This is a genomic window from Anaerofustis sp., from assembly GCF_019420015.1.
Classification (GTDB): domain Bacteria; phylum Bacillota; class Clostridia; order Eubacteriales; family Anaerofustaceae; genus Anaerofustis.
Genome location: NZ_JAHZIA010000039.1, coordinates 1 through 57,671 on the forward strand (window position 1 = coordinate 1; position 57,671 = coordinate 57,671).

The following is a 57,671-nucleotide window of genomic DNA, read 5'->3' on the forward strand; positions in this document are numbered from 1 at the left end:
GTTATATTATCAAATACTCCTTACTTTGTCAATCCCTTTTCTTTACTTTTTTTACTTTTTTTATTTATATTTTTTACACCATCTAATTATTGATTATTTCTGTTATTACATCAGCAATACTGTTTACAGTATCCCCGGCTATCATACTTATTGGATTTAACCTTTCCTGGGCGAGCTCACCGGCTCTTCCATTTATATATGCAGATACCGCTGCAGAAAGAATCATATCATCACTATACGCACATACTGCAGATATTATACCGGACAAAACATCTCCGCTCCCCGCCGTTGCCATCCCCGAGCAGCCTGTATCTGTTATATATGTTTGCTTACCATCGGTTACGATGGTTCCCGGTCCCTTAAGCAAAACTATTAAGTCTTTTTCTTTTGCATATTCCATTGCTCTTTTTGTCGGCGCTTCAAGAATATCCCCTACTTCACAGTGTAGCAAACGAGAAAATTCTTTTATATGAGGAGTCAATATAATTTTACATTTTGTTTCTTTGAATATATTATCATTCATTTTAGAAAGCATAGTCAATCCGTCTGCATCTATAATCAACTTGCCTTCATAATTTTCTAAAATATATTCAAGCAACTTATAAGTTTCATCACTGATACCTATACCCATTCCAAAAGCAATTACCTTAACACTTTTTATCAAAGCTTCTATCTCTTCTTTATCAAAAACAATTTCTCCGTCTTTATCCTTTAATGGATATAATGTACTTTCAAGAATATGAGAAGTTATGCAATTACAAAGACTATTCGGAAGTGCTACTTTTACAACACCGGCACCAGATCGCATCGCAGCATTTGCCATATAAGCTAATCTTATTGCTCCGCTGTACTTTTTACATCCTCCGATTAAAGCAATATAGCCATAAGTACCTTTATTTGAATAATTTTTTCTTTCTGCAAAAATATTTTTAATATCTTCTTTTTCAACAAGATAATAAGGCTCATCCAATATATTTATCCCAATATCACAATTTATCTTCTTTTTGATTACATCTTTTGCCATATTTAGAAAATGCCCACTTTTATAATCCCCTATTGAAACTGTTATATCAGATTCGACACACAAAGAGCCTATACCACTATCCCCGTTTAAACCACTGTTTATATCCACAGAAACAACATATAAACCGCTTTCGTTTATTTTTTGTATAATCGTACCGGCAAAACCTCTCACATCTCCTTTAAATCCTGTCCCCAATATACAATCAACAATCATATCAAACCCATCAAAGGAACTGTCATCATCACATAAAACTACAGGAATCCCGGCTTTAACACATTCATCAAAATAATATTTCCCATCACCAGAAAATTTTTCTTTTATTAAAAATATAGTACAAGAAATATTATTTTCATTTAAAAGTTTTGCTATAACATATCCGTCCCCGGCATTGTTACCGCTTCCGCATACAACAGCAATATGCCCTTTCCATTCTACACTTTCAAATACCCCTTTCCCGGCTTTATACATCAACGCTTTACTTGAAATATAATTTTCTATTGCATGAGCATCGCTTTTTCTCATATTTTCAACAGATACAACTTTTTTCATTTTTTAAGCTCCTTTTACAAAGTATATGTATTTTGTATTAATATAAACATACTTTTTTATATTATAACAGCGTTTCTAAATATATTTTATTTATTAATAAAATATTTACTTTTAAACTCTCAAACAATCTTTATTATTTTTATATAAGGATAATTTAACTTTTATAAAAAATACACTTCATATATTTCAGTACAAAATCTCAAAACATTTGATTTAAATATATATTATTATTTCATGAACAACTGATAATTTATGTACACAACAAAAAAAGCAACTTCAAAATGAAATTGCTTTCTATATAAATTTACATCTTATTTTTTTAGTACAACTTAGCCCCTGCCGGTATTCTGTCATCTACCATCAAAAGGTTAAGACCTTCTTTTCCGTCTTCTTCATGTATGGCAGATATAAGCATACCCTCAGAGTCTATACCCATCATTTTTCTTGGTGGAAGATTTACAATTGCAATAGCTGTTTTACCAATCAGTTCTTCAGGAGAATAATATTCTTTAATACCGCTTAAAATTGTACGTTTTTTGTCTGTTCCGTCATTAAGAGTGAATTTTAAAAGTTTTTTACTCTTTGGAACTTCTTCACAGCTTTCTATTTTTACAGCACGGAAATCAGATTTTGAGAATGTTTCAAAATCTATCATTTCTTCAAAAAGAGGTTCGATTTTTACATTTGAAAAATCAATCTTTTTGCCTTCTTCTTTTAATTCTACATTAGATTCACCAACTTTAGTATTTACACTGTCAATCGGCTTCATCGTCGGGAATAAGATTACATCCCTTATTGAACTTTGATTTGTAAGCAACATTACAAGCCTGTCCACCCCTACGCCAACACCGCCTGTAGGAGGAAGTCCCACTTCAAGAGCATTAATAAAGTCTGTATCATAAGGATGAGCTTCTTCATCGCCTGTTGCTTTCTTCTCCATTTGAGCAGCAAACCTTTCTCTTTGATCAAAGGGATCGTTAAGTTCACTGAACCCGTTAGCATATTCATGACCTGCAACAAACAATTCAAATCTTTGAGTATATCTTTCATCATCAAGACATTTTTTAGCAAGTGGAGAAATTTCAACCGGATGATGTGTTACAAATGTAGGTTGAATCAAGTTTGCTTCACAATGTTCTTCAAATAATTCCTCAATAATTTTACCTATACCCCAATCAAGCTCAGGTTCTACATTTAGTTTTCTAGCTTCTTCTCTTGCAATTTCAAGATCCGTTATTTTATCAAAATCAACACCTGTTGCTTCTGTTACAAGATCAACCATTTTCGCTTTTCTAAATGGTGCTTTAAGAGAAATTTCATGTTCTCCATATGTCACTTTGTCACTACCTACAGTATTTGTAGCAATATAATCAAACATCTTTTCAATCATTTCCATTACATCGTTAAAATCTGCATATGACTGATAAGATTCCATCGTTGTAAACTCAGGATTATGAGTAGCGTCCATACCTTCGTTTCTGAATATTCTTCCTATTTCATATACTCTGTTAAACCCACCGACAATCAGTCTTTTTAAAGGAAGCTCTGTTGCTATTCTCATATACATAGGAATATCCAAGGTATTATGATGAGTGATAAAAGGTCTTGCATTTGCACCCCCTGCAAGCGTACCTAAAACAGGAGTTTCAACCTCTACAAACCCTTCTCCATCCATAAAATCTCTCATACATTTTACGATTTTTGAACGCATTAAAAAGACGTCTTTTACTTCAGGGTTCATAATTAAGTCAACATATCTTTGCCTATATCTAAGCTCAGGATCTTTAAGCCCATGAAATTTTTCAGGTAATACTTGAATGGATTTACTTAACATTGTGATTTTTTCAACTCTAACAGAAATCTGACCTCTTTGTGTCTTGAAAACTTCACCTTCTACACCCAGTATATCACCTATATCATAAGATTTTATAAGGGCATATTCTTCCTCTCCCACTACATCCTTTTTTATGAAAAGCTGAATTCTACCGCTAGAGTCCATAAGATCGTAAAAACCTACTTTCCCTTGACCTCTCTTTGACATAAGACGTCCGGAAATACGTACTTTTTCACCTTCAAACTCCTCAAACTTTTCATTTATATCTTTACAAAAAGCACTGTATTCAAATCTGCTTTCTTTATAAGGATATTTGCCGCTTTCTGTAAGCTCTTTAAATTTGTCTATTCTTACTTTAACTACTTCCGGTACATTATCATAATAATCACTCATTGCTAAATCTCTCCATTCTTAATTTACTTCTAAAATTTTTAAATCAACTACCCCGTCCGGAACTTGTACTTTTGCGATTTCTCCAACTTTTTTACCAAGCAATGCACTTCCTATAGGTGACTCGTTTGAAATTTTATTATTATCCAAGTCGACTTCTTCACTACCTACAATAACATACTCTACCTCTTCGTCAAAATCGGTATCGTAAACTTTAACTTTACTTCCCAGTGAAACTACTCCTTTAGATTTCGTATTATCGTCGAATATTAACGCATTTTTTAATTTATACTCAATTTCTCTTATTTCACCTTCTATAAAACCTTGTTCTTGCTTTGCTTCATCATACTCGGCATTTTCACTTAAATCCCCGAATTCCCTTGCTGCCTTGATTTTCAAAGCAACTTCATGTCTTTTTTCGTCTTTTAAGTAATTTAATCTTTCTTCTAATTCTTTATACCCTTCTTTTGATAAGATTACTTCTTTACCGACCATTTAACTACCTCTTAATTATTTATTTTTCTTTTATTAATCAGTTTATTATAATAACTACATTTAATCATGTCAAGTCTTAACTCTCATTAAAAAAATGCAATTTAAAAGATTTCCTGTCTAAATATTCATCTAAATTTACATTTAGTATGTCTTTCCTGCTTTTTATTACATTATCCGAATACAAAAGACCTTCCAAAACAGACATATCAAAATAAGAATCATCCATATTTTCAAAAACATAATTATTCGGTTTTAATTTAACATTATTGATTATTTTATCGGCTTTAACATATTCGTTTTTTTTATATACAGACATATAATTCTCACAACATATATAGTTAAGCTTATCGCCGAGTCTATCCAAACTCAAATCGAAAACAAGCTCACATTTTGAAGCCGAGTTTATATTTCTGCTTACATATATACTGCTACCCATATCCTTTAAAATGTTGTCCGAAACCCTTTGCCCAAATGAATAATCAAAAGGGAAAAATATAACCAAAGGAAATATTTCACAAATCATTTTAATATGTTCATAAACCGTATTTTTATCTATTATAATTCCTATCTGAGATTTCTGTGGATTTTTAACCGTATTTTTTAATTTATTAAAATACGCAAGAAATCTAATATCTTCTCCTTTAAAAATAGGAAGATTAAACTCTTTGGCATTTTTAAAATCCGTATCATCATTAAAACAAAATGCTTCAATATTTTCTTTATCTATAATTCTATATATTATATCCATATTCTTATCACACAATTCATTTTGCGTATCAATAAAAATACTCTTGCCTACAATATTAAATGCAGCGTCCTTAATATTATAAGGTCCCTTAACCTTTCTTTGCTTATAAAAAAATTTATAAATTTTATCAAAGAATCTTTCCTTGCCGCTTAAATAAATATTATCATCATATTTATCAATATCGCGCACATAACAAAACTTCATAACTGTCTCCTTCAATTATCTTGTTTTAATGTTATGTGATTTATGATAAAATAATCACAATAAGAACTAAAAATTAACATAAAGAGGTCAAATTTTATGAATAAAAATTTACCGATAGGTATCTTGGACAGCGGTGTAGGCGGACTTACCGTATTAAAGCAAACGGAAAAACTTTTGCCGAAAGAGAACATCATATACATAGGCGATACAAAAAGAATGCCTTACGGCAACAAAAGTACCGATGAAATAATCTATTTTGCAAATAAAATGATTGCATTTTTGGAAAGTCAAAATGTAAAAGCAATTTTATTGGCATGCAATACCATATCTTCACATATCGAAAAACTAACTTCCAACGTTCCGCTTTTCAGTATTGTAGAAGCAGGAAGCGAATATGCTTTACAAAAATGCAAAGAAGACAACGACAAATTAATAGGGCTTATTGCAACAAAAGCAACCGTTGAAAGTGGTTCTTATAACAAAGAAATAAATAAGTCAAACACTGACATAAAAATAATTTCAAATGACTCAACAAGACTTCCAAAGGTCATAGACAGTCAAATCGAAAATAAACCGCTTTTAAACACACTAATAAAAGAATGTATAGAGCCTATATTAAATAAAAACAAAAATGTATCAAAACTGATTTTAGGATGTTCCCACTTTCCTATTATAGAAAACGAAATAAAAAATATATATAAAAATCTAACTCTTCTTGATCCGGCGGAACAAATGGTAAAAAACGTAAAAAATTACCTCAAGGAAAAAAACTTGTTAAAATATACAAAACAAAGTCATAAATCCCTATATACCACTGCCGATATATTGGAATTTGTTTCATATATAAAAAGACTTAAAATAAACATAGATAAATTAGAAAAAATAAAATTATTCGAAGATGATTAAACCAACTAGGATATTAAAATGATAAATATTATACTCAGTTACATAGAAGAAAAAGCTTTTTTCGAAGCAAGCCGAAGAATAAAAAAAACACTTCAAAATCAAGAAGCAAACAAAATATTTTTCTTAGTCCCTGAACAATTTACCGTAGAAGCAGAGAGAATGCTTACGGACAAATTGACCGCAAAGGGGTTTATTGATATTGAAGTTTTAAGCATAAAAAGACTAACGGGAAGAATACTTTCAAAATCAAGAAGCAAACTACCACCAATACTTGATGACAGCGGGAAAAGCATGGTAATTAAAGTTATATTAAATAAGTTAAAAAACGAACTTACATGTTTCAAATCCCTTACAAATAAAATATCTTTTAATGATAATATATGTGAACTGTTCGGAGAATTGAAAAAAAGCAATGTAACAAGTGAGGAATTAAACCCTGATAATTTTAAAAGAGAGATACAAGATGATTATTTCTTCAAAAAAACATCGGATATTCATAAAATTTATAAAACATATAACGAGTTTCTAGCCAATGAATTTCTCGACTTTGATGATTTAACCTTATTCGCCAGCCAAAATGTACATAATGCTGCTTTTTTAAAAAATTGTGAAATATATTATTTCGGGTTTGAAGGATTCGACAAAAACATTTACAGCTTAATAGAATCCTTTATTCAAATGAACATAAAACAAACCTTTCTTTTTACAACAAACACAAAAGAAAATAATATTAGCGAAGCTTATAAAATTATTGACGATACAATATATAAATTAAAAAAAACAGCAGAAAAAAACAACACAATATGCAACATCCAAAAAGAAACTGAAGACGAAAAAGAAAAAGACATTAAATTTCTGTCAGATAATCTTTTTTCGTATAGCACCGATGAATTTAAAGATGAAATAAAAAATATCGAGATTTTCAAAGCAAATACTATATACGAAGAAGTAGAAAGAACCGCCTTAAAAATTCTCGAACTTATAAAAAAGGAAGAAGTAAACTTTAAAGATATTCAAGTGCTCCCTTCAGATTACGACCTTTATAAAGATATAATATCAGAAGCATTTAATAAGTACAATATAAGTTATTTTCTTGATAACACGACAAACATTATAAATACCAATATCCTCAGAGGGATAATCAAAATACTGAATATAATAAGCGGTAATTTTAAAACACACGATATAATTTCTTTTTTAAAAACGGGACTGACGGATTTATCAAAAGAGGATATAGAAACCTTCGAAAACTATACAATAGAATTTGGCATAAGAGGTTCTATGTGGCTGAAAGATTTTAACAGAAACAACATAAACAATGAATACTCGTTGGATTATCTTAACAACAAAAAAGATGAATTTATGGGTCCAATAATACTACTCAAAAAAGAACTTAAAAACAAAACTCAAGCTAAAGAAATAACAAATATATTTTATAATTTTCTCGTAAATTACGGATTAAACGAAAAAATAATTAAAATGGTAGACCATTTTAAAAGAAATGATGATTATACAAACGCAAATAAATATGCACAAATATACAACAGTTTATTAACGACTTTTGAACAAATGCATGATTTTATAGGAGAAGAAGAGCTTTCAATAGAAGAATACACAAAAGTCCTTGAAAGCGGATTTAATGCAATAAAAATAGGCGTAATCCCATCAACAATAGACAGTGTAAATGTAGCAAGCTTGTCAAGAAGCAGAAGTACTGACATAAAATATTTATTTATACTCGGAGTAAACGACGGAATTTTGCCAAGCAATTTTTCATCTTCAAGCGGAATCTTCTCTAATAAGGAAAAATTGATGATAATAGATGAAGGAGTAAGCTTAAGAACAACAGACAGTTATAAAGTAAATGAAGAACGTTATTTCTTAACTTCCATAATACTTAAAACAGAAAAAAAGATATTCTTTTCGTACCCTATAACATCTCCACAAGGAGATGAACTGCGTCCAAGCTCAATAATAATGAGAATACAGGATATAATGCCAAATTTAAAAATAAAATATTTTAACGAGAATTCCTTCAATGACAACCTATCACTTATCTCAAACTACAACGCAACATTTAAACATCTGTTAAATTATAAATTAAACGGAGCTTTAAATAACAAAACGAAAGCACTTTGGGAAAAAGTTTATGATTTATATCAAAAAAATGATACGGGTAAATATCTTACGGATATTATGAATAGTGCATTATCCTTTAACAACAGAGCAATAATATCAAATAAAAATTTAATAGATGAAATATATAAAGAAAATTTGATAACCAGCATAAGCAGACTGGAAACATATGCAAAATGTCCTTTTAGTTATTTCGTTTCTTATGCCCTATCCCCTAAAGAAAAGAAGAAAAATGAAATAAACAAACCGGATATAGGAAACATACTACACGAAATTATCTCGGATTTTTCAAAAAAAATCATAGATAAAGAAATAGATCCAAACAAAGTAAGTGAAGAAGAAATTAATATAATATCAAAAGACATAACTGATAAAATAGCAGAAAAATATTCTTCGGGCAAATTAAGAAATCTTATAAACAGCGAATATTTTAAGAATAAACTTTTAAGAAACGCTTCTTACGCAACCTCAACAATTATAGCCGAATTAAAAAGAAGTAATTTTCATATAAGTGCAACAGAAAGCAAATTCAATGAAGAAGAAAATGAATCCATTAAAATTTTAACAAATAAAAACAATGTAATCACAATAAACGGAATCATTGACAGAATAGACACGTATGAAGATGAAAACGGAAAGTTTATAAAAGTCATCGACTATAAAACAGGAAATATAACTTTTGATTTCTTAAAAAATTACTACGGAATAAGTTTGCAGCTTCCTATATACTTAACTGCGGCAAGTATAGGAGAAAATAAAAGACCGGCAGGAGCTTTTTACTTTAAAATAACTCCGCCTATAGAAAATATAAAAGATTCCAATACATACAAAAAAATAAAAGAAACGGTAAATGAAAACAAACTTGACGGAGTTGTACTTGACGACACAAATATAATCGAAAAAATAGACAATAATAAACAGAAAAATTCAATAAAAATAACAAGAGACAAATCAAATTTAATGACCGGCGAAGATTTTTCCAATTTAATATTGCACACAAAAAAGACAGTAACCAACATTGCAAATGAAATAATGAACGGAAATATCGATATACATCCTTATAAAGACGACAGTAACTATACCCCTTGCGACTATTGCAAATATAAAAACATATGTAAATTTGATACCTGCTTCAAAGAAAATACTTACAACAAACCATTAAATATGTCAAATAAAGAAATAAAAGAAAAATTAAAGGAGGAAGCAAATAATGGAATGGACTGAAAGTCAACAAAATGCGATAACGACAAACGATAAAAACCTCCTTATAAGCGCGGGAGCAGGATGCGGAAAAACAGCAATTCTCACAAACCGTATAATAAGACTTATGCTTGAAGAAAAAAAAGACATAGACAAATTTCTTGTTGTAACTTTTACCAATGCGGCAGCAAGCGGAATGAAAGAAAAAATAAGAAAGCTTTTATATAATGAAATAAAAAAAAGCAACAGTGATAAAAAATTTCTTTTCGAGCAAATATCAAATTTAGAGAAGGCAAATATTTCCACTCTTCACTCATTTTGTATAAATATCATAAGAGAGTATTATCATCTTGTGGATACCGACCCTGCATTTAAAATAATAGACTCAACAAACGCAAATATATTAATGAACGAGGCCTTCGATAAGCTTTTTGAAGAAAGATATAAAAATAAAGATGAAAGCTTTATCAATACTTCCTTGTCATATTCATTCAATGCAGACGAAGAAGAATTTAAAAACATTTTAAAAGAAATATATTTCTTCATCTACAACAGACCAAATCCGTTTTTATGGCTGAAAAAAAACGTGGATATTTTCAAGGACAACTTTGATGATTTAAACAACAGTATTTATATGTCTATTATCAAAGAAAAAATATCCGGCTATCTCTCACTCTCTTTGGATTATTCAAATACAGCGAAAAAAAAAGCACTTGAATTCAAAGCAGATAAAACACTAATAGAATTATTAAACAACGATATTAATGAAATAAAAAATGCAAAAAATACCCTTTATAACAATCCGGAAAAATTTATAGAAATAAAAATTTCGGATATTTTTAAAAGATTTAAATCCAAAGACTTGGATAAAGAACAAAAAGATGAAATTCAAAAATACAGGAATGAAAGCAAAACAATATTAAAAAAGGCACTTAGTATCTTGAATTTTAATTTTCATGATATAAAAGAAACTTTGCATAACCTGTATCCACATATGAAAAACATAGAAAAATCAATAATAGAATTTGACCAATATTACTCAGAACTAAAAAAAGAAAAAGGTGTTTTGGAATTTAAAGATACGGAACACTTATGCTTAAAAATACTGGAAGACGAAGACGCAAGAAAAGAAATAATATCTAAATTTGATTATGTATTCGTAGACGAATACCAAGATACCAACCTCGTGCAGGAAGCAATAATTGAAAAAGTAATACAAGAAAATAACTTATTTACCGTAGGAGATGTAAAACAAAGTATTTACCGTTTCAGACAAGCAGAACCGGAAATATTTCTAGACAGAATAGAAAAATACAAAAAAAATAATGATATAAACAAAACCATTTATATGAACAGCAACTTCAGAACAAATAAAAATATTATACAGGGAATAAATAATCTGTTTGAAAAAATAATGTCAAAAAAAATAGGCAAGATAGATTATGACGATAATGAAAAATTAATTCCAGGAAGAAATGAAGATATACAAAGCAAGACGGAAATACATCTCATTGACAGTATCAAGGCAGAAGACGAAGCCTCTGTACTTAGTGACGAAGAAAAAGAAATAACTTATATTGCCCTTATGATTAATAGTTTAATCGGTAAAAAAATTTATGATCCGGAAATAAAAGACTACAGAAAAATAAAATTCAGCGACATCTGCATATTACACAGAAGCGCCAACACAAGAATAAAAAGCATAAAAGAAATATTTAACAAATATTCAATACCCGTTATGAGTGAAAAAGAAATTGAATATTTCAACACCCTTGAAATAGAAACCGTCAAAGATTTCCTAAGCATCATAAACAATTTTAAAGACGATATAACACTTTTATCGGTAATGAGAAGTTCAATATTCAACTTTTCAGCAGATGAACTTTTACAGATAAAAATAGCAACTAATAACCGTTATTACTATAAATGCGTAATCGAGTATATAAAAAAAGACAACGTAGATGAGTCACTTCAAAAAAAGCTGAACAATATGATAAATACAATAGAAAATTACAGCAAAAAGAGTCTTTATATGTCTGTAACGGAACTTATATCCAATATATATGAAGAAACAGCACTTATGGAATACATGAAAGTACTTCCTTTCGGAAACATAAGAGAAAATAATTTAAGAACACTCTTAATAAAAGCCCAAGAATACGAGAGTTTTTCAAATGAGGGTCTATATGGTTTTATTAATTTTATGGAATATGCCAAAATACAAAATGAAAGCGGATATGCATTCAACGAAAACAACGAGAACAGCGTAAATTTCATGTCCATACATAAAAGCAAAGGACTTGAATTTCCGATAATAATACTCATGGGATGCCACAAAATATTTAATAAATCCGACACGAAAAAACCAATCATGCTCAATAAAGATCTCGGCATATGCCCTACCCTTATAGATTTAGACAATAAATTCAAAGTAGATAGCATATTTAAAACAAGTGCAAAAATAGTTGAGAACAATGAAATGCTTAGTGAAGAAATGCGCCTTTTATATGTTGCACTCACAAGAGCAAAGGAAAAACTCATAATAACTGCAAACATCAAAGAAAACAGCAAATACTTAGATAATATCCCTAGCCAAATAAGCCCATATATGATTGAATTTTCCAACTCATATATAGAATGGATACTAAAAGGAGTACTTGCAAAAAAAGAGTTTACAAAAGATAAAAATATCGTATTTGAAGATGAGAATTATATTGTATACAAAAAAAGTATAAACTCATTTTTAAAACCCGACGAAAATACAAATAAAGAAAACGAAGAGCAAGAATACCTTATTGACGATGAAACAATATCCTATATAAAAGATGCATTAAACTTTACATATAAAAATATCATAAATACTAAAATCCCTAGAAAAGCAGGAGTCAGCAGTCTAAAAAATACAGACCTTTTAGAAGCTGGCAGCAATGTAATAAATTTAAGAGAAGAACCTAAGTTCAGACAACAGGAAAGTGAAATTTCTGCAGCCGAAAAAGGTAACATAGTTCATTTTATATTTGAAGTAATAGATATAGAAAAGTTAAAAAACGCAAACAATATAAAAGAAGAAATAAATGCACAATTGGCAGAAATGATCCAAAAAGAAATTCTGGCACAAAAAGAACTTGAAAGCATAAATATAAATTACATATATAATTTTTTTAAAAGCGATATAGGAATAAAATTACTAAAATCAAAAAAAATATACAGAGAGCTGCCTTTCAACTTGGCATTAAAAGCAAAAGACATTTCACCCGAGAAGTGGCAAGACAGTGAAGAAGAAATACTTGTACAGGGTATAATAGATTTAACATTCGAAACAAATGAAAATGAAATGATATTGGTCGATTATAAAACAAGCCATTATAATACAGAAGAAAAAAAGGCATTGCTTATAAAAGATTATAAAACCCAACTTGAATACTATAAAAAAGCAATATCAGAATTAATGAAAAAGAAAGTAACACACAGTTATATATACTTTTTAAGTAAAGATGAAATCATAGAGGTGTAAAATGAATATCGCAGGAATTATAAGCGAGTACAACCCCTTTCATAACGGACACAGATATCAAATCGAAAAAATTAAAAAAGAACTAAATGCAGACGGTGTTGTTTGTATAATGAGCGGTAACTTTACCCAAAGAGGCGAATTATCCATCATAGATAAATACAAAAAAGCACAAATAGCCGTTAGCAATGGAGCAAATCTGGTTATAGAATTACCTTTTGTTTATGCATCTTCCACTGCAGAAATATTCGCTTCAGCAGCGGTAAGAATTTTAAACAAGCTGGGAGTAATAAATTATTTATCTTTCGGTATGGAAGACAATACAAAACTTAATGAAATAAAAGAAATATGCAATATTCTTATAAATGAAAGCAACGATTATAAAAATAATTTAAAAAAATTTTTAGATATGGGTATATCTTATATTGAAGCAAGAGAGCTTTCTTTAAAAGAGTTATTAAATTCGGATATTTCTTTTATTAAATCACCCAACAATATTCTCGCAACGGAATATATCAAAGAACTTATAAAGATAAAATCCGATATAATACCATATCCCATAAAAAGAACCTCTTCATATAAAAGCACAAACAGTTTGGATAAATTTTTAAGTGCATACGGAATAAGAGAAAAAATGTTCAAAGAAGAAGATATATCGGATTTTGTACCAATAAACGCAATAAAAATATACAGCAAGCTTTCTTACAAAAACAAAAGAAAACTCGATGATTACTTTTTTGCTATAAAAACCATAATCATGGCAATGGAAAGTGACGATTTATACAAATTTATGGACATAGAAACAGGACTTAATAACAGAATCTATAATCATATTTTTCAAGATGATTCAATAAATGATTTTTTAAACAACGTATCAACAAAAAGATATACCAAAAACAGAATTAGAAGAATTCTTGTGCATATACTTAACGATTATCAAAAAAAAGAAGTAGATAAATTCAAAATATATACACCGAATTATATAAAAATATTGGGATTTGATAACATCGGCAGAAAAATCATCAAAGAAATAAAAAACAATTGCGATATAAAAATATTCAATAACTTTAACAAAGATATTTATAAACTAGAAGAAACTGATATAGAAATTATAAAGAAAAATATAAAAGCAGATAATATATATAATATAGACCATGATAAATTTAATTTGGACTTCTATAAAAATGCATTTTACAAGGACAAGTAGCATATAAATAAAATATGAAAAAAAAGAATTTTTTATATTTTATTATTTTATGTACACTATTAATATACTTGTTTTTTAAAACCGATAATGCAATGGGAGCAATAAAAGAAGGCGCCGAGTTATTTTTTGTAAGTGTTCTCCCTTCTCTTTTCCCTTTTCTTGTAATATCAAATATATTTTTTATGCTTGATTATACTAAGTACCTGTCAAAAATATTCAATCCTTTCATGAGTAAATACTTCAAAGTAAGTGGAAGCGGAGCATACCCATTAATAACAAGTATAATCTCAGGATACCCGATAGGAAGCAAAACAGTAAGTGAAATGTATCTAAACGGAGATTTATCTTATAAGGATGCAAATAAACTAATCGCAATATGCTCAACCCCAGGCCCCATATTTGTCATAGGAACGGTTGCAACATCATTTTTTAATATTCCCATTATGGGTGCTATTATCTTACTGAGTATATATTCATCCCTTTTTATATATGCATCTGTATTCTTTAAACAAGAAGCCAATACATATAATCATCATCAGCATTACTCCTATAAAAAACATCACAATATCGGAAAAGTATTATCAAAAAGCATAAAAAACAGCATGGAAACACTCATAAACGTACTCGGATATATTATGTTTTTTTCTCTTATAATAAACATATTTGATTCTATGATATTAACAAATTTATCAATGCTTCCTTTCAAATCAAGTCTGTTTTTATCCAACTTCATAAAAGGACTTCTGGAAATGACCATCGGAATCAAAGGAATAAGTGAATTAAGCTATATTCCAATACCGATTATAATTGCGTCAATAACCTTCATTCTGTCCTTTGGAGGCTTATGTGCCAATATGCAATGCATATCATTCATATCAAATACAGATTTAAATATAAAAGGATATTTATTTGCAAAAATTAAGCTCGGAATTATATCAGGAGGCCTGGCATATATTTTAAGTTCATTTTTCCTTCGAGGAGTTACATCAACAATAAACATCGGTATAAATATGCCTTTTACTTTCAACCTTACTTCATCGCTGTTGTTTACCGTAATATATACATTTATAATATTTACAACCGCAGCATTAATAAAAAAAGAGATATGAATTCATATCTCTTTATTCACCTTCTTTTATTTCAGGAGTTCTGCTGTTTATTGCAGATTTCCTAAGCTCTTTTAATTCTATTTTGTTGTCTTCGACTGTATTCATCATATCCCTTAATTTATCCTGCAAATCCTTAAGCATTGCCGCAGAATATTCAATAGAGCCGATTCTCATATTTAAAGATTCTGAATTTGCCTTTTTTAACATATCTTGAGCTTTATTATAAGCACTTCTTGTTATCTCGTCCGAATCTATAAGTTCTTTAACTTTTCTTTCGGCAGCATTCATTATCTTATTTGCCTCTCTCTCAGCATTACCTATAATCATTTTTTCCTGTTCATTGATTCTTATGGCATCTTTTAAATCTCCGGGCATTTCAGCTCTAACCTCATCCAATAAATCAAGAACCTCATCAGGATCAACAATTATTTTTGTAGAAAAAGGAACTGTTGCACCATTTTCAACCAAATCCTGTAACTTATCCAATAATTCTAAAACTTTCATATCTACTCTCCCTTATATTTTTCTATAAGTGCGCTGTTTACACATTCAGGAACCATACTCGACACATCTCCCCCGAACTCCGCTATTTGCTTTATATTGCTGGAAGAAACGTAAGTATACTTATTGCTTGCAACAAAGAATACACTTTCAACTTCTTTATTCAATTTTCTATTAATTGTGGCCATTTGAAACTCATATTCAAAATCCGTAAGAGCTCTAAGTCCTCTGATTAAAATGTATGTGTCTTTAATATTACAGTAATCCGCAATAAGCCCGGTATAAACATCAATTTCTACCTTATCACCTAAATCCCTTACACTTTCTTCTAAAAGGTGAACTCTTTCGTCCAATGAAAAAAGATGCGATTTTGCCGTATTTTCCATAAGTACAACATAAATCTTATCGAATACTTTTGCCCCCCTGTTAATTATGTCAACATGTCCGTTTGTAATCGGGTCAAAACTTCCTGCGTATATTGCTTTTTTCATCTATTCCTCCAAAACAAAAAAGTCGATACTTGTAAGTGAATAAGACTTTGTTCTAATTTTAACCGTATTTTTATATTCTCCGATTGGCATATTTTTATCATGTTCGACAATTAATATTCCATCTTTACATAGTATATCACATTTAATGATATTTTCTATCAAATTTTTTAGTTTTTCATAATTATACGGAGGATCCATAAAAATCACATCAAATTTTTCCTTTGTTGTGTTTACAAAACTTACCGCATCTTTTTTTATAACCACGCTCTCTTCTTCGCACTTCGTTTTTTTTATGTTTCTTTTTATAAGACGTATACTGTCCATATTATTATCCACAAAATAACTTTTTTTACACCCTCGACTTATTGCCTCAATTCCGATAGCACCACTCCCGGCAAACAAATCAAGAACCTTACTTCCCCCAACATAAGGCATAATAATATTGAACAAGTCTTCCTTTATTCTGTCTGTTGTAGGTCTGACTCTTCTGTCCTTTGGACTCTCCAGATTCGTACCTCTCATTTTTCCTGATATAACTCTCATATTTTTAATTCCTTTAATTCCATGTAATATCTTTTGTAAAATTATTATATCTGTTTTTTATATATTGCAAATAATTCCTGTTTTCTTCTGTATTATCTTTAAGTATTGTTTCCATAGCTCTTTTACTTTTACTGAAAAGCTCGCTGTTTTCTATAAGTTTATATATATTGTAGCCGTCTTTTCCACTTTGCCTTACCCCCAATATATCTCCGCTTCCCCTTGTTTTCAAATCAAATAGCGCAATTTCGAAGCCATCATTATTCTTTGAAAGGAAATTAAGCCTTTCCATACTTTTTTTACTTGGATTTTTACTTAATAAAATACAGTAAGATTCTTTGTCATTCCGCCCGACTCTGCCACGTAACTGATGAAGGGACGCCAAACCGAATCTATCTGCCCCTTCAATAATTATAAGAGTCGCATTTTTACTGTCTATACCAACTTCTATTACGCTGGTTGCCACCAATGCACTTATCTTTCCGTCATAAAATTTCTCCATAATGCTTTCTTTTTCTTCTTCATTCATCTTACCGTGTATTAAAGAAGCATTAATATTTTTAAAATAACTTTTCTTTAATTTATCATAAATTTTCTCGGCAGCTTCCAAGTCATCACTGTCGATTGATGGACAAACAACATAAACCTGATTATTCTTTTCTATTTCTTTTAATGCAAATTTATATACTCTATCGTAATAAGAGTAATCTTTAAAATAAGTTTTTACTTCTTTTCTTCCTTCCGGCTTTTTATCTATTATGCTAATATCCAAATCCTTATATATACTTAAGGTAAGCGTCCTCGGAATAGGAGTTGCACTCATTACCAACGTATGCACACATTCACCTTTTTTGCTCAAAAACCCACGCTGATTAACCCCGAATCTGTGCTGTTCGTCAATCACAGCAAATCCCAAGTTATCGTATTCCAGTTTATCCGAAAACACTGCATGAGTTCCGACAATAATCCTACTTACTCCGCTTTTTATTCTTGCATAAGCTTCTTTTTTCTCCAAAGACGTCATCTTGGAATGTAAAAATTCAACTTTTATATTAAATTTATCAAAAATATTTTTTATGTTTTCATAATGCTGAGATGCCAATATTTTGGTAGGAGCACAAAATACAGCTTGAAATCCATTCGCAACCGCTTGATATATACCGTAAAAAGCAACAACAGTTTTCCCGCTTCCGACATCTCCCTGAATAAGTCTATTCATCTTCGTACCAGAACACAAATCCTGTTCTATATCTAAAATAACTCTGTTTTGTGATTCAGTTAGTTTAAAAGGCAGTGTTTTCATAAATTCTTCTTTACCCATTATTTTAAACACATCGCCTCTAACCCCCAGGTTTAAATTCCTATTTATAATAATAGATAAATTAAAGCCGCAAAACTCATCAAATGTCATCCTTGTATTTGCATCTTCAATATCCTTTACACTGTTTGGCAAATGAATATTTCTATAAGCATCATAAAGAGATATAAGTTTATATTCTTCTCTTATATCATTTGGGATATAATCCTTAATCTTTATCAAATCAAGACCTTGAGATATAAATTTCTTTAAATCATTATTTGTTATTTTGCTTTTGCTGCTCAAAGAATAAACAGGATTTAACCCTTCCTTTATACTGTCATCATCAAATCTGGTATATTTGGGAGAAAGCATTTCATATACATTGCCTCTCTTTTCCACTTTACCGTACAATTTATATTCTATATCACTCTTAAAGTAATCGGATACATAAGGATTATTAAAGAAGGTAGCATAAAATATACTACCTTCACTTAAAAATTTTATTTTTGTTATTTTAAGATTATGCCTTACAACTCTCGTTTTTAAAGCTTCTAAAAAAGTACATTTTACAAAAGCCTTTTGCCCCAGTACGGCATTTGCAATACCCGCAATTTTTCCCGTAAATTCATAAGTTCTGGGATAATAGTTTAGCAAATCTTCCAAAGTATAGATACCCAAATTATTTAAAGCTTGTTCTTTTTTTTCTCCAACACCCTTTAAATCATTTAAATTATATTTCATTTTACTCTACACTAACTATATAATAATATAACGGTTGACCGCCGAAAGTTACCTCTACATCCAAATCAGGATACTTATCCTCAATGATACTTCCTATATCTTCAGCATCAGATTTATCTACATCTTCTCCATAATAAATACTTATAAGTTCACTGTCTTCATCAACCATTCCTTCAATTAACTGTACGGTTGTTTCTTTTATATCTTTCGTATTTGCGATTATATCAGAACCCAATATACCGAGAATATCACCTTCAGAAATTTCCTTTTCTCCGATATGCGTATCCCTTACGGCAAAAGTAACCTGTCCGGTTTTAACTTCACTTATCGCATCAGTCATGTTTTCTGCATTGTTTTCAAGAGATTCATTCGCATCAAAAACCATAAGTGCAGAAATAGCCTCCGGAATAGTTCTTGTTTTTACTACTTCAATATTTTTGTCACTAATATCTTTTGCTTGAGTAGCTGCCATAATTATATTCTTATTATTAGGCATTAATATATAGTTTTTCCCGTTTGTATTATCAATAATATCCATAAAGTCTTGAGTTGAAGGATTCATTGTTTGTCCGCCTTCTATTACATAGTCCATCCCCAAATCTTTTAGGATTTTACTCATACCGCTTCCTGCCGCAACACCGATAAATACAAAATCTTTTTCTTCTTTTGAATATTTATCCTCCTCTTGCACTGCGCTCTCCGCTTCATTTTTGATTATAATTTCATTATGCTGTTCTCTCATATTTTCGATTTTAATCTTTGAAAGCTCTCCGCATGTTGCAGCCATCTTCATTGCATTCCAAGGAACATTTGTATGAACATGAATTTTTATTATTCCATTATCGTGTACAGCAACCAACGAATCTCCAATAGGAGTTAATTTATCTTTTAATGCTGCCGTAATTGCACTTTCGTATTTTAAATTTTCTTTTGCAACTTTTATTAAAAATTCCGTACAGTATCCAAACTTAATGTCAGAAGAATCTATTTCAAATCCTTGTACGCCGCTTTCTTCTTTTTCAACTTCCTCAACATTTATGAATACAACTTCTTCACCTCTTAAAACCTTAAGAGCACCTTCAAACAAACAAAGTAAACCTCTTCCTCCGGCGTCTACCACGCCGGCTTCTTTTAATACAGGAAGTAAATTGGGTGTATTCTGTAAAGACTTTTCACCGGCATCAAGTACATGAGAAATAAACTCTTCAACATTAGAGTAGCTTTTACCGTGCTCTTTTGCAAACTCATTCATTTCTCTTGCAACTGTAAGAATTGTTCCTTCTGTAGGTTTCATAACAGCCCTGTAAGCCATTTGAGTAGAAAGTTCAAATGCAGCAATCAAAGAATCAATGTCAATTTCTTTAACATCCTTAAGCCCTTTTGCAAATCCTCTAAATAACTGCGATAAAATAACACCTGAGTTACCTCTGGCACCCATCAATGCACCGCTTGACATGCTCGCAGCAACATCTCCTATTTTATCTGATGTAACCTTGCTCATTTCTTCCACCGCTGTCTTTACCGTTAAAGACATATTTGTTCCGGTATCTCCGTCAGGAACAGGGAAAACATTAAGATTGTTTACCAACTGTTTATTATTTTCTAAGTTTGCATATGCACCTTTTAAAATTTTTTTAAACATATTTGAATCTATCATATTTAAACCTCGTCGTTATATTATTGATTAGCTCTTACACTTTGAACGTGAACATTTATTTTTTTGATTTTAAGTCCCGTTTGTTTTTCTACATTATATTTTACCGTATCAATTAAATTCTCTGCAACCGTAACAATTTTCACGCCAAATTCAACAATAACGTAAATATCTATAACGAGTCTACCGTTTTCTTCCACAACTTTTACACCTTTTCTAAGGTTTTCTTTTTTCAACAATTCTATAATCCCGTTGGTTACGCTTCTGCTTGCCATACCGACAATCCCAAAACATTCCATGGCACAAAGCCCAACCATTTGTTCAATTATTTCCGTAGAGATATTTACATCTCCAAAATTATCTGTCATTTTAGCGTACATTATAAACTATCTCCTTATTTAAAAGTTATTTATATTATTATATCATAATAACATCTTATTAAAATAACTTTTAACATTTTTTTATTATCTACTCATGGTAATATAACACAACATGATAAATTTAACAACAAAAAAGAAGAGCAAAGCTCTTCTTTTATTAAATTATGCTATTTTTCATACTACTTTGCCAAATTATTAAGGTTTACCAAAAAAGCAATGTATATCAAAAAGCTTATCGCTGCCGGAATATGAGGAATAAATATAGCAATAAATTCTCCTATGCTTATTCTTATGCGCTTAACTCCTCTTCTTCTTCTAGGCAAATCTTCTTCCATCAATTTATTTCCTATCATTGCATAAATTATTGCAACAGCAATTATAATAAGTCCCCAAATTGAAAATTTTAGAGGTGTTTCTCCGCCCAAGACATTCAAAATACCAGTATTCATCAATTTAATTAGTTTAGGTAGCTGATAGAAAAAAGAAACTCCCAAGTTTACCAAACCAAAAACCATGAATCCGTCAACCAACAATAACCTTTTTGAATACCTACTGTCTTCAATACTTTTTATCGCACCGTACCTTACCTTTGCATATAAATGACTTCTTACGCCAAGAGAAACTATACATAAAAAGAAAGAAATCGCAAAATATCCGTAAACACTTCCGAGCTGACCGTACTGTGCTTTAGTTAATCCTGTCAAATTAGCAGGATTTACAAACAAGAAAAGTATAAGTAAAATTACAACACCATAAAAAAGGCAAGATTGTTTTATAAAATTTTTCATATATTTAACTCCGAAATTTTAAATTATCTTAATTATTATATAATAAAATACAACTAAATCAAATATTTTTTGATTTTCAAAAAGTTTTAATCAAAATTTCAATATATTTAACACAATAAAATCATCACTCAAAAATTATTACGTTTTTCAATGTTTATATCCAATATTTCCCATAAAATAACACCCAGATGAGAAATATCATATCAAATATAAAAATGCGCTAAAATATACCTTTTATTGCCTTAAAATGCTGGAAAAAAAAGTACGTTTATGATATAATATTTTCATAAATCCTAAAGGGGTTTTTTTATGTATATAGAAAATATTGAAATAGTTAATTTTAGGAATATTAAAAAAATAAATACATCCTTTAATAAAAAGTATAATATTTTTTATGGGAAGAACGCACAGGGCAAAACTAATTTTTTAGAAGCCCTTTCTTTGACTTTAAACGGAATCTCTCACAGAGAAAAAAACACTTTGAATTTTATCGGAAACAATCTTGACTATTCTTCGATAAAAGCAAATATAAAAAAAGACGACGATATTGATACTTCCGTAATATGCACAATCAAAGAAAATAGAAAATACGAAATAAACTCTTCCCCCATAAAATCAAGAACAGAACTCTTAAGAGAATACAATTTGATTATGTTCACTCCCGAAGATTTAAAAATCATCAAAGGTTATCCAAAGGACAGAAGAAAATTTCTTGACGAAAGCATCAGTCTTGTTTTCCCCAACTATCACTTAGCACTCAGAAGGTACAATAAAGCATTAAAGCAGCGCAATACTATTCTTAAAGATTATTCCAAAAGAAATATAGCATCCAGCTTATTGGAAGTATATGATGAGACCTTATACACAATAGGAAGTGATATAATAAAAACAAGAATAAACGTTTTAAAAAAGCTCGAAAAAATAACCAATGAATTAAATAAAGAAGTTTGCAAAGACGAAGAAATAAGATTTTTTTATTCTTCTAATGTACTCTTAAATTCCGCTGATTTGAGCGATATAAAAAAAACATATAAACAAGCTTTAAAGAAATCAAGAAATGACGACATCATGAGAGGAACAACGACAATAGGAATACACCATGATGACATAAATATTTTTATCAATGATTTGGACAGCAAAAAATTTGCATCTCAAGGGCAACAAAGAAGTATTGCCCTTTGCATGAAATTATCGCTTATAAAACTTTTATATGAAAAATACGAAGATTATCCGATAGTTTTACTTGATGATGTAATGAGTGATTTAGACAAATTCAGACAAAAACAAATATTAAGCTTAATAAAGGACACACAATCTTTTATAACATGCGTAAATCATTCTTTCCTGGAAGATATATCAGATTACAGAATATATAAAATCGAAAAAGGAAATTTAATAGGAGGTAAATAGTGGCTAAACAAGATAACAATAACTATGATGCCAGTAAAATAAAAGTACTGGAAGGGCTGGAAGCGGTAAGAAAAAGACCGGGAATGTATATAGGAAGCACAGGAGAAAAAGGGCTTCATCATTTGGTATATGAAATTGTGGACAACAGTGTTGACGAAGCTCTTGCCGGGTTTTGTAAAAACATTTTTGTTACAATCGGAGAAGGTGACACAATAACCGTACTTGATGACGGTAGAGGTATCCCTACCGGCATGAATCCAAAATACAAAAAATCGGCTGTGGAAATTGCACTTACAATCCTTCACGCCGGAGGTAAATTTGACTCTGGGACATATAAAGTATCCGGAGGGCTTCACGGTGTTGGGGTATCTGTAGTTAACGCACTTTCAGAACATCTAACCGTAACGGTTTACCAAAACGAAAAAATACATCAACAAAAATACGAAAGAGGAAAACCACTAACACCTCTTGAAGTAATCGGCAAAACAAAAAAAACAGGAACAGAAGTATTTTTCAAACCAGACAGTGAAATTTTCAGCGAACTGGTATTTAATTACGATACTTTAAAACACAGAATAAGAGAACTTGCTTTCTTAAATAAAGGTCTTAACATAACGCTAAAAGACGAAAGAGAGGGTAAAGAACAAGAAGAATCTTTCCATTATGAAGGCGGAATCACGGAATTCGTGGAATATGCAAACAGAGGTAAAGAGAAACTCACTCCTGAAATGATTTATTTCGAAAAAGAAAGTGATGTTTGTATGCTTGAAGTTGCAATGCAGTATACAACAAGCTTCAGCGAAAGCATTTACTCTTTTGCAAATAATATCAACACCGTCGAAGGCGGTATGCATGTAAACGGATTTAAAACTGCGCTTACAAGAAGTATAAATGCATATGCAAGAAAATACAACATACTAAAGGATAACGAAGAAAACCTTTCGGGAGATGACATACGTGAAGGTCTTTGTGTTGTAATAAGCGTAAAAATTTCAGATCCTGAATTCGAAGGGCAGACAAAAACAAAACTCGGTAATCCGGAAGTAAGAGGATATGTAGATACAGCTGTAGGAGATAATATCTCATCTTACCTAGAAGAACATCCTCCGGTTGCAAAAACAATCGTGGAAAAGGCATTAACAGCACAAAGAGCAAGAAAAGCAGCAAGAAAAGCAAAGGATTTGGTAAGAAGAAAAAGTGTACTGGAAAGTACCGCTCTTCCAGGAAAACTTGCAGACTGCAGAGAAAAAGATCCTTCTAAATGTGAAATATACATAGTCGAAGGGGACAGTGCGGGCGGAAGTGCAAAGCTTGGAAGAAATCCTAAAACTCAGGCTATTCTGCCATTAAGAGGTAAGATACTAAACGTAGAAAAAGCAAGACTGGACAGAATATTAAACACAGATACAATCCGCTCTATGATTACCGCATTCGGAACAGGTATCTCCGAAGAGTTTGATATAGAAAAAGCAAGATATCACAAAATAGTTATCATGACAGATGCCGATGTCGACGGTGCCCACATCAGAACACTGTTACTTACATTCTTCTACCGTTACATGAGAGGCCTTTTGGACGCGGGGTATGTATACATAGCGCAACCACCTCTTTATAAATTAGAAAAACAAAAGAAAGTATGGTACCTATATTCTGATGAAGAACTTGAAACAAAGCTTCAAGAGATAGGAAGAGATAAAATAGGACTTCAAAGATACAAAGGTCTTGGTGAAATGAACGGTGAACAACTTTGGGATACAACGATGAATCCCGAAAACAGAACATTATTGCAGGTAAGCATAGACGATGCGGCATATGCAGACGAAATATTCTCAATACTTATGGGAGACCAGGTTCAACCAAGAAAAGATTTCATAACCGAAAACGCAAGAAAGGTTCAAAACTTAGATATATAGGAGGTATAAAAAGATGGCCAAAAAAGAAGAAATTCAAACGATTCACGGAAAAATCGAAGATCGTGACATAGTCGAAGAAATGAAAACCTCTTATATCGATTATGCGATGAGCGTAATCGTAGGAAGAGCCCTTCCCGATGTAAGAGACGGACTTAAACCGGTGCACAGAAGAATCCTCTATTCAATGGCGGAGTTAAATCTTGCCCATGACAAAGCATACAGAAAAAGCGCCAGAATAGTTGGGGATACAATGGGTAAATATCACCCTCACGGAGATACTGCAATATACGATGCAATGGTTAGACTTGCACAGGATTTTTCAACAAGATATCCTTTAGTTGACGGGCATGGTAACTTCGGCTCTATTGACGGAGACAGCCAGGCTGCAATGCGTTACACAGAAGCAAAGATGACCAAACTGACAGGAGAAATGCTTAGAGATATAAGCAAAGAAACTGTAGATTATTCTCCAAACTTTGACGAAACGTTAAAAGAACCAGTAGTTTTACCTAGTAGATTTCCAAACTTATTGGTTAACGGTTCAAACGGTATCGCAGTAGGTATGGCAACAAATATACCACCACATAACCTCGGTGAAGTTATAGATGCTATAATAGCCCTTATAGAAAACGAAAATATAGAAATAAGCGAATTAATCAAATACGTTAAAGGTCCTGACTTCCCTACCGGAGGAATAATAATGGGAAAATCCGGAGTATACAATGCATATACAACAGGAAGAGGAAGAATAAAATTAAGATCCAGAACACATATAGAGGAAATAAGCAGAACCAGACAGAGAATAGTTATAACCGAAATTCCTTATATGGTAAACAAAGCAAAACTAGTTGAAAAAATAGCAGACTTGGTAAGAGACAAAAAGGTAGTGGGAATATCAGATATAAGAGACGAATCCGACAGAAACGGTATAAGAGTTGCAATTGATTTAAGAAAAGATATCAACGCATCTATAATATTAAATCAACTTTACAAATATACTCAACTACAAGATACTTTCGGTGTAATAATGCTTGCACTTGTAGACAACCAACCTAAAATATTAAATCTGAAAGAAATTTTGGTTCACTATTTAAATCATCAAAAAGAAATAATTATCAGAAGAACAGAATATGATTTAAAGAAAGCCAAAGCAAGAGCTCATATAGTTGAAGGACTTTTGATAGCTCTTGACAACATAGATGAAATCATCAAAATTATCAGAGCAAGTTACAACGATGCTGAAGAAAAGTTGATGGAAAGATTTGAACTTTCAGATATTCAGGCAAAAGCGATTGTCGATATGAGACTTAGAAGACTTCAAGGACTTGAAAGAGAAAAGCTTGAAAACGAATATGCCGAACTTTTAAAAACGATAGAATATTTGGAAAGTGTACTTGCAAGCGAAGAATTGGTAATGAATATTATCAAAGAAGAACTTCTTGAAATCAAAGAAAAATATAACGATGAAAGAAGAACTTCATTCGAAAATGACGATGAAGATTTTGATATGGAAGACCTTATAGAAGAAGAAGACATAGTCGTTACAATAACTCATGTCGGATATGTAAAAAGACTTCCTGCAAATACATATAAAGCACAAAGAAGAGGAGGAAAAGGCGTTACAGCCCTTTCAACAAGAGAAAATGATTTTGTAAAACACCTTTTCTTTACAACAACTCATCATTATATAATGTTCTTTACCAACAAAGGTAAAGTATACAGACTAAAAGGCTACGAACTTCCCGATGCATCAAGAATCGCAAAAGGAACTGCTATAGTAAACCTTCTTGCCCTTGACCCGGGTGAAAAAATAACCGCTGTTATACCTATAAAAGAATTCAAAGAAGATGAATACCTAGTAATGGCAACAAGAAATGGTATATTTAAAAAGACAAGCTTGACGGAATACGATTCTTCGAGAAAGAACGGCATTGTGGCAATAAACTTGGCAGAAGATGATGAACTCATCGAAGTTGCTCTTACAGACGGAAGTCAAGATATAATTCTCGGGACTCATAAAGGACTTGCAATAAAATTCAATGAGTCAGACGTAAGACCTATAGGAAGGGTTTCAAGAGGAGTAAAGGGAATTAATTTAAAAGAAGATGACTACGTAATAGGTATGGATATTGCTTTTGATAATTCATATGTACTTTCGGTAACGGAAAACGGATACGGAAAACTTACCAAAACAAATCTTTATCCTACCCAAGGAAGAGCCGGTAAAGGTGTTCTTAATTATAAAATCACCAAAAAAACAGGAGAACTTTCCGGAATGTGCGTAATAGACAAAGAAAAACACGACATAATGATGATAAGCATAGACGGAACGGTTATAAGAATAGACACCAGTGATATATCTCAAATGGGAAGAAGCACATCAGGCGTTAAGGTAATGAAACTCGACGAAGATGTCAGAATTTCCACTATCGCAAAAGTACCTTCACAAGATGAAGAAGCTTTGGACGAAGAATAATTTTAGGAGATAAATAAAATGGATTACAAAGACAGTATAAAAAAAATTAATGAAAAGAAAATTCTAACAACAATTAAAGCTTTAAAGAAAAACAATATTGACGCAAGATTATTTGATAGTAAAGACGAACTCTTAAATACGGTTAAAGAACTTATTCCTAAAGGTTCAACAACTGCAATGGGAGGTAGTTATACTATCAAACAAGTAGAAGGCTTAAGTGAACTTATTCAAAGTTATGACTTTAAAGACAGAAAGAAAAAAGCTGATTCAAAAGAAGAAGCCAGAAAAATCGCAATGGAAGCAAATTTTGTTGACTACTATTTTATGAGTTCCAATGCAATAACCATAAACGGCGAATTATATAATGTTGACGGAACAGGAAATAGAGTTTCGGCTTTAATTTACGGACCTGAACATATAGTAATTATAGCAAGCCCAAATAAAATCGTATCAAGTATAGATACTGCAATTGACAGAGTAAAAGAACAAACCGGTCCTATGAACTGTGAAAGACTTGATATGAAAACTCCTTGCAGAGAACTGGGAAGATGTGCTAACTGTAAGAGCGATGACAAAATATGTATTTTCTACACTTTGACCGGATATCAAAAAAATAAAGATAGAATTAAAGTATTTTTCTTAAATGACGATACTTTGGGACTATAATCAAAATAAAAAAGACCTTTTAAAGGTCTTTTTTATTTAAAGTAATTACTGTTAACTTCTTCCCAGTTACTTCCCGCAAAACTGAATTCTATATTCTTATAATCCATAAAACTTTTAACAGTAAGCTTATTGCCTCTTTTTTCCGTTATCATATTTGAAAAAACATAATCCGGCTTTTCATGATTCTGCCAGTCGGCAGCATTATAACTTAAAAGCAATACAGTTTCATCTTGGCTATTGTTTATTTCACTTACATAACCACTGTAATCTATAGAATCACCATGTTTCCCTATTGAATAACAGGCTCTTCCATAACCGTCATAAAAACTTAAAATCAAATCTTTTTCTTTATTAATCCACTTTCCCGTGAGCGATCCCATTTCATCGGCCCTTGCATATGCTCTGACAACAGAAATGGTTAATTTCTTTTCTGTTTTATTACCAACACTGTCTGAAGCAGATACTTCAATATTATATTTACCTATCTTGGAAGTATCTACATTGCCTTCTATTTTGATCTTTTCCTTTGGAATTTCCCCATCGAGATTATCAGTAACCTTTACATATGTATCTATATTAAACTTACTTTTATACGGCACCCCTATAACTTCTATATCTTTAATATCAGGAGGAGTTGTATCAACAACATCAAATTCCACCGAAATCTTTTCTTTAACATTATTCTCTTTGTTCGTTACCATATATTCTACTTTAGTTTTACCAAGAGATGTAAAATCAACATAATCTTTCAATGGTTTAACAGTATATTTATTTTCATTCTCTTTGGTTAACATTACCAATGAACTCGCATCAATCCCCCTATCTGCCTCAATCTTTTTCTCTACTGGAACAAGTATTGATTTATCTTGATTAAGAAAACAAAAAATCAATATTGCAATAACAAAAAAAGCTGTGATTAATATTATATTATTCCTGCTAAATCTAATATGTAATGATTTCATGATGCACCTCTTAAAACTAAAATCCGAATAAACTTCTTTACTCAAATTTTAAAGTAATGTCAAACATTAAATATGATTTAATATATTAATAACCGAGTCCAAATCCTTTGGAAGTTTACTGTAAAAAGTCATATCTTTAGTTATAAAATTATCCTTTGCATTCAAAGTAACTTTATAACAATGGAGAAACTGTCTTTTTAAATTAAATTTATCAAAAGAATCATCTTCTCTATGGTCGTTGTATTTTCTGTCTCCGACAACACTGTATCCCATAGTATTTAATTGCGAACGTATTTGATGTGTTTTACCAGTAATAAGTTTCACTTCAAGTAACGTATAGCCTTTAAATTTTTTTATGATTTTAAAAAAAGCACTCACTTCAAATGCTCCCTTTACTTTCGATTTACTTAAAATCAACTTATTTCCTTTTTGATCTTTCACTCCATAATGAGTAATTACACCCTCGTCGGTAAAATCACCCTTTACCAATGTTAAATATCTTTTATCTATAAGGCTTTCTCTCGACATCTCATTAAGAAGCATAAGAGATCTTCTGTTTTTCCCTCCGATTACAATACCACTCGTATTCAAATCCAATCTGGTAACAATACCCGTGGAAGAGGAATTTAAATAACTTACAAGCATACTTGCCAAATCTCTTTTATCACTACCGTTTCCTTGTGATAATATACCTGCTTTTTTGTTTAAAATAATTATATTTTCATCTTCAAATATAATATCAAGACCACTGATATCAACTTTTTTTATATCATTTTCTTTAAACAAATCATCGGAAATGTAAAATCGAACTACATCATCTTGCTTAATTCTGTAGTTACCTTCCTTTTTCTTTCCGTTAACTTTAATTACTTTCTTTCTTAGGAGTTTTTGAATATCCGCCTTAGAGAGAAGCGTAACTTTCCCTATAAATCTGTCAAGACGCATATCCATATATTCTTTATCTATAGTTATTTCTTTCATCTTACTCTTCATTTACTCCTTTAAAGCCCTCCCCGAGAACTTCACTGACATCCGCCAATATAACAAAGGCATCTTTGTCTATATCGGAAATAATTTCTTTTAGCATAGCAACTTCCATCCTGCTTACCACACAAAACAAAATATCCTTATCCTCATTTGTAAACCCGCCTTTTGCCTTTAAAAAAGTTACACCTCTGTCCAAATTTTCATACACAGCATTTTTTATACCCACAGGATCTGAAGTAAATATATAAAATGCTTTTGTATAGCTCATACCTTCTTGAATAAAATCTATAACTTTTGTTGCAACGAAAATATGAATACCGGAATAAACCATAATCTCAAAATTTCTAAACGCTATCCCAGCTATCAAAACAACAATTCCGTCAAAAAACAATATCAAATTTCCCATTGAAACATGCGAAAACTTTCTTTGTAAAAGAAGTGCAAGCAATTCGGTTCCTCCGGTAGTTCCTTTAAACTTAAAAAGAAGTCCTGCACCTACACCGAATACAATCCCTCCGAAAAGAGATGCAAGCAATAAATCGTTTGTAAAATTAAATTTCCCTGTCATTATATCCATAAAAAAAGAAAACACAAATGTTCCGTATAAGGTTTTGAAAAAATTAATTACACCCATATCTTTATACAATATAATAAACAAGGGAATACACATAATAAAAGAAACAGCACCGACAGGTGCTCCCGTAAATGAATATAAAACGGTAGCCAGCCCTGAAAACCCTCCCGGTGCTATATCATTTGGTATACAAAATGCCGCAAAAGCAAATGACATAATTATGCATGCAACAGTCATAAAAAATAAATCCACCAAAAATTTAAATATTTTACCGTTTTCCAATCTTGTTTTCATTGCCGGCTCCCATACATTTTATTGTTTTAAACAACTATTTTAATTTATATAAAATTCCTCTCGTTGCATCAAGGGCAACTTTCTCCTTATCTTCATAACCTTCAAAAGATTCAACACCCGTTAAAACCGGAATATTTAGTCCTCTTAAGGTCATTACCACTTCATTTGTAAAAGCTTTTTCACTGTATACAACTCCACCTGCTTTTTCAATCAAACTCATGGCCTTGTTGTCATATTTTGTAAGCGCTAAAATTTCGCCTTCTTTAAAATCATTTAACGCATCACTGTAAAATCTTAAATTATTTCTTACTCTTCCACTGATAATACCGGCACCTTTCAAAACATTCTCTCCTACGGTTTCTATTCTTATTGAATTCGTTGTGCCTTTTACTCCAAGAGGAATACCTGCCGTTATTACTACCATATCTCCATCCTGTACATGGAAATGCTCTTTGGCACTTTCTATTGCTGTTTTATAAAGTAGTTCAACATCAGAAAATACATCTATCTTATAAGCCTCAACACCCCATACAAGAGATAATCTTCTTTGAACATATTCTTTATCGGTATATGCAACAATATCACAGTTAGGTCTATATTTTGATATTCTTCTTGCAGTATATCCTGAGCTTGTAGGTGTAAGTATTGCTTTTGCATTAAGAGAGTCTGCAATTTGTACTGTTGACAAACTTACCGCACTTGTCATGCTCTTATCATTGATATATTTACTTCTTGTTCTAAAATCACTGGCAAGCTTGCTTTCTGCTGATTCGGCAATAATACCCATAGTCTGTACTGCTTCTATAGGATATTTACCCGCAGCAGTTTCTCCTGAAAGCATTATCGCATCGGTACCGTCAAATATAGCATTAAATACATCCGTTACTTCCGCTCTTGTTGCTCTTGGATTGTTAATCATACTGTCAAGCATTTGCGTTGCGGTAATAACAGGCTTACCCACATAGTTACATTTTTTGATAATATCTTTTTGCACGATAGGAACTTCTTCGGCAGGTATCTCAACACCAAGATCCCCTCTCGCAACCATAATACCGTCGCTGGCTTCGATAATTTCATCTATATTGTCAACACCTTGTCTGTTTTCGATTTTTGAAATTATATGAATGTCTTCACCACCGTTATTATTAAGAACTTCTCTTATGGCAAATACATCTTCCTTACTTCTTATAAATGAAGCAGCAACAAAATCAATATCATTCTTTATTCCGAAAAGTAAATCATTCGTATCCTTTTCTGTAAGAGCCGGAAGTTTGATGTTAACACCGGGGATATTTATACTCTTATGATTCTTAACAGGACCACCGTTGTCAACTCTTAAAACAACATCTTTACCTTTGATTTCCCTTACCGTTAATTTGATCAAACCGTCATCGATAAGAACAACATCGCCTCTTTTAAGTTCTTCAGCCAAATGGTCATAAGTAGTGGCGCACTTTGTTTCGTCCCCGGGTTCGTCACCTACCGTTAAGGTAAACATATTTCCTTCTTTTAAGAACACTCCTCCGTCTTTAAAGGTTTTAGTTCTGATTTCAGGACCTTTTGTATCAAGCAAAATAGCTATAGGTTGATTTAATTTTTGTCTTATCTCTTTTATTGTGTCAATTCTGCCTTGATGCTCTTCATAATCTCCATGTGAGAAATTAAGTCTTGCAACATTCATCCCTGATGCTACAAGATGCGTTAAAATCTTCTTATCTTCACTCGCAGGACCTATGGTACATACGATTTTTGTCTTTTTCATAATTTACGTTATCTCCTAATCAATAATCTATATTATATTGCAAGCATTTCTGCAATTCTCTTAGCTTCTTCATCAATGTTATAAGGCATAGACAATGCTTCTTCTATTTCCATATCCAAGAATCTTCCATGCTGATAACACATACATCTGTTTGTCTTTCCTTCTTTTAAACATTCTACTGCCATAGCGCCCATTTTGCTTGCAAGCATTCTGTCAAATGCAGAAGGAGATCCACCTCTTTGAATATATCCTAAGTTTGTTCCTCTTGTAGTTACTCCCGAATATTTTTCTATAACATCACAAAATTCATCGTAATGTCCAACTCCTTCGGCAAGAATAACCAATCCATAATATTTACCTGAGCTGAATCCTTTTTTTATTCTTTCACATACAACATCCAAATTAAGCTCTTTTTCAGGAATAAGAATCGCTTCGGCTCCTGCGGCAATACCGGCATATAAAGCTATAAAACCACTGTTTCTTCCCATAACTTCAACAACATTAACCCTGTTGTGAGAAGAAGATGTGTCTCTTATCTTATTTATCGCATCAACTGCCGTATTTACAGCAGTATCAAACCCGATAGAATATTCTGTACATGAAATATCATTATCTATTGTACCCGGAATACCTATAACATTTATACCAGCTCTGCTGAGTTTTTGAGCTCCTCTGTACGAGCCGTCTCCACCGATAACCACAAGACCTTCTATTCCATGTTTATGAAGAGTATTAACTGCCTTGTTTAAACCTTCATCTGTTTTCATTTCCAAACATCTTGCAGAACGAAGGAAAGTACCCCCTCTTTGAATTTTATCCGAAACCGAATAAGCATCCATTTTTTCGATATTATCTTCGATTAATCCTTTATAACCTTGATACACACCATAAACTTCAAAACCATAATATAAACCGGCACGCACAACCGCTCTTATCGCAGCGTTCATACCGGGCGCATCACCGCCGCTTGTTAAAACCGCTATCTTTTTCACTTTTTCTTCTCCTTTTATATAAATTATTTAAAATATTAGTCAAATCTTTACCGAATTTTATTATACTATATTATGAAAAAAAACATTATAGTTTTTGATAAAAAATATGAAAATTTTTCATATTTTTAATTACATTTGTAATACTGAAGTTTCTCCCGTTACTTTAATTTCATCTGACAATACCCTTTTAATTTCACCATCATCCATAATTTCATAATTTATTATTTTCAAAATATCGTTTTCATGCAAATCCAATATTTTCTCTTCCGAAATATTTAATTTCCCCCTTGCCGATACTGTTCCGATTATCTGAGTATTTCCCTTTAATTTATTAACACAAAACCGCAAGCTTGCTTCTTTTCCATTTAAAATAATTGGAGCAGTATAAATATCCAAATTATTTACCGAGGCTATTTTATAAACACTCAAGATATTACCGTTTAAATAAAAAATTCTATTATTTTTTTTATCCTCTTTTTTATCTTTAATAATCTCGTAGATAATATTTTTATTTTTTACATTTTTGACTTTATATATATCCTCATGTTTTTTATTTCTCTCAAAATACTTATATGACTCTAAAAATTTATAGTAATTACTGTTCATACTAATATAATTATATAAATTTAATTCATAAAGAGTTTTATCGTTATAATTTAGTGGAAAAAATATTGATAAACCACAAGCTTCCCTGTTAAGATAACCATTTCTCGTGTAAACAACAACATCATTCAAATCTTCTTTTATAGCACCTATATCTTTTTCACCGAAAATACTTAAAGATAAAGAATAAAAATCAACCATATTACTGAATCCTTCTTCTTTAGTTCTCCCCCCAAACACAGGTCCAAGGGAAACTTTCTCTTTTAAACTGTCAAAATTATAATAACCCCCTACATAAGAAAGCCTCTCCATAAAATTATTATATAAATTTTCAATCTCTTTTAAATCAAGTAACGACATAGTTATGATTTTATCTTTACCTTTTCTTTCACTTTCTTTATAAAAGCTGTCCACAAAAAATTTGCCGAGTCTTTTTATGTCCATATGCAAACTTCTATCAATGATTTTTTTATAATCAAAACCATATCCAGGAACAAGCTCTTCACTGGCAACCATATAATCACAATAGTTTCTTAGAGAATAGGCGGTTTCAAAAGAAGACATCAAGCATGCGTCAAAAACTACCATATCTATTTTATCCCCGGATTTTCCCAATCCTTTTTTTATACCTATTTCAATTTCACTCAAAACAAGAGTATCATTATTAAAGTTTTCGTCTTTCCCAAATCCGGATATTGCCCCACCCCCGTGATTCCAAAATATCAATATATTTTCATCACTTTTTCTGTTGTTCATGGAATAATCCACAAACTCAGATAAGGTTTCACTACTCCCCATACTCTTCTTTCCCAGCGACTTTAACAATTTCAATCTACCGTTTTTAACTTCAAATATTTGATTCCTTTCACTGTCTATATCTTTATTGTGCCAATTTTTGGTCCCTCCCGTATAAATAAGAACCGTTGTATTCTCAGACAGATTACTTTTGCATATTTCCTTTAAATCTTTGCTTGCCACTTTATTTTCACTTTCCAAATCAGAGCCATTCATATATATCATAAAAGTACGATTATTGGTTTCCGTTTTATAGTTAACGGAAAAAAATATAACAAAAACAACAAAAACAACACTTATAAACACCTGCTTTTTCATATTTTTATTATTTGAAGTAAAATACATTTTATGTACCCATTTTTAAACTTATATTTATGACTTCCTAATATCAACAATGTTTTGAATAAAACATACTTTAACATTTGGCGATACAATATTTCATAATTTATAATATAAATAGATAAACATAAACTTCGGTAAATCAAAATTTATGATATAATTAATGCAAATAATTTATTTAGTTAAAAGAAATAATTATCAATCATTAAAAGCACCAAAACATATAACTTCATTTAAAATTTTTATAAACATAATAAATGTGAGAAATTATAATATTAACTTAACCCTTTGGTATATTTACTTATCAAAAAGAACATTTTTCAAAACAAGAAAGGGATACTAAAATGAAAAAACCGACTATAGGAATAATTCCACTGTTTGATGAATACAAAGAAAGTTACTGGATGATACCAGGATATATGCTGTGTATTGAACAATGCGGAGCAATACCTGTCATGCTTCCGCTTACAACAAATGAAGAAACAATAGAAAGTCTGATTAATCTATGCGACGGATTTCTTTTAACGGGAGGACATGACGTAAATCCAAAACTGTATAACGAAGAAAAATCCGATAAATGTCACAACATATGTTTTAAACGTGACGAAATGGAAACAATATTATTTAATAGAATAATAAAAAAAGATAAACCGACACTTGCCGTTTGCAGAGGACTACAATTAATAAACGTCATCTTGGGAGGAAGTTTATATCAGGATCTTGAGACGCAAAAAGGGGTCAATCACGTACAAAAGCCACCTTATGACATAAACTTTCATAAAGTGGATATAATAAACCCTTCTCCCCTATATAATCTTTTGAAAAAGGATGAAATAGACGTAAACAGTTATCACCACCAGGCTATAAAAGATTTGGCAAAAGAATTAAAACCTATGGCAATATCAAAAGACGGATTAATTGAAGCCGTTTATATGAATGATAAAAAATTCATTTGGGGACTTCAGTGGCATCCTGAACTTAATTATAAAAAAGAAGAAACCAGTATAAAAATAATCAAAGAATTTATAAGAAATTGTATATAAAGGAGTTAAAAATGAGAATAGCGGTAATAAGTCTGGTTCTAGATGAACCTAAAAAAGTACAAAAAGAAGTAAACGAGGTAATAAGCAGTTATAAAGATATTATAAGAGGAAGAATGGGAATACCATTAGACAGAGAAAATGTATCAATCATATCTATTGCTGTAATCGGTAAAGCTGATACAATAAATGCTTTTACGGGAAGACTTGGTAAAATTGACCATGTTCAAGTAAAAACATCTTTTTCAAAAAAAGAAATTTAAACACCTTTTGAGGTGTTTTTTTTATTGTTCTACATTACAAAACATAATATCATTCACATAAAATTTTTCAAATATTTTTATAAATTCAACACTCTAAACGTTATAAATATAATAAACTTAAAATACATCTAAAAATGAAAGAATTTTCTAAATATTATTGACAATCAATATTTCTTGTGATAGATTTATATCAATATGAACTTAATACCTTTAAACACAAAGAAGAGGAATAGTAAGTTTTTTAAAAAGTCGCAGAGAGCTGTTGGTTGGTGTAAAACAGTACTTAACAGAAACCGAACTCGCCTCAGAGTGGTTTACCGAAATCTTTTGAGAGTAAGTGGAAACGGCTGTCACCCGTTACAGTGACGGGATATCGGCATACATCGCCCGTATCTTTAATGAGTGTATTCTTATTTACCAAAGAATAAATTAGAGTGGTACCGCGGAAATTATACCTTTCGTCTCTTATTTAGAGATGAAAGGTTTTTTATTTTCCCTGATTTTCCAACCCATCAAATGTGTTATTTTTAAATAAGGTACGTTCATAAATTTATAAAGAGGTAAAATAAAATGAAAAATTTTGAAAAGTACAAACCCTATCCAATAATGAATAAAAAAGATAGAAAATGGCCGGATAAAGTTATAGAACAAGCACCAATATGGTGTAGTGTTGATTTGAGAGACGGAAACCAAGCCTTGGAAATTCCTATGAGTTTGAATGAAAAAATCGAATTTTATAACAAACTTGTGGAAATAGGATTTAAAGAAATCGAAGTAAGTTTCCCGGCTGCAAGTGACACCGAATTTGAATTTGTAAGAACATTAATCGAAAAAGATATGATCCCCGATGACGTAAACATTCAAGTTCTTACACAATCAAGAGACGAAATTATAGAAAAAACTTTTGCTTCCATCAAAGGTGCAAAAAGAGCAATCGTACATCTTTACAACTCTACTTCAGTGCTTCAAAGAGATGTTGTTTTCAATGCAACCAAAGAAGAAGTAACAGAAATTGCAGTTAAGGGCGCTAAGAAGTTCTTGGAAGAGATGAAAAAATATCCCGAAACAGATTTTACTTTTGAATATTCTCCTGAAAGCTATACAGGAACAGAAATGGATTATGCAGTTGAAATCTGTAATGCAGTAATAGATGTATGGCATGGAAAAGTAAACAATAAAATTATAATAAATCTTCCATCAACTGTTGAAATGGCAACTGCCAATGTTTATGCAGACCAAATAGAATATTGTTCAGAAAGACTTCATCACCGCGAAGACGTTGTATTAAGCCTTCATGCTCACAACGACAGAGGAACGGGAGTTGCCGCAACAGAACTTGCTTTAATGGCAGGAGCAGACAGAGTCGAAGGAACACTTTTCGGAAACGGAGAAAGAACGGGTAACTGTGACATTATGGTTGTTGCAATGAATATGTTCTCTCAAGGAATAGACCCTAAACTTGACTTTTCAAAAATAAGAGAACTTGGGGATATGTACGAAAGACTTACAAGAATGGAAATAAACCCAAGACATCCTTACGTTGGCTCTTTGGTATTCACTGCATTCTCAGGCTCACACCAAGATGCAATAAGAAAAGGAATGAACAAAAGAGAAGAAAGAAAACAAACAATATGGGAAGTTCCTTATCTTCCAATCGACCCAAAAGACGTTGGAGGTACATACGACCCAATCGTACGTATCAATTCACAGTCTGGTAAAGGCGGGGTTGCATTCGTACTTGAACAAAATTATGGATTATATCTTCCTAAAGAATTCCAAAAAGATTTCAGCAAAGTTACAACAAAAGTATCAGATAAACATCATAGTGACCTTGCACCGGAAGTTATATTTGATATATTCAAAAAAGAATACATCAACAACGAAAATCCTATTAAACTTATAAAATATAAAGAAACAACTAAAGACCACGACGAAGAAGTTTCTATCAAAGCTATAATTGAATATAAAGGCGAAGAAAGAGAAATAAGTGGTGTCGGAAATGGTATTATAGATGCATTCACCCATGCTCTTGAAAATGAATTTAACATTGAAATGGAAGTAACCGATTATAGAGAACACTCTATGGAATACGGTACAAATGCAAGAGCCATTTCTTATATTCAAATCGAAGGACATAACCACAAAATGTACTACGGAGCCGGAGTATCAAGTAATATAACATTATCTTCATTCTATGCCGTAGTAAGTGTTGCAAATAAAATTGTTAAGTAGAAATTAAGGAGAGATATTTATTATGGGAATGACAATGACACAAAAAATCCTTGCAAAACACGCAGGACTAGACAGCGTTGTTGCAGGGCAATTAATTGAAGCAAAACTTGACATAGTAATGGGTAACGACATTACAACTGCAGTTGCTTTAAAAGAATTCAAAAAAACTGGTGCAAAGAAAGTATTTGATGAAAACAAAGTAGCAATCGTACTTGACCACTTCACACCAAACAAAGACATCAAAGCAGCTGAACAATGCAAAAGCTGTAGAAATTTTGCTTGGGATATGAATGTTAAAAACTTCTTTGATGTAGGTGATATGGGTATCGAACATGCACTTTTACCTGAAAAAGGAATAGTAGTTCCTGGAGAAGTTATAATCGGAGCAGACTCTCATACTTGTACATATGGAGCTCTTGGAGCTTTTTCAACAGGTGTTGGAAGTACAGATATGGCAATAGGTATGGCAACAGGTGAAGCATGGTTCAAAGTTCCGGAAGCAATTAAATTTGTACTAAAAAACAAACCTGCAAAATGGATAAGCGGTAAAGACATTATATTACATATTATTGGTAAAATCGGTGTTGACGGTGCTTTATACAAATCAATGGAATTTGTTGGAGATGGTATTAAATATTTATCTATGGATGACAGATTCTCAATGGCTAATATGGCTATAGAAGCAGGTGCAAAAAACGGTATATTCCCTGTTGATGAAAAAACAATCGAATATGCAAAAGCACATTCAACAAAACCTTTTGAAGTATTTGAAGCTGATGAAGATGCTGAATATGAACAAGTTATAGAAATCGACTTAAGTAAGCTTAGACCTACAGTTTCTTATCCTCATCTTCCTGAAAATACAAAAACAGTAGATGAAGCAGCAGAAGAAAAAGTATATGTAGATCAAGCAGTTATCGGTTCTTGTACAAACGGAAGACTTGAAGATATTAAAATGGCTGCTGATATTTTAAGAGGCAGAAAAGTAAACAAAAAAGTAAGAACAATAGTTATCCCTGCCACTCAGCAAATTTATCTTGACAGTATAAAACTCGGATATGTTGAAGATATAATAAAAGCAGGAGCAATTGTTTCTACTCCAACATGTGGACCATGCCTTGGAGGACATATGGGTATCTTGGCTGCAGGAGAAAAAGCAATTTCAACAACAAACAGAAACTTCGTAGGAAGAATGGGACATGTAGACAGTGAAGTTTACTTATCAAGTCCAGCCGTTGCAGCAGCATCAGCAGTTGCCGGATATATTATTGATCCAGAAAAAGTAATGGAGGAAGATTTTTAATGGAAGCACAAGGAAAAGTATTCAAATACGGTGATAATGTAGATACAGACGTAATAATCCCTGCAAGATACTTAAATGTATCAAGCGGAGATGAACTTGCAAAATATTGTATGATTGATATAGATAAAGACTTTGTAAGCAAAATGCATAAAGGTGACATAATCGTTGCAACTAAAAACTTTGGTTGTGGTTCAAGTAGAGAACATGCTCCTCTTGCAATTAAATGTGCAGGAGTATCTTGTGTTATCGCATCAACATTTGCAAGAATCTTCTATCGCAACGCAATAAATATCGGACTACCTATTCTTGAATGCGAGGAAGCGGCAAACGATATAAAAGCCGGCGATGAAGTAAAAGTTGATTTTAATACGGGTATTATTTCAAACTTAACGACAAACAAAGAATATAAGGCTCAGCCTTTCCCTGAATTCATGCAAAAAATCATGAAAGCAGGAGGACTTGTAGAATATACAAAGGAAAAGATCGGAGAATAACATGGAATTTAATTTAGCGGTAATAAAAGGTGACGGAATAGGTCCTGAAGTAACAGCCGAAGCTGTAAAGGTACTAAATAAAATAGGAGAAAAATATTCTCATACATTCAAGTTTGCATATGTAAGAGCAGGCGGAGACGCAATCGACAACTGCGGTGAATGTCTGCCAAAAGAAACAGTTCAGCTTTGCAAAAACTCTGACAGCGTTATTTTGGGTGCTGTGGGAGGTCCTAAATGGGATAACCTTCCTGGAGATCAAAGACCTGAAAAAGCATTACTTGGTATAAGAGAAGCCTTGGGGCTATATGCAAATCTTAGACCCGCAATCATTCACAAAGCTCTAAGCGATGCTTGCCCGATAAAGAAAGAAATTATCGGTGACAGCTTAGATATTATGGTTGTGCGAGAACTTACAGGAGGTATCTACTTTGGCGAAAGAGGATACAGAGAAGGCAAATACGGAAACGAAGCTTACGACACAGAAAGCTATTCAGAAATGGAAATAAGAAGAATAGGTAAAATTGCATTTGAAACAGCAATGGCAAGAAACAAAAAACTTGCAAGTATTGATAAAGCAAACGTACTTGAAAGCAGCAGACTTTGGAGAAAAATCTTAACAGAAATGAGCAAAGACTATCCGGAAGTTGAAGTTACACATATGTATGTCGACAATGCCGCTATGCAACTTGTAAGAAATCCTAAACAATTTGACGTTATCGTAACATCAAATATGTTTGGCGACATCTTATCAGACGAAGCAAGTCAAATCACAGGTTCTATCGGCATGCTTCCATCAGCAAGCCTCGGAAAAAATTCTTTCGGTATGTATGAACCAATCCATGGCTCAGCCCCGGATATTGCGGGTAAGAATATGGCAAACCCTATTGCCACAATTCTTTCAATGGCAATGATGCTAAGATATACATTTAATCTTGAAGAAGAAGCAAGTGCAATCGAAAATGCCGTAACAAAAGTTCTCGATATGGGATATAGAACTCCTGATATCGTAAGTGAGGGAACAAAAGAAGTCGGCACAAGACAAATGGGAGACTTAATTGCACAAGCAATATAAAAACAAAACACTCTATTATATATAGAGTGTTTTTATTTTGATACAAATATTTATATATGTAAATATTAAATACAGTCTGATTTTATAAAATCCCAAGGTGTTCAAGTAAAATTTTAATCCCCATGCCAATAAGAATTAATCCCCCAAAAAACTCTGCTCTTTGTTTATATTTCTTTCCGAAAATATTGCCAACTTTTAATCCTATCATAGACAAAACAAAAGTCGTACAGCCAATTAAAGTAATTGCCATAAAGATACTTACATCTAAAAATGCAAAAGTAATACCTATAGCCAAAGCATCAATACTGGTTGCAATTGCCAAAGTAAGCATTGTTTTAAAGTCAAACAATGCATTTAAATTTTCATCTTTTCTAGATTCTAATATCATACTTATACCAATAAACCCAAGAAGCACAAAGGCTATCCAATGATCAAATTCAGTTATTAAGTCTTTAAAATAATATCCGAGGTAGTACCCTAGAAAAGGCATCAAAGCCTGAAATCCTCCAAAATATATCCCAACAGTGAGATAATTTTTGTTTTTTAAATTTCTTGTGGAAAGCCCCTTACAAACAGAAACGGCAAAAGCATCCATCGATAAACCAACTGCGATAATGAACAGTTCCCATAAACTCATTATTTAAATTTTCCTTTCATTACTAAGATAAAAAAAGAGACCTATCCGAAAACAGATAAGTCTCATCATTTAAAATAAAGCCAGGAATTTCTTTCCAATATGTTGACTTTATTACGCCTTCACGCTGATTACTCCCTTACGTTGTATTACTATATCATATTCATTCTCCTTTGTCAAAATTATAAATATTAAGAATAATATTTATAATTCTATTTCTCTGAGAGACTCTATATACTTATCCGTAATTTGTAAAATTTCAGCCTTATGCTCAATACTTTCTTCTTCCTTTATAGTATATGTAAACATACCCGCTGCTTTTCCTGCCATTGTACCGGAAAGGGAATCTTCAACAACTATACACTTTTCGGGAGATATTTCTAATGCCCTTGCAATTTCTAAAAATATATCAGGAGCAGGTTTACTTCGTTTTACATCTTTTGCGGTAAGAATAAAATCAAAAACACCGTGTAAATCTTCCTTATCAAGAAAACTGTTTATAAGCTCTATGGTGTTATTTGTTCCTATTGCAATCTTATACCCCTTTTCCTTTGCCTGCGCTATAACATCCTTTACCCCTTCTCTTAATATGTTCTGAGTCAAGTAAAGTTCGTTTACTATGTCAATCCATTCTTGCATTATGCTTTCTATACTGTCTTTTACATGATATACGTCTTTTGCAGCCTGTGCAGCCTCTTCTATACTCATGGGTCTGAAATCTATATCTTCGGGAGAATACTGAATCCCTCTTCTTTCATTAAAAAATATATCATCTACCTTCTGCCAAAGAGGAAGAGAATCAACCAAAGTTCCGTCAAAATCAAATATCAATAACTCTTTCTTCATATACTATTTATCCCCTGCGGTTTCTCTTTCATAATAAAACAAATACTGCTGAGCGATTCCCGCATATTCTCCCCAGTTACTTTTTGCAAGGTTAAATCCGTTTTCGAATGTCAAATCACTAAGTCCGTATCTATTTTCAAATATTCTTTTAACCCAAACATCCATAGGGCAAAGTTCCAGCCTTTTTAAGGAAAATAAAAGTATACAATCCGATACTTTTTCACCCACTCCTTTAATTTTCATAAGTTCTTTTTTTGCTTCCAAAGTCGGCATATTAGTTAACTTATCCAAATCAATCTCTCCGCTGTTAATTTTATGTATCGCATCCACAAGATATTTATCTCTAAAACCCATCTTTAACTCATGAAATTCTTCTTTGGTAACATCCTTCAAATCTTCATAAGTAGGAAAAGAATAATATTTGTTCCCTTTATAATCAATTTCATTTCCGTATTTTTCACAAATTGCACCGATAATTTTTTTTATCCTTGGAATATTGTTGTTAGCGGATATTATAAAAGAAATAATCGTTTCAAATAAATCCTGTTTTAAAATCCTTATTCCCTTACCATACTCGATACATTTTTTTATATGATCGTCAGTACTTATTTTCTTATCTATCTCATTATAATCCAAACTAAAATCAAAATATTCCATTAAAAAACTGTCAAAATATTCCTTATCGGTATCATAAAAAGTAAAAACTCCGTCTTCTTCTTTTATATGAATCACTTTCCCATCGACAACACCTATAAATTCATCTTTTCCGACCTCATCCCATCTAAAACATTGCCCGCATTCAAATGTCTTTTTTAAATTAAAGTGATCCATATCGCTAAGTATCAAATCATTATTTATTCGTTCTATCTTCATAGTAATACCTCAAAAACTCTTTCGTATATTTATTGTTCTCATCGTACATAACCATCGAAGGTAAAATATTAACTCCGTATTTACCGTTTTTTACTGCTTTTAATAAGAATAAATTTGAGTTTTTCCCTTTCTTTGGATATATAAACATAATATCTTTTACGGCGAAGTTATATTTGTTTAAAGTCAACATTATTTCTTCGAACCTGCTTGTTCTGTGCACTAAAAAAAACTTACCTTTATCTTTCAGTAACTTTGACGAAATTTTTACAACATCTTCAAAATCACAAAGTATCTCATGTCTTGCATAACTCTTTTTATCGTTTATACTCACTTCTCCGCTGTTTACTTTATAATAGGGAGGGTTAACCGACAGACTGTCAAACTTATTATATAAACTTTTATCTAACTGCTTAATATCTTCATTTATTATTTCTATATTGTCAATTTTATTGTAATCCAGCGATTTTTTTATTACTCCACACATTTCACTATCTATTTCAACTGCTTTAATATTTTCATTCCCTTTTTTTGCATATATAAGAATGGGAATAACCCCGCTGCCTGTACATAAATCAATATAATTATCATTTTTATTTATATATTTTATAGCAAAATTTGCAAGAAGTACAGCATCCACTCCAAAACAAAAAGTGTCCGTATCCTGATATATAAAGTAGTTTTTTATTTGTAAATCGTCAAGTCTTAAGTTCATTTTTATCCCCTTTTATGACATATTATATCAAATATAAATAAAAAAGTATATATACACAACAGTGGGAAGAATATGAATATACTAACATCCAATAAGAAATTCTCACCAAATAAAAAGAACGCTTTGCGTTCTTAATTCATTTTATTATTTTTATAAACAATTTTGTTTACAATATCCGTAAATATAATCAAATAAGCAATGGAAATACTAAATCCTGCGACAACGTCCGTACAATAATGAACGCCCAAATATATTCTGCTTATACCAATAAAAAATATTAAAAAACATATACATATACTGCCAATCCACTTAAGCACAGGAGTATAGTCACTTTTTAATAAAAGATATAATAAAAAGCCATAAAAGGCTAAAGAGCACATTGTATGCCCGCTTGGGAAACTGAAACCACTCGCTTCCGCAAGTCTAACAACGGCAGGACGGGGTCTTGCAAAAAGCATTTTAAGACCTTGATTTATAGTCACAATACTCAGCATATTGACAATCATCAATATTATCTTGTTCTTATTTCTTAAAAATAACAACACAAGTATACACAACGGAAGTATAACCTCCAAAGAGCCAAACCTGGTTATAAATCTAAATATTTTAGTCATATTAGGAGAAATAAATTGAGCAACGGAATTATAAACAAAAAAATCAAAGTCCGACAATTCATTTTCTGTAAGTTCTATACAAAGATAAAAAAATAATAAAACAAACAAAAATACTGCAACCCACTTAAAATATTTATCAAAATATTTTTTCAACTTACCCGTTTCCATTTTTCTCCTTTTTTATTTTATTATATAGTATAAACATTAAATGTACCTTTAATTTTACATAAATATTTATCAAAATAAAAAGACAGTATTTACTGCCTTTTTATTTTGACGATTTATTTAAAGTAACTTGCACTGTATTTTCTTTTCCGCCTCTCTCATACGTAACTTTAACTTTGTCCCCGGGTTTATGATAATAAAGTTGCTCTCGAAACTTAAGCATTGTATTTACTTCAACTCCGTTAATTTTTGTTATTATATCTTCTTCTTCTATTCCTGTAATATCCGCCCCTGAACCGTCAACAACACCTACAATCAAAATACCCTTATCAATGTTTAATTTTTCGTTACCAGTATAATATCTTGCAATTTCTTTATCTACACCTTCAATGCCTATAACAGCAGGAGTAAAAGAACCTTCTTCTTTTATTTGCTTAATGATCGGTTTTACTATGTTAATAGGAATGGCAAAACCAAGCCCCTCTCCCGATTGAATTTTATAAGTATTGATTCCGATAACCTCTCCTGCCAAGTTAAGAAGAGGTCCGCCGCTGTTTCCAGCATTTATGGAAGCATCGGTTTGAATTAAATCTTCTGCTATGGTATTTGTATCGACCGCAATACTTCTGTTAAGTGCACTTACTATTCCCTGCGTGACAGTTCTTTCAAAGGTAAGCCCCATAGGATTACCTATAGCGATAGCCGTTTGCCCTATGTTTATTTTTTCACTGTCTCCAAAGTTTATCACAGGTAAATTCTTTGCATCAATTTTAATAACAGCCAAATCAACTGTCGTTGATGCGTATATAACTTTTGCATCATAACTTGTACCATCTTTTAATGTAACATTTATATTTTTGGGGTTATCACTTACAACATGCTGATTTGTAACTATAATACCGTTTGTATCAACAATAAATCCTGTTCCAACACCGCTGCTTTCGCTCTCTCTGTTAAACATGTCTTTGCTCACCGCCGTAGTTTCAATGCCCACAACAGCAGGTGTTACACTCTGCACGACTTTTTCTGTAGTACTTGTCTTAAGCTTAGCAGAAGGAGAAGATGTTCCCTTTTGAATAATGGTTGTATTTCCACTACTTATTTTCTCTTCTATCATTCTGTCCATTCTTAAATTTGTAATAAAAAAAGCAAGAGAGCCGAATAATATTCCACCGATAATAAGACCAAGAATAAAAACGGTCAATCCTCCCTTTTCTTTATTTCTCATAAGTTCCTCCTAAAATTCCAAAATATCATTAATCCCCGCTCTGTTTGCAACGTCTAGAAGATAATCTTTCCCCTCTTTCATGTCATTTAATCCCGCAACTTCTTTTACCGTCTCATATGCAATAGAGGTAAGATTGTTTTCCTCACTCAAATGTCCAAGGCGAACTCTTTTCGTCTTGCCTTTTACAATTTCGCTCAAAACTTTTCCGCTGTCGCTATTTGAAAGGTGACCAAAAGGAGAAAGTATCCTCTGTTTTAAATGCATAGGATAAGAACCGTTTTTCAGCATCTTCTCATCATGGTTTGCCTCAAGAAACACGAAATCACATGTTTTCAAACAATTTATCACATCCTCCACAATCATCCCCATATCCGTAGCAATTCCGCATTTAGATTTCCCGTCGCAAATCGTAAAACCAATCGGAGAAACGGCATCATGAGGTATTGAGAATGAATCAATTAAAACATCCTTGATATAAAAAGGGCGATCTTCTTCTATTCTAAATACATTTTCATTGTCAACTTTTCCTATTTTTTTTAATATACTATCACAAGCCCCTTTATGTACATACAAAGGTATATCCGCTTTTCTGGACAATACCCCTGCTCCTCTCACATGGTCAGAATGCTCATGAGTTATTAAAATACCGTCTATATCATTAAGCTCTACATCTATTTTTTTTAATTCTTTTATTATAGTACTGCCTGCAAGTCCTGCATCAATCAATACCTTTGTATTTTCACTTTCTACAAGTAAACTGTTTCCTTTTGAAGATGAAAAAAGATTAGTAAATTTCAATTTTTTTCTCCTATTAAGTCTATGTTATTTTCAGTAAAATATACATTTTATAAAGTAATGAACCCTACAAAATACACTAATATAAAATATATTATATACTTTATAATATATCAGTTAAAACAACAAATTTTATTCTAGATAAAAATAAATTTTTCTAAATTGCAAATATAATTGATTTTATAACATTTACGCTATTCCATAATATATTTAATATTTTTGTTACTTATGCAATACATTTCATTTATTCTATTAAATAATTAAATATAATAAAAAATAAAATCCCCTTAAAAATAAGGGGATAGGATTACGAATCTATTCTTTCTATATCAGCACCAAGGTTTCTGAAATTTTCTTCTATATTTTCATACCCTCTATCAATATATTTTAAATTGGTAATTTCGGTAGTTCCTTTTGCTACTAATCCGGCAAGTATCATTGCAGCTCCGGCTCTTAAGTCAGTAGCTTGTATCTTTGTACCGTATAACTCGCTTGGTCCGGTAAATACCGCAGTATTCCCGTTTACCCTAACATTGGCTCCCATCTTTTGAAGCTCAGTAACATATCTGAAACGATTTTCGAATATACTTTCAGTTATAGTGCTTACTCCGTTAGCTAAACACATAAAAAGTCCCATAGGCTGTTGTAAGTCCGTAGGAAATCCGGGATAAGGAAGTGTTTTTATATTACATGGCTTTATATACTCACGTCCTATAACTCTTATATTGTCATCTTCATCAACTTCTACATTAGCTCCCATTTCTATAAGCTTTGCCGTTATTGAATCCAAATGAGGTGGTATGACATTTTTTATAAGTACATCCCCTTTTGTTGCAGCGGCTGCAATCATATAAGTACCTGCCGTAATCTGATCAGGAACAACAGAATATTCACAACCATGCAGTTCTTCAACTCCGCTTATTCTTATTACATCGGTTCCGGCACCCTTTATATTTGCACCCATAAGGTTTAAAAAGTTTGCTATATCAACAACATGAGGTTCTTTCGCCGCATTTTCAATAACGGTTGTACCCTCTGCTCTTACCGCAGCCAACATTATATTGATTGTCGCTCCCACACTTACGACGTCCATATAAATGTTCGTACCTTTAAGTCCGTTTGGCGCCTCTATTCTTATTGAACCTTTAACATCAACTTGAGCCCCAAGAGCTTCAAACCCTTTAATATGTTGATCTATTGGTCTTGCTCCAATATCACATCCCCCCGGAGGTGGAAGCTCGACACATCCATTTCGTCCAAGCAAAGCTCCAAGAAGATAATAACTTGCCCTCATTTTTGTACTCTCATCAGCTATTTCATCGCTGGTGCAATCTGCAATATTTGACGTATCTATACTGAGTCCTTTTGCTGTTTTTCTTATTTTTGCACCCAGCTTTTTCATAATGCTTATATAATTTCTGATATCCTGTATATCAGGTAAATTTTCAATAATAAACTTATCACTGGCAAGGACAGTTGCCGGAAGTATTCCAAGGGCAGCATTCTTAGCCCCGGTAATGGTAACTTCTCCCTTTAATCTTTTTCCGCCTTTTATAATGATTTTTTCCATGTTTTATTCATTCCTTTTGAATTCATTTTTCCTTTAGTTAAATAATTATACTAAAATTCACTTTAAAAAGAAACCCTATTTGCTTATAAAGTTAAATCTAAAAGCAAGGGCTATTCTGCAAGTAACTGTAACTCCTGGTTCTTGAAAGCAGATTCGTTTGATTTAAATATACATTGGGAGTCCCTACCGCTCTTGTGGTATAAACACTGCCATGACAATCGGAACCTCCGCTTACTATTAAATTATATTTTTTACAATAATTATAGTAATATTCGTTTTGTTCCTTCAAAGGATTATAAGTACTGAAACATTCAATACCGTCAATGCCCATATCAAGATATGAATCAAGCATATTTAAAGGCATAACATTACCCGGGAAATAATACGAAGGATGAGCCAATATCGCAACTCCTCCTGCTTTTTTTATGGCGTTTATAACCTCTTGTGATGAAAGTAAATCTTCCCCCTTTGGCACCGGCACCTTAGCTTTTAAAGCATTAAACGGAGCAATTCCTTTACAAACTCCCTTTTCCGCCAAATAATTCATAATCGGCAACCCTGCCATTTCCTTCATTTTATATAAATTATACTCTTCTAAATTTACGTTATCATATCTTTTTTCACACCATCTTATAATTCTCGTATCCCTGTTTTGTCTTACTCTTCTGGTTCTAGTCATCGTATATGTAAGATCTATATCGTCAATATCTATATCATATCCCAATATATGTATTTCTTTATCGTATGATTTTGAACAAATTTCAGTCGCTCTTATTAACTCCAAGCCTTCCCTTTTTGCTATATACTCTGCAAGCTTAACATTTGATATACTGTCATGATCCGATACGGAAAAGTATTTAACACCCGCATTTTTTACCGCCATAACAGTTTCTTCAGCATCCCAGCTTCCGTCGGAAGCATTTGTATGAATATGAAAGTCTACTCTCTCCATCTTCTTCCTCCTAAACTAACTTTCTGAAATAACAACCTTTTGTGCTGTCAGGGATATTTTCTTTATCTTTATAATTTTTTATGATTTTATCAACTTGTTTTTCGGTTTCATTTGTAAATAAAAATACCCTGTTTATACTTTTATCCAATTTATCGATTTTTTCAAATATACAAAGAGGATATGTATTAAAAATCTCACTGGTTTGACCGTTACATTTAACTTTAAACTGTTTACCCATTCTATCGGTAAGACTCTGATTTTTATTACAGTTTCCACACCCTATTTCCTCTTTTATAGGACAATTCCTTGTAGTCATCAACGGCAAAAATCCGTACACAACTGCCGATAATGATGTATTTGATTTAATTTTATTTATGTTATTTATAGTATTTTCAAAAGATACGGTAACATTTTTTAGATTATCAAAATATTCTTCCAGTATATCTACACTGTAAGAATTCGTTATATTACTGCCAAATCCTGTATACAAATCAAATCCTATATCATTTACCAAACTCATCTTGCCTATTGTATGAGCAAGTCCTTTTTTTATTCCCTTTTCATAGGCTTTACTTAGATATTCTTTTATAATACTCTCTTCATCAAAATAAATCCTCGGAACTTCTACCCCTATTTTATCTTTATATTTTTCTAACAAAGCAACGTCAACATCTTCAAGTTGAAATAGAGGAACAAATACAACATCAAAAAATTCAAGCATAGATTTATTCAAGTAAGATACATCATACAAAACCGCCATATTACATCCCTTTTCACTGTGTTTTTTTGTTTTTAGATTTTGTATTTCTCCAATATCATATGTATTAAAATTCCCGAGCCTTATCTTGTTAAGCTCATCCACGGCAAGGCGTCGTATCTCATTGATTTTTGATATCGGAATAAAAATATTTTCATCCGCTTTCCCTCCAATGTAGTCAACTTTATAAATACTCTCTCCAAGCTTACACAAATTTTTCTCTATATTATCTTTTAATACTGGCTTGCTCTTTGCCTCTTCCAAAAAGTCGCCTTCAACATAAACTCTGTTATTATCTTCATCTATAACCTCAACATGGGCTTTTTTATTTAAGCTAAAATCATATTTGATCTTAATTTTGATTTTTTCTTCTTTAATATCTATATTCTTTACTTCTTTACTTACCTTTTTGGTATAAAACTTGTCTGAATCCCTTCTTATACCAAACATATCCTTCCTTTGTCCCGTCAAATATCCGTCAGTAAATCCATTTCTGGAAAAAACACTTTCTAAAAGAGACTTGTCAAATGTAGAATTGATAACCCTGTTTTTAACTTCATTCACAACGGTTTTTACGTATTCATTGCTCTTCATTCGTCCTTCTATTTTTAGTGACGCAATACCCATACTGGCAAACTCTTCTATATAATCTATATAACAAACATCTTTTAAAGACAAATCATATCTTCCCTCTTCTTTAACATAAAAAGGAAGTCGGCAAACCCCGGCACAAAGCCCCCTGTTTCCGCTTCTTTCACCAAGAGCCGAAGAAAAATAACATTGCCCGGAAACACTCATACATAAAGCTCCGTGAATAAATATTTCAACTTCAACATCTACTTCATCTATAATTCTTTTTATCTCTTCTAAAGATAACTCCCTAGATAAAACAACCCTTTCAAATTCCATATCTTTAAGCATTTTCGCATCACTGACATTATGCACGCTTAACTGAGTGGATGCATGAAGCGGAACTTTTGATATTTGCTTAAGTATATTTACAACGCCAAGATCCTGAACAATAATAGCATCAAAGCCAACCTTATTTATAATTTCAATTTCTTTGATAAGTTCATCTATTTCATTATCGTATACTAAAGTATTCAGTGTCACGTGAGCCTTTTTCCCTCTTAAATGACAAAAATCCACCGCTTCTTTAACTTTTTCAAATGATCCAAAATTTTCGGCATTTCTTCTGGCATTAAAATTAGAAAGACCAAAATAAACACTGTCAGCACCACTCAAAATCGCAGTTTTCAAATTCTCAAAATCTCCCGCTGGAGCTAATATTTCTATTTCTTTTCCATTTACCAACATATTTGTATATCCTTATATTATTAATTACATAGTAAGTATATAATAATAGCTATTTAAATACAAATATTTGAAACCTTTTTTATTTTTTTTAAAATTATGCTAGATTTCATCAAATTTCCCCATGAGAAAATTCTATAATTTTTCATATAACTTACAGGAGGCTTAAAATGATTAGTAGAGAAGGTATTCTTAAGATACACAGTACATATGGTAAACAAGAAAAAAACAGAAAAAAAGAAAATACACTTATGACATACAGAAATATAATAATACTTATCATATCTGTTTTAAGTTGCTTCAGTGTTTTCTTTTCCAATACTCTACCTTTTGTATTTGGATTAAGTGCCTTTATAATAAATAAAAAAGAACTTACAAACATACCCTTGATCTTCATGATTATAATTACATCATTCACCCTGGGGCTTTCCTCGGGGATAAGACTTCTTTTCTCCATTTGCTTGATGTTGATTCTTAATCAAAATTACTTGGCAAACAACAATAAAGCCACTTATTCGGTGTTATGCTCAGTTATCACATTATTCAGCGGACTAATGATTAATTTTTTCGTCAAAAATCCGCCAATAAACAATTTATATAATGCTGTGGAAGCTTTGAGCTTAATCGTGGTATTTTTTATATTCAATACTGCCTATAATTTAATGGAAAACATAGATTTAAAAAAAGATTTTACGGCTTTTGAATCTATGAGCCTTGCCGTTGTATCTTCGGTTATTATACTGGGAATAAGTGATATAAACATATTGACAATATCAGCAGCAATGATTGTTACTACATTTATTCTGTTGTTTACTGCCACATACTTTTCTTTAAGTCTCTGTTTAAGTTTTTCGCTAATAAACAGTATTTTGCTTACTCTAAAAGGCAATTTCAGTACGGATATCATTTTGATTTTCACCATTGCAACTTTATTTGCGTCAATGGCAAAAAATTTATCCAAACTGGCAGGCACTTTGATTTTCATATTTGTAAGTATTACACTGTCTTGCTATATAAACAAAAGTATTATGTTTACGGTAGGAGTGACGGAAATGACCATTGCCGGAACTTTATTTTTGATAATAAGTACGATGTTCGACGAAAAAATAATTTCTTTTATAAGCAAAACACAACCGAGTGAATACGGAAATATATTTAACAATGCAATAAAAAAGACGATAAAAGAAGAAATAGAAAATAAAAAAAATATGATAAACGAAGTAAGCAATAATATTTCTTTTAACAACAATGAAGATAGCAACATTAACATAACAAAAAGTATATGCAAAGTATTGACTGCGGATATATGCACAAACTGCGAAAACTTCAAAAAATGTTGGAATGAGGAAGGAGAGGATACTTTTGTAAATTTCTCTCAAGTGATTCTCGATACATATAACGGAAAAATCACATCAAAACATGAATTGCCAAAAAGTTTTGTAAATAAATGCAAATACAACTTCTTTATGTTTAAAAGCACATCTTACCTTTGCGACAACTTAAAAATCAAAAAAGATTACAACAATAAATTAAATAAATTCAAAGATTTAATGAAAATGGAATTCAAAAGTGTAAATAAAACTCTTGATAACATTTATACCAATATAAAGAAAGGACTTAACTACTTTTCAAACGATGAAAAGAAAGTCAGAGAAGGACTGTTTTCCCTCGGAATCGTTGCAAAGGAAGTCGTCGTTTTGGAAGATTTTCAAGGCAAATTAAAAACATATGTTAAGACAAGCAAAAGAATGTCTTCCGAAGAATACAGAATTACCGTTCCTCTTTTACTCAGCGAAATTCTAAGCAAAAATATAATGTATGATTACAATTCCTTCAATGAAGAATCGCTGGAAGCTTTTGAATACACATTTATAGAAAGAATGCCTTACTCTTTGAGCATAGGCGTGAGGAGAGAGAAAAAACAAAACAGAGAAAAATGCGGAGATAATTATTCAAATATAATACTTCCGACAAATACCCACCTGGTGGCACTGGCAGACGGTATGGGCAGCGGAGAAAACGCAAACAAACAAAGCGAAAGAGTCCTCAATTTACTGGAAGAAATGCTAAGCTGCGGAGGAAGTGAAATAAACAGTGTAAATACCATTAACTCAATTCTGTCATTGGAAGAGCAGGAAATATTTACCACGCTAGACATTCTTCTTTTCAACGTATACACAGCACAGGCAGAATTTATAAAAGCGGGGGCTCTCGAAAGCTACTTAAAGCGAGACAAAGAAGTAATAACACTTTCCGGCGAAGCCCTTCCGATAGGAATACTGGAAAATATAAATTTGGCAACTGAAAAAATCAGTCTTAAAAATAATGACTACATATACATGATAAGTGACGGATTTTTGGAAGCCTTTGCCGATGATAGAGAGCTGATTAAAGAAAAAATATTAAATATGGAATACCGAAACCCTCAAAAAATTGCCGATGAACTGTTTAATGAAGCTTATGCACGAAGCCTTGGAAAATTACAGGATGATGTAAGTATCATTGTCGTAAAAGTAAGAGAAGAATTATTGCATTAAAAAATACAAATAAAAACGGAAGCAACTTAAGTTCATTGCTTCCGTTTTTATTTTATTTCTTGCTATTTGCTTTCGCCTCAAATTTTTCTTTGTCTATAATGAATCTCTCATGAATGCCTTCTCCGACTTTCTCTTTTTCGTCATATACATCTACTTTAAAAACAAGTCTTCTTCTGTCTATTTCAATAAGCTCACATTCACATTCAACTTTCATTCCCAAAGGAGTTGCTGCCATATGTTTAAAATCCGCTTTTGTTCCAACCGTAGATTCGTTATCTTTCAAACATTCTTCTGTCAACAAAAAACATGTTCCTTCCATCAACAAAAGCATGTCAGGTGTGGAAAACACATCTGCAGCGCCACTGCCCTTACTTGAAGCCAAATGCTCTTTCTTAACCACAAGAGATTTTTTATTTTTAAGTCCTACTATCAATTCTTTATTGCTCATTTTCTTCATTGTCCTTTTCTTCGTTGTTTTCTTTCTCTGCTTCTCCCGGATATTTGCCTGTTTCAAATAAACTTGCAAATTCTTCTCCGCTCAAAGTTTCCTTTTTAATGAGTTCATTTGTTATAAGCTCAAGTTTATCCATATTTTCTTTTAATATATTAATTGATTTTTCATGACATTCGTTAATGATGTCTCTTACCTCTTTATCGATTGCACTTGCAACTTCTTCTCCGTAATTTTTACTTCTCAAGAAATCTCTTCCTATGAAAACATCCTCTTGACCGCTTCCAAGACATAAAGGTCCAAGTAAATCTGACATACCCCATTCGGTAACCATACTTCTGGCAATTTTACTTGCTCTTTCAATATCATTTGAAGCTCCTGTACAAATATCATCAAGCATAACTTCTTCAGCCGCTCTACCGCCTAAAAGACCGCAGATTAAATCAAGAAGTTTTCCTTTTGACATATGATTATTTTCATTTTCAGGCAATGATATTGTATAACCGGCAGCCATACCTCTCGGTATAATAGAAATTTCTCTTACCTCATCACATTGAGGAAGACTCTTCATTACAATTGCATGACCTGCTTCGTGAGCTGCGGTAATTTTTTTATCATCATCAGTAATAACTTTACTCTTCTTTTCAGGACCTGCGATAACTCTTTTTATAGCTTCTTCTATATCATGCATAGAAACACGTTTTTCTCTCTTCCTTGCAGCTAAAAGACTCGCTTCGTTCATTACGTTTTCAAGATCCGCACCTGTAAATCCTGCGGTACTTTTTGCAATAATACTCAAATCAATGTCATCAGCTAAAGGTTTACCCTTGGCATGAACCTTAAGTATATCTTCCCTTCCCTTTACATCCGGAGGTGCAACAAGAACCTGTCTGTCAAATCTTCCAGGTCTTAAAATTGCAGGGTCAAGAATATCGGCTCTGTTTGTTGCCGCAATTATAATGATACCTTCCTGATTTGAAAAGCCGTCCATTTCAACCAACAACTGGTTAAGGGTTTGCTCTCTTTCATCGTTTCCACCACCAAGTCCTGCTCCTCTGTGACGACCCACAGCATCGATTTCATCAATAAATACAATACAAGGAGCATTTTTCTTCGCCGTTTCAAACAAATCTCTTACTCTGCTTGCCCCGACACCGACAAACATTTCAACAAAATCAGAACCGCTTATACTGAAAAACGGAACTTTGGCTTCTCCGGCAGTTGCTTTGGCAAGAAGTGTTTTACCTGTTCCCGGAGGTCCTACAAGAAGAACACCCTTAGGAATTCTTGCTCCCAAATCTATATATCTTTTTGGAGACTTTAAAAAGTCAACGACTTCAGCAAGCTCTTCTTTTTCTTCATCCGCACCTGCAACATCGTCAAAGGTATATTGTTTGTCACTTTTGGTATAAAGCTTTGCTTTACTCTTTCCAAAAGTCATAACCTTATTTCCGCCGCCTCCTTGTTGAGAGAAAAATACAAATATTAAAAATCCCATAAGCCCCAAAGAAACCAATACCATTAATATATTGGCCCAGCTTGAAGAATTTGATATTTCATAACTTACATCAAGTTCTCCCGGATTTTCTTTAATGTAATTTGTAAGTAAACTATCCAATTCCTGTAATGCTACATTTGAAACAAGGATGGTATCTCCGCTTTTAAGCGTAGATTTGGCACTTTGCTTATTTCTGTTGATTACAATACTTTTAACATTATCCGATTCGATATTTTGAACCAACTTACTGTACGATGCCTTTTGAGTTTTTGCACCGCTTGAAAGCGGATTTAAAGAACCGGTAAGCATACTTACTAAGAAATAAGTCCCAATAATAAGCGCCATATATATGACTACCGTTCTCATTCTTTTATTTTTCAAATCTTTTACCTTAATTCCTTTCCTAAAATAATTTTATATTTTATCATATTTAATGATTATTAACAATAAATCCCGGAATTATATAAATTAAAATTATATAATATTAAACTACAAATTATGAGTATATTTCTTCCTTTAATACACCGATATATTTAAGATTTCTGTATTTATCGTTATAATCCAAACCATAACCCACAACAAATTCATTCGGTATATAAAAACCGTAATAATCTACAGGAACTTTTATTTCCTCTCTTCCTTTTTTAATAAGCAAAGAACAAACTTTAAGGCTCTTAGGCTTTCTTTCGTTAAGTATTCTCATCAAATAATCCAAAGTTCTTCCCGTATCCAAAATATCTTCAACAATCAGAATATCTCTTCCTTCTATATTTGTACTTAAGTCTTTTACTATATTTACAACACCAGAAGATTTGGTGCCTTCATAACTTGAAATAGCCA

General features: G+C 31.9%; 46 protein-coding genes and 1 other annotated feature (1 of these 47 running past the window's edge). Of the genes, 16 read left to right on the forward strand and 30 right to left on the reverse strand.

Annotated elements, in window-relative coordinates:
* Positions 1 to 82: 82 nt before the first annotated feature.
* The 4 genes from QZ357_RS06380 to QZ357_RS06395 form a co-directional block, all read right to left on the reverse strand.
* Positions 83 to 1,573, reverse strand: a complete 1,491-nt coding sequence (locus QZ357_RS06380; protein WP_290773370.1) for an NAD(P)H-hydrate dehydratase — start codon at positions 1,571 to 1,573, stop codon at positions 83 to 85.
* 319 nt (positions 1,574 to 1,892) lie between these two features.
* Positions 1,893 to 3,800: a lysine--tRNA ligase gene (lysS, locus tag QZ357_RS06385; RefSeq protein WP_290773373.1), complete on the reverse strand. Its 1,908-nt coding sequence runs from the start codon at positions 3,798 to 3,800 to the stop codon at positions 1,893 to 1,895.
* Positions 3,801 to 3,818: 18 nt separating this feature from the next.
* The gene (gene greA, locus QZ357_RS06390) at positions 3,819 to 4,292 is read right to left on the reverse strand and encodes a transcription elongation factor GreA (protein ID WP_290773376.1); all 474 of its coding nucleotides are present in this window, start codon (positions 4,290 to 4,292) and stop codon (positions 3,819 to 3,821) included.
* 76 nt (positions 4,293 to 4,368) lie between these two features.
* Positions 4,369 to 5,244, reverse strand: a complete 876-nt coding sequence (locus tag QZ357_RS06395) for a hypothetical protein (protein ID WP_290773378.1) — start codon at positions 5,242 to 5,244, stop codon at positions 4,369 to 4,371.
* 96 nt (positions 5,245 to 5,340) lie between these two features.
* Between QZ357_RS06395 and murI the strand changes: the two genes are divergently transcribed.
* From murI to QZ357_RS06420, 5 genes are all read left to right on the forward strand, one after another.
* Positions 5,341 to 6,150, forward strand: a complete 810-nt coding sequence (gene murI / locus QZ357_RS06400) for a glutamate racemase (protein ID WP_290773381.1) — start codon at positions 5,341 to 5,343, stop codon at positions 6,148 to 6,150.
* An 18-nt stretch (positions 6,151 to 6,168) separates the two neighbouring features.
* The gene (locus QZ357_RS06405; RefSeq protein WP_290773383.1) at positions 6,169 to 9,510 is read left to right on the forward strand and encodes a PD-(D/E)XK nuclease family protein; all 3,342 of its coding nucleotides are present in this window, start codon (positions 6,169 to 6,171) and stop codon (positions 9,508 to 9,510) included.
* Complete coding sequence (gene addA, locus QZ357_RS06410; RefSeq protein ID WP_290773386.1) at positions 9,497 to 13,000, forward strand: helicase-exonuclease AddAB subunit AddA; 3,504 nt, start codon at positions 9,497 to 9,499, stop codon at positions 12,998 to 13,000. Before QZ357_RS06405 ends, addA begins: the two co-directional genes overlap by 14 nt.
* 1 nt (position 13,001) lies before the next feature.
* Positions 13,002 to 14,204 (forward strand): nucleotidyltransferase, encoded by a 1,203-nt coding sequence (locus QZ357_RS06415; RefSeq protein ID WP_290773388.1) that lies wholly within the window; start codon positions 13,002 to 13,004, stop codon positions 14,202 to 14,204.
* A 92-nt stretch (positions 14,205 to 14,296) separates the two neighbouring features.
* A complete protein-coding gene (locus tag QZ357_RS06420; RefSeq protein WP_290773391.1) occupies positions 14,297 to 15,313 on the forward strand; it encodes a nucleoside recognition domain-containing protein in 1,017 nt (338 codons plus the stop codon).
* A gap of 12 nt (positions 15,314 to 15,325) precedes the next feature.
* On the opposite strand, the gene QZ357_RS06425 is transcribed toward QZ357_RS06420, so the two are convergent.
* From QZ357_RS06425 to QZ357_RS06455, 7 genes are all read right to left on the reverse strand, one after another.
* Entirely contained in the window at positions 15,326 to 15,817 is a 492-nt protein-coding gene (locus QZ357_RS06425; protein ID WP_290773393.1) for a hypothetical protein, read from the reverse strand.
* A 2-nt stretch (positions 15,818 to 15,819) separates the two neighbouring features.
* A complete protein-coding gene (gene coaD, locus QZ357_RS06430) occupies positions 15,820 to 16,305 on the reverse strand; it encodes a pantetheine-phosphate adenylyltransferase (protein ID WP_290773396.1) in 486 nt (161 codons plus the stop codon).
* A complete protein-coding gene (gene rsmD, locus QZ357_RS06435) occupies positions 16,306 to 16,896 on the reverse strand; it encodes a 16S rRNA (guanine(966)-N(2))-methyltransferase RsmD (RefSeq protein ID WP_366934134.1) in 591 nt (196 codons plus the stop codon).
* The gene (gene recG / locus QZ357_RS06440; protein ID WP_290773399.1) at positions 16,862 to 18,886 is read right to left on the reverse strand and encodes an ATP-dependent DNA helicase RecG; all 2,025 of its coding nucleotides are present in this window, start codon (positions 18,884 to 18,886) and stop codon (positions 16,862 to 16,864) included. Before recG ends, rsmD begins: the two co-directional genes overlap by 35 nt.
* A gap of 1 nt (position 18,887) precedes the next feature.
* Positions 18,888 to 20,543, reverse strand: coding sequence for a DAK2 domain-containing protein (locus QZ357_RS06445; protein ID WP_290773402.1), 1,656 nt, complete (start codon positions 20,541 to 20,543; stop codon positions 18,888 to 18,890).
* 20 nt (positions 20,544 to 20,563) lie between these two features.
* Complete coding sequence (locus QZ357_RS06450) at positions 20,564 to 20,920, reverse strand: Asp23/Gls24 family envelope stress response protein (RefSeq protein ID WP_290773404.1); 357 nt, start codon at positions 20,918 to 20,920, stop codon at positions 20,564 to 20,566.
* 179 nt (positions 20,921 to 21,099) lie between these two features.
* A complete protein-coding gene (locus QZ357_RS06455) occupies positions 21,100 to 21,708 on the reverse strand; it encodes a hypothetical protein (protein WP_290773407.1) in 609 nt (202 codons plus the stop codon).
* A gap of 309 nt (positions 21,709 to 22,017) precedes the next feature.
* Between QZ357_RS06455 and recF the strand changes: the two genes are divergently transcribed.
* From recF to QZ357_RS06475, 4 genes are read left to right on the forward strand one after another with little or no spacing between them, the layout of a single operon-like run.
* The gene (gene recF, locus QZ357_RS06460) at positions 22,018 to 23,118 is read left to right on the forward strand and encodes a DNA replication/repair protein RecF (RefSeq protein ID WP_290773409.1); all 1,101 of its coding nucleotides are present in this window, start codon (positions 22,018 to 22,020) and stop codon (positions 23,116 to 23,118) included.
* A complete protein-coding gene (gyrB, locus tag QZ357_RS06465) occupies positions 23,118 to 25,031 on the forward strand; it encodes a DNA topoisomerase (ATP-hydrolyzing) subunit B (protein WP_290773410.1) in 1,914 nt (637 codons plus the stop codon). Before recF ends, gyrB begins: the two co-directional genes overlap by 1 nt.
* A 13-nt stretch (positions 25,032 to 25,044) precedes the next feature.
* On the forward strand, positions 25,045 to 27,507 hold the full coding sequence (gyrA, locus tag QZ357_RS06470) for a DNA gyrase subunit A (protein WP_290773412.1): 2,463 nt from the start codon (positions 25,045 to 25,047) through the stop codon (positions 27,505 to 27,507).
* Positions 27,508 to 27,525: 18 nt separating this feature from the next.
* A complete protein-coding gene (locus tag QZ357_RS06475; RefSeq protein WP_290773415.1) occupies positions 27,526 to 28,173 on the forward strand; it encodes a lactate utilization protein in 648 nt (215 codons plus the stop codon).
* Between the two features lie 32 nt (positions 28,174 to 28,205).
* Here the strand turns inward: QZ357_RS06475 and QZ357_RS06480 are convergent, their stop codons facing one another.
* The 6 genes from QZ357_RS06480 to QZ357_RS06505 all read right to left on the reverse strand — a co-directional run bounded on the left by QZ357_RS06480 (position 28,206) and on the right by QZ357_RS06505 (position 35,487).
* A complete protein-coding gene (locus QZ357_RS06480) occupies positions 28,206 to 29,135 on the reverse strand; it encodes an immunoglobulin-like domain-containing protein (RefSeq protein ID WP_290773418.1) in 930 nt (309 codons plus the stop codon).
* Between the two features lie 66 nt (positions 29,136 to 29,201).
* Positions 29,202 to 30,128 carry an RluA family pseudouridine synthase gene (locus QZ357_RS06485; protein WP_290773421.1) on the reverse strand — a complete coding sequence of 309 codons (927 nt, stop codon included), beginning with the start codon at positions 30,126 to 30,128 and terminating at the stop codon, positions 29,202 to 29,204.
* Entirely contained in the window at positions 30,118 to 30,990 is an 873-nt protein-coding gene (locus QZ357_RS06490; protein WP_290773424.1) for a YitT family protein, read from the reverse strand. The genes QZ357_RS06485 and QZ357_RS06490 overlap by 11 nt, the downstream gene beginning before the upstream one ends.
* Positions 30,991 to 31,024: 34 nt before the next feature.
* Positions 31,025 to 32,752 carry a pyruvate kinase gene (gene pyk / locus QZ357_RS06495; protein ID WP_290773427.1) on the reverse strand — a complete coding sequence of 576 codons (1,728 nt, stop codon included), beginning with the start codon at positions 32,750 to 32,752 and terminating at the stop codon, positions 31,025 to 31,027.
* Between the two features lie 32 nt (positions 32,753 to 32,784).
* Positions 32,785 to 33,744, reverse strand: coding sequence for a 6-phosphofructokinase (gene pfkA, locus QZ357_RS06500; RefSeq protein ID WP_290773429.1), 960 nt, complete (start codon positions 33,742 to 33,744; stop codon positions 32,785 to 32,787).
* 129 nt (positions 33,745 to 33,873) lie between these two features.
* On the reverse strand, positions 33,874 to 35,487 hold the full coding sequence (locus tag QZ357_RS06505) for a clostripain-related cysteine peptidase (RefSeq protein WP_290773432.1): 1,614 nt from the start codon (positions 35,485 to 35,487) through the stop codon (positions 33,874 to 33,876).
* Between the two features lie 338 nt (positions 35,488 to 35,825).
* On the opposite strand from QZ357_RS06505, the gene QZ357_RS06510 reads away from it, so the two are divergent.
* From QZ357_RS06510 to leuB, 6 genes are all read left to right on the forward strand, one after another.
* Positions 35,826 to 36,524 carry a gamma-glutamyl-gamma-aminobutyrate hydrolase family protein gene (locus tag QZ357_RS06510; RefSeq protein ID WP_290773435.1) on the forward strand — a complete coding sequence of 233 codons (699 nt, stop codon included), beginning with the start codon at positions 35,826 to 35,828 and terminating at the stop codon, positions 36,522 to 36,524.
* Between the two features lie 11 nt (positions 36,525 to 36,535).
* Positions 36,536 to 36,784, forward strand: coding sequence for a TM1266 family iron-only hydrogenase system putative regulator (locus QZ357_RS06515; protein WP_290773438.1), 249 nt, complete (start codon positions 36,536 to 36,538; stop codon positions 36,782 to 36,784).
* A 210-nt stretch (positions 36,785 to 36,994) separates the two neighbouring features.
* Positions 36,995 to 37,253, forward strand: a binding site (T-box leader).
* 101 nt (positions 37,254 to 37,354) lie between these two features.
* Positions 37,355 to 39,016: a 2-isopropylmalate synthase gene (gene leuA / locus QZ357_RS06520; protein ID WP_290773440.1), complete on the forward strand. Its 1,662-nt coding sequence runs from the start codon at positions 37,355 to 37,357 to the stop codon at positions 39,014 to 39,016.
* Positions 39,017 to 39,038: 22 nt separating this feature from the next.
* Positions 39,039 to 40,319, forward strand: a complete 1,281-nt coding sequence (gene leuC, locus QZ357_RS06525) for a 3-isopropylmalate dehydratase large subunit (RefSeq protein ID WP_290773443.1) — start codon at positions 39,039 to 39,041, stop codon at positions 40,317 to 40,319.
* A complete protein-coding gene (gene leuD / locus QZ357_RS06530; RefSeq protein ID WP_290773446.1) occupies positions 40,319 to 40,813 on the forward strand; it encodes a 3-isopropylmalate dehydratase small subunit in 495 nt (164 codons plus the stop codon). Before leuC ends, leuD begins: the two co-directional genes overlap by 1 nt.
* A gap of 1 nt (position 40,814) precedes the next feature.
* A complete protein-coding gene (leuB, locus tag QZ357_RS06535; protein ID WP_290773449.1) occupies positions 40,815 to 41,885 on the forward strand; it encodes a 3-isopropylmalate dehydrogenase in 1,071 nt (356 codons plus the stop codon).
* Positions 41,886 to 41,967: 82 nt separating this feature from the next.
* Here leuB and QZ357_RS06540 read toward each other — a convergent pair whose 3' ends face one another.
* The 10 genes from QZ357_RS06540 to QZ357_RS06585 form a co-directional block, all read right to left on the reverse strand.
* Positions 41,968 to 42,522 carry a manganese efflux pump MntP family protein gene (locus QZ357_RS06540; protein WP_290773452.1) on the reverse strand — a complete coding sequence of 185 codons (555 nt, stop codon included), beginning with the start codon at positions 42,520 to 42,522 and terminating at the stop codon, positions 41,968 to 41,970.
* A gap of 201 nt (positions 42,523 to 42,723) precedes the next feature.
* Positions 42,724 to 43,365, reverse strand: coding sequence for an HAD family phosphatase (locus QZ357_RS06545; protein WP_290773455.1), 642 nt, complete (start codon positions 43,363 to 43,365; stop codon positions 42,724 to 42,726).
* Between the two features lie 3 nt (positions 43,366 to 43,368).
* A complete protein-coding gene (locus QZ357_RS06550; protein WP_290773458.1) occupies positions 43,369 to 44,238 on the reverse strand; it encodes a DNA glycosylase in 870 nt (289 codons plus the stop codon).
* Positions 44,216 to 44,950 (reverse strand): methyltransferase, encoded by a 735-nt coding sequence (locus QZ357_RS06555; protein WP_290773460.1) that lies wholly within the window; start codon positions 44,948 to 44,950, stop codon positions 44,216 to 44,218. The genes QZ357_RS06550 and QZ357_RS06555 overlap by 23 nt, the downstream gene beginning before the upstream one ends.
* A 131-nt stretch (positions 44,951 to 45,081) precedes the next feature.
* Positions 45,082 to 45,732: a phosphatase PAP2 family protein gene (locus tag QZ357_RS06560; protein WP_290773462.1), complete on the reverse strand. Its 651-nt coding sequence runs from the start codon at positions 45,730 to 45,732 to the stop codon at positions 45,082 to 45,084.
* A 100-nt stretch (positions 45,733 to 45,832) separates the two neighbouring features.
* Positions 45,833 to 46,957, reverse strand: a complete 1,125-nt coding sequence (locus QZ357_RS06565; protein WP_290773465.1) for a trypsin-like peptidase domain-containing protein — start codon at positions 46,955 to 46,957, stop codon at positions 45,833 to 45,835.
* Positions 46,958 to 46,966: 9 nt separating this feature from the next.
* Positions 46,967 to 47,755 carry an MBL fold metallo-hydrolase gene (locus tag QZ357_RS06570; RefSeq protein ID WP_290773468.1) on the reverse strand — a complete coding sequence of 263 codons (789 nt, stop codon included), beginning with the start codon at positions 47,753 to 47,755 and terminating at the stop codon, positions 46,967 to 46,969.
* Positions 47,756 to 48,059: 304 nt separating this feature from the next.
* Entirely contained in the window at positions 48,060 to 49,322 is a 1,263-nt protein-coding gene (locus QZ357_RS06575) for a UDP-N-acetylglucosamine 1-carboxyvinyltransferase (RefSeq protein WP_290773471.1), read from the reverse strand.
* Positions 49,323 to 49,419: 97 nt separating this feature from the next.
* Complete coding sequence (locus QZ357_RS06580) at positions 49,420 to 50,274, reverse strand: PHP domain-containing protein (protein ID WP_290773473.1); 855 nt, start codon at positions 50,272 to 50,274, stop codon at positions 49,420 to 49,422.
* 10 nt (positions 50,275 to 50,284) lie between these two features.
* Positions 50,285 to 52,348, reverse strand: a complete 2,064-nt coding sequence (locus QZ357_RS06585; RefSeq protein ID WP_290773476.1) for a U32 family peptidase — start codon at positions 52,346 to 52,348, stop codon at positions 50,285 to 50,287.
* A gap of 167 nt (positions 52,349 to 52,515) precedes the next feature.
* On the opposite strand from QZ357_RS06585, the gene QZ357_RS06590 reads away from it, so the two are divergent.
* Positions 52,516 to 54,882 (forward strand): SpoIIE family protein phosphatase, encoded by a 2,367-nt coding sequence (locus QZ357_RS06590; RefSeq protein ID WP_290773478.1) that lies wholly within the window; start codon positions 52,516 to 52,518, stop codon positions 54,880 to 54,882.
* Between the two features lie 52 nt (positions 54,883 to 54,934).
* On the opposite strand, the gene QZ357_RS06595 is transcribed toward QZ357_RS06590, so the two are convergent.
* The 3 genes from QZ357_RS06595 to hpt form a co-directional block, all read right to left on the reverse strand.
* A complete protein-coding gene (locus QZ357_RS06595) occupies positions 54,935 to 55,339 on the reverse strand; it encodes a thioesterase family protein (protein ID WP_290773481.1) in 405 nt (134 codons plus the stop codon).
* Entirely contained in the window at positions 55,320 to 57,176 is a 1,857-nt protein-coding gene (gene ftsH / locus QZ357_RS06600) for an ATP-dependent zinc metalloprotease FtsH (protein WP_290773483.1), read from the reverse strand. Before ftsH ends, QZ357_RS06595 begins: the two co-directional genes overlap by 20 nt.
* A 151-nt stretch (positions 57,177 to 57,327) precedes the next feature.
* Positions 57,328 to 57,671, reverse strand: partial view of a hypoxanthine phosphoribosyltransferase gene (hpt, locus tag QZ357_RS06605; protein ID WP_290773486.1) — the 3' portion only. It continues 190 nt past the right edge of the window; only the last 344 of its 534 coding nucleotides appear in the window; the start codon falls outside the window, past its right edge; its stop codon occupies positions 57,328 to 57,330.

What these genes read in the sequence shown, in the direction of transcription:
- QZ357_RS06515 (WP_290773438.1), top strand. Translation starts at nt 36,536, where the DNA reads ATGAGAATAGCGGTAATAAGTCTGGTTCTAGATGAACCTAAAAAAGTA.
- recG (WP_290773399.1), bottom strand. Translation starts at nt 18,886, where the DNA reads ATGAAATATAATTTAAATGATTTAAAGGGTGTTGGAGAAAAAAAAGAA.
- recF (WP_290773409.1), top strand. Translation starts at nt 22,018, where the DNA reads ATGTATATAGAAAATATTGAAATAGTTAATTTTAGGAATATTAAAAAA.
- leuB (WP_290773449.1), top strand. Translation starts at nt 40,815, where the DNA reads ATGGAATTTAATTTAGCGGTAATAAAAGGTGACGGAATAGGTCCTGAA.
- QZ357_RS06560 (WP_290773462.1), bottom strand. Translation starts at nt 45,732, where the DNA reads ATGGAAACGGGTAAGTTGAAAAAATATTTTGATAAATATTTTAAGTGG.
- gyrA (WP_290773412.1), top strand. Translation starts at nt 25,045, where the DNA reads ATGGCCAAAAAAGAAGAAATTCAAACGATTCACGGAAAAATCGAAGAT.
- leuC (WP_290773443.1), top strand. Translation starts at nt 39,039, where the DNA reads ATGGGAATGACAATGACACAAAAAATCCTTGCAAAACACGCAGGACTA.
- QZ357_RS06585 (WP_290773476.1), bottom strand. Translation starts at nt 52,348, where the DNA reads ATGTTGGTAAATGGAAAAGAAATAGAAATATTAGCTCCAGCGGGAGAT.
- murI (WP_290773381.1), top strand. Translation starts at nt 5,341, where the DNA reads ATGAATAAAAATTTACCGATAGGTATCTTGGACAGCGGTGTAGGCGGA.
- QZ357_RS06595 (WP_290773481.1), bottom strand. Translation starts at nt 55,339, where the DNA reads ATGAAGAAAATGAGCAATAAAGAATTGATAGTAGGACTTAAAAATAAA.
- QZ357_RS06475 (WP_290773415.1), top strand. Translation starts at nt 27,526, where the DNA reads ATGGATTACAAAGACAGTATAAAAAAAATTAATGAAAAGAAAATTCTA.
- QZ357_RS06450 (WP_290773404.1), bottom strand. Translation starts at nt 20,920, where the DNA reads ATGTACGCTAAAATGACAGATAATTTTGGAGATGTAAATATCTCTACG.
- QZ357_RS06580 (WP_290773473.1), bottom strand. Translation starts at nt 50,274, where the DNA reads ATGGAGAGAGTAGACTTTCATATTCATACAAATGCTTCCGACGGAAGC.
- leuD (WP_290773446.1), top strand. Translation starts at nt 40,319, where the DNA reads ATGGAAGCACAAGGAAAAGTATTCAAATACGGTGATAATGTAGATACA.
- leuA (WP_290773440.1), top strand. Translation starts at nt 37,355, where the DNA reads ATGAAAAATTTTGAAAAGTACAAACCCTATCCAATAATGAATAAAAAA.
- greA (WP_290773376.1), bottom strand. Translation starts at nt 4,292, where the DNA reads ATGGTCGGTAAAGAAGTAATCTTATCAAAAGAAGGGTATAAAGAATTA.
- QZ357_RS06420 (WP_290773391.1), top strand. Translation starts at nt 14,297, where the DNA reads ATGGGAGCAATAAAAGAAGGCGCCGAGTTATTTTTTGTAAGTGTTCTC.
- QZ357_RS06540 (WP_290773452.1), bottom strand. Translation starts at nt 42,522, where the DNA reads ATGAGTTTATGGGAACTGTTCATTATCGCAGTTGGTTTATCGATGGAT.
- QZ357_RS06505 (WP_290773432.1), bottom strand. Translation starts at nt 35,487, where the DNA reads ATGTATTTTACTTCAAATAATAAAAATATGAAAAAGCAGGTGTTTATA.
- QZ357_RS06490 (WP_290773424.1), bottom strand. Translation starts at nt 30,990, where the DNA reads ATGAAAACAAGATTGGAAAACGGTAAAATATTTAAATTTTTGGTGGAT.
- QZ357_RS06415 (WP_290773388.1), top strand. Translation starts at nt 13,002, where the DNA reads ATGAATATCGCAGGAATTATAAGCGAGTACAACCCCTTTCATAACGGA.
- QZ357_RS06590 (WP_290773478.1), top strand. Translation starts at nt 52,516, where the DNA reads ATGATTAGTAGAGAAGGTATTCTTAAGATACACAGTACATATGGTAAA.
- QZ357_RS06545 (WP_290773455.1), bottom strand. Translation starts at nt 43,365, where the DNA reads ATGAAGAAAGAGTTATTGATATTTGATTTTGACGGAACTTTGGTTGAT.
- QZ357_RS06455 (WP_290773407.1), bottom strand. Translation starts at nt 21,708, where the DNA reads ATGAAAAATTTTATAAAACAATCTTGCCTTTTTTATGGTGTTGTAATT.
- QZ357_RS06510 (WP_290773435.1), top strand. Translation starts at nt 35,826, where the DNA reads ATGAAAAAACCGACTATAGGAATAATTCCACTGTTTGATGAATACAAA.
- QZ357_RS06575 (WP_290773471.1), bottom strand. Translation starts at nt 49,322, where the DNA reads ATGGAAAAAATCATTATAAAAGGCGGAAAAAGATTAAAGGGAGAAGTT.
- QZ357_RS06445 (WP_290773402.1), bottom strand. Translation starts at nt 20,543, where the DNA reads ATGATAGATTCAAATATGTTTAAAAAAATTTTAAAAGGTGCATATGCA.
- QZ357_RS06425 (WP_290773393.1), bottom strand. Translation starts at nt 15,817, where the DNA reads ATGAAAGTTTTAGAATTATTGGATAAGTTACAGGATTTGGTTGAAAAT.
- QZ357_RS06565 (WP_290773465.1), bottom strand. Translation starts at nt 46,957, where the DNA reads ATGAGAAATAAAGAAAAGGGAGGATTGACCGTTTTTATTCTTGGTCTT.
- QZ357_RS06380 (WP_290773370.1), bottom strand. Translation starts at nt 1,573, where the DNA reads ATGAAAAAAGTTGTATCTGTTGAAAATATGAGAAAAAGCGATGCTCAT.
- QZ357_RS06550 (WP_290773458.1), bottom strand. Translation starts at nt 44,238, where the DNA reads ATGAAGATAGAACGAATAAATAATGATTTGATACTTAGCGATATGGAT.
- ftsH (WP_290773483.1), bottom strand. Translation starts at nt 57,176, where the DNA reads ATGGCGCTTATTATTGGGACTTATTTCTTAGTAAGTATGCTTACCGGT.
- pyk (WP_290773427.1), bottom strand. Translation starts at nt 32,752, where the DNA reads ATGAAAAAGACAAAAATCGTATGTACCATAGGTCCTGCGAGTGAAGAT.
- QZ357_RS06555 (WP_290773460.1), bottom strand. Translation starts at nt 44,950, where the DNA reads ATGAACTTAAGACTTGACGATTTACAAATAAAAAACTACTTTATATAT.
- QZ357_RS06405 (WP_290773383.1), top strand. Translation starts at nt 6,169, where the DNA reads ATGATAAATATTATACTCAGTTACATAGAAGAAAAAGCTTTTTTCGAA.
- lysS (WP_290773373.1), bottom strand. Translation starts at nt 3,800, where the DNA reads ATGAGTGATTATTATGATAATGTACCGGAAGTAGTTAAAGTAAGAATA.
- QZ357_RS06480 (WP_290773418.1), bottom strand. Translation starts at nt 29,135, where the DNA reads ATGAAATCATTACATATTAGATTTAGCAGGAATAATATAATATTAATC.
- addA (WP_290773386.1), top strand. Translation starts at nt 9,497, where the DNA reads ATGGAATGGACTGAAAGTCAACAAAATGCGATAACGACAAACGATAAA.
- QZ357_RS06395 (WP_290773378.1), bottom strand. Translation starts at nt 5,244, where the DNA reads ATGAAGTTTTGTTATGTGCGCGATATTGATAAATATGATGATAATATT.
- QZ357_RS06485 (WP_290773421.1), bottom strand. Translation starts at nt 30,128, where the DNA reads ATGAAGAGTAAGATGAAAGAAATAACTATAGATAAAGAATATATGGAT.
- coaD (WP_290773396.1), bottom strand. Translation starts at nt 16,305, where the DNA reads ATGAAAAAAGCAATATACGCAGGAAGTTTTGACCCGATTACAAACGGA.